The following is a 57,671-nucleotide window of genomic DNA, read 5'->3' as shown; positions in this document are numbered from 1 at the left end:
TACGTGATCTTAATAACCGTCACAGTAAAATGGGTCTCAATGTCCGTGACTATATTGCAACTACAATTAGGCCGCTGATGGACGGAAACGAGAATTATGAAGATCTCGTTCCTATGTCAATGGCTGTATAAACATTATAAATCGTTAAATTTTAAAACACTCAAAAGTTCATCTTCTTGATTTTTAAGAGGGTGGATGCTGTTGAGTGCTTACTACGGTAGTGATGCCGGTGCTGGAATGGCTGCCACTTATCACAGTGTGATTGGAATAGTAAAGCTTCATGGCAGTTCTGTCTGGAACTTCATCGGAACTTTTTTCAAAAATATCTTTAACGGGTGCAGGGATTATGTTAACATGGCTCCTGACAAAATCACTTTGGCTACAAGCCAATGTTAAATTCAAAACTAATTAATTAACAAAATTCAGTTTAGGGCATACTTATGTGCCCTCCCCCCCCCCAAAAAAAAAAAAGAGGATGCCTTAAATTGAGTGCTTACCTAATGGTGGGTGCTGTTTAAAAAAAGTAAAAAATATACATTAGAACGTAGCAGAAATTTATGCAAAGTAGATTTTTTAACAGCAAACTGTTTAAAGATTCTTTTTGGGCAATTGTCGGAAATGGAATTGGTAATGCATTATTGCTAATATCAGGAATATTAATTGCTCGATTATTAGGTGCTAATCTCTACGGAGAATATGGAGTTGTAAAAACAAACATGTTCTACATGGCTGGTTTTGCGACTTTCGGTCTTGTATATACTTCTACACGGTATATTGCAAAATATATAAGAAAAGATGATACTAGAGTAATAGGTATAATTAAGACTGCAACCAAAATAACTTTTGTGTTCAGTTCATTAATGGCATTATGTTTATTAATGTCAGCTAATTGGTTGGAGAAAATTCTTGATGCTTCTGGCATTTCATCTGTTTTTAGAGCTCTCTCTATTATTATTATATTGAAAGCTTTGGCAAGTACCGGCAATGGGATATTAGCAGGCTTGTGTGAGTTTAAACATTTGGCTTATAGCTCAATTGTATCAGGCATTGCAATGTTTATAACTTGTATCCCATTCACATATTTCTTTGGACTGTATGGTGCATTAGCCGCTCTCTCCATATCGCAGCTTATGAATCTTAGTATTAATTATTTTTACATATATAAGGCATGTAAAAGATTGCCGATATATTATATAAGAGAAGATAAAGCTAAAGACCTACTTAAATTCTCATTCCCGATTGCATTACAAGAGATTTCGTATGCTTTGTGCAATTGGGCGGGGATATTGCTTCTGACAAAATTTTCATCGTTAACTCAAGTTGGCTTATATACTGCTACTGCGCAATGGAATGCAGTTATAATGATTATACCCGGTATGCTTGCTAATGTTGTTTTATCGCATTTATCCGGTACAGAAGGGAAACAACAGCAAAAAATGATCTATAGAGTCTTATTGGTGTATTTTATATGTACAATTATTCCATTTATAATAGTGTATATGCTGTCTGACTTTATTATTTCTTTTTACGGGAGTGATTTTTCTGCGATGAAAACAGTTCTAAGATTAAACATTTTAATAACAATTCCAGCATGTTGCTCAGAAGTATTTAAAGCAGAACTTATCGCAATAGGGAAAACGTGGCTTCTTTTTTCTTTTAGAATGATGAAAGATATCTTGTTGGTTATCTTTGCATGGTTTCTACTTACGTCTCGTCATGGTAATAATGGCGCATTTTATTATTCTATGAGTGTCTTGATAGGAACTATGACATTCTTTATAGCAATGATATTTGCATACAGATTGGTAGTAAAAAAACATAATTGTCATTAATATGATAAATGTAGCTTTTTATTTGGGTAACAACACGGGTTCTACAGTTAATGCAATCAATATAGAGAATGGAAATCCTGGAGTTGGAGGTACGCAATATGTAATGCTATTGGTTGCACATTATCTTTCAATGAAGGATCGATACAAAATTACTATTCTATCATCAAGAGAATATATTTTACCCCCCCCCATTGATAAATCATTGTTTGTCAGTAGTATAGATGATTTGTTCGATGCTATGGATATATTAAACGTAGATATTTTAATTCTACGCGAATATTCCAATGAAATTGCATATCAAATAAGAAACACGAATATTAAAGTTATTTATTGGAGTCATAACTATATTGATGATAGTTTATGTAAATTTATAGCTTCGACGCCTCAAGTAAAATGCAATGTATTTGTGGGAAAACAACAATATGATTCATATGCTGATAATGATATAATTAAAAAAAGTGTTTGTATATATAATATTTTTAATGATAAGTGCTCCGAAAATAGAATTAATGATTCTAAAACTGTTGTGTTCTTAGGTTCCATCACGAGCAAAAAAGGATTCCTAGAAGTATGTCGTATTTGGAAGGGTGTTGTAAAACAAGTTCCCAATGCTATATTATTAGTAATGGGATCAGGTAATTTATATGGAAAAGGGGAATTGGGTAAATATGGAATTGCTAAAGCCGAATTCGAAAGACAATGTATGCCATTTATAACTGATAAAAATGGAGATATAGTTGATTCGATTCAATTTTTAGGTATAGTAGGTTCTGATAAAGAGAACTATTTTAGAAATGCAAGCGTTGGAATTATAAATCCATCAAATCTTCGAGAAACATTTGGTATGGGTATTGTTGAAATGGCCGCCGCACAATTACCAGTTGTATCTAGAGCAAAAAACGGCTATTATGATACCACTATTCCTGGTGTTACGGCATTGTTGTCTCATAGTTTATATGATATACAAAGAGATATTGTAAAATTATTAAGGAATTACGACTTGAACGTAAAACTAGGACATAATGCAAAACGGTATATAACAAAATTTTCCCCTTTTAATATAATGCCACATTGGCAGAAATTAATTGATGATGTCTATAATGACTCTCTTGACATAGAGTATGATCATTATACGTCCCCATTACTTTGCGGATTTAAACCTCTTGTTATTCTAAATAGATTTTTTAGATTCTCTATTGGTTTAAGATTTCTCCCTTCAATTGTCGACATCGAATATTTCATCAAACGGATTAAACGTAAAATATAAAGATGAATAGTGTAAGACATTATATATTTCCCTTTTTTTTCTTAGTGAATTTGTTCGCTGGAGAAATTTTTGGAAGCTATATGTCTGCAAAGGATATTTCTGTGAAATCTGGGATGTTACAGAATTGGTTTGCGGTCATAGGTGTGATTTCTTATATAATTTTGATGAGAGATCTATTTAGAGGTAAGAATATAAAGGGAAATTTTCACGTGATTGCCATACTTGCATGTATTCTCTCAATGTTTATTATAACAGGTTTCTTTTATCCTGATGTTCCAGATTTGTATTCTTCAGCGATATTATATTTTGGTTGTATATGTATTGCATCATCAATCTCAGGGTGTCATCTGGCAACATATCCAAACTTTAATAAAATTGATGAAATACTACCATTCTTTATATTACCAATAGGTTTAACGATAAGTACTTTTGGTTACATGAGTGCTCTTAAGAATGGTCTCGTTCAAACAGAAACAAGCCTTGATTATCAAAATGTTGCTTATATTTGCGCGGAGATGGTAGCATTTGGGGGTTATTACATTGTTTTTTCGACCGCAAAGGGCTTAAAAAGTTTTAATTTGTTTAAAATTCCTGTATTAATAACTTGTTTTGTTTGCGCCATTGTTTGTTTGATATCAGGGGGAAGGGGCGGTGCTGTTTTATTGTTGTTTTATTTATTATTTTTCTTGTATAAATTGCGAAATCTTAGAGGAATAGGAATTTTAAAATCATTTATAATTATAGGAATAATCATAGCCATTTTTTTTATTATCGCGAATAATTTAAATTTGTGGAAATCAGATGGCTTTAGTAGAGTGCTTTCTAGTATCAACGTTGACGATGCTAGAGCAGGATTAAGGCGTAAAAGTTTACAGATATTCTATGATACTGATTATGTTGGAGGTGGTTTAGGTTCAATTTGGATGAATTTAGGCATATATTCTCATAATATTTTTCTCGATTTATTGGCAGAGATTGGGATTTTGGGATGTATCGTTGTGTCATTGAGTATATATAAAATAGTAAAGAAACTGCTGAGATTGAGTAAAGAGAATATTGGCTGTATGTTGATTTTATTGATTTTTTTTAAAGGATTCATCCTTTGCTTATTTAGTGGATATTGGTTAAATACATACCAATTATGGTTTGCTGTCGGGTTTGTTTTTGCTTTACCATCAATTAATAGTCTTAGAAATGCCAGATAATAATCGTAAAAAAAGAATATGTATTATATATAATTTTGCTCAGCATTATAGAGAAAGTATATTCAAACTATTAGATCAGGAGTTTGATTGCAGCTTTTATTTCGGCAAGAATTATTTAGACATAAAGAAAATGGACTACTCTCTGTTGAAGGGAGATATTCATGAGGTTGATACAATTAAGTTCGGCCCGATAATATATCGTAAACAAATTATAGGACTACTCAATAAGGATTATGACGCTTATATAATCTTGGGCGAGTCTAGAGTGGCAAGCACATGGCTTTTCCTTTTTTTATCCAGATTATGTCCAAGGAAGAAAGTATATGCGTGGACTCATGGATGGTATGGTAAGGAAAAAGGTGTTAAACGCTTTTTTAACAAGCTGATTCTTAAGTTGCCGAATGGGGGAAACTTCTTCTACGGAAATTATGGAAGACAATTGGCGATTAAAGAGGGTATAGATGATTCTAAACAATATACAATTCATAATTCATTGGCATACGATGAACAAATCTCTATCAGAAACTTGTTGACAATTAATCCGATTTTTAAAAATCATTTTAACAATGAAAATCATAATCTGATCTTTGTTGGCAGGCTAACCAAAATAAAGAAACTGGACCAAATATTAAAAGCTCTAAAAGGTTGCAGTAAAAAAGGTTACAACTTCAATTTGACTTTTATAGGCTCAGGCGAAATGATTGAAGAACTCAAGCAGCTTTCAAAGGAATTAGGCCTTGAAAAAAATGTTTGGTTTTATGGAGCATGCTATGATGAATGTATATTAGGAAATCTAATCTATAACGCAGATTTATGTGTATCGCCAGGGAATGTAGGATTAACTGCAATACATGCCATGGTGTTTGGATGTCCGGTTATAACTCACAATAATTTTTCATATCAAATGCCTGAATTTGAGTCGATTAAACAAGGAATTACCGGAAGTTTTTTTGATTATAATGATATTACGTCGTTGTCGAATTGTATTATAAGGTGGATTGAAGGAAAGAAGAATATTCGTCATCAGGTAAGAAAAGACTGTATGTCCGAGATAGATAATTATTGGACTCCACATTTTCAACTTGAGACTTTCAAAAAAGTAATATATGATTCAATATCTTAAAGGGTTAATTAAAAATCTATTCAACCCTGCTGTTTCGGTTATGTCATTTGTAGATGATGTTTCCGACATATGTAAGGAGGCCAAAGTATATGCGCATGCAAAGATTGTTAATTCTAAAATTGGCAAATACACATATATTGGGAATCACACAACACTTGTCCATGTAAGTATTGGTAACTTTTGTTCTGTAGCAAATGAATGTCATATTGGTATGGGTACACACACTCTTAACAAGCTTTCGACATCTCCTATTTTTACGGAGAAGAAAAATGGTACAGGGCATAGCTGGGCTAATAAAACAACGGTATATCCTTTTCACAGAGTTAAGATTGGGAATGATGTTTGGATTGGTTGCCGCTCCTTAATCCTTGGAGGCGTAAAAATAGGAAATGGAGCTATTATTGGTGCCGGAGCAGTAGTTACTAAAGATGTTCCACCATTCGCGATAGTTGGAGGTGTTCCAGCACGAATTATTCGCTATAGGTTTGATAGGGATGTTATTGAAGAATTGGAACATATTCAGTGGTGGTCAAGAACGGATTGTGTATTACGTAAAAACATTCATCTGTTTCAAGATAATATTGATATTGAAGCGCTAAAAAGGATTATACAGCGATGAGAAAGAAAATAATTATTATTTCGGGAGTATTCCCTCCTGAGCCATTAACATCGGCTTATCTTAATTATGATTTAGCCTGTGCTTTAAGCAACGACTATGACGTTACTGTTCTTCGTCCGATGCCTTCTCGTCCAATCGGAGTGCGCTATCCAGAGCCATTGTTACCAGATGATCTTCCTTTTACATGCATAACACTTAAATCCTATATTTATCCTCAATCAAAAATGTTAGGGCGGCTACGTGAGAGCATAAGCTTTGGGAAAGTATGTGCCTCTTATATAAAACGACACAGAAATTATATAGATTTCATATATAATGCAAGTTGGCAACTATTTGGATGCTATTTAGTTGCTAAATCAGCGGTAAAATATGGCATCCCATATATTGTTCCAATTCAAGATATTTATCCGGAGAGCGTTTTGGGCATTTCTACAAAAAATATTTTCAAAAGGGCATTATCACATATCCTAATGAATATGGATAAGTTCTACCAGAAAAAATCATATTTGGTTCGTACCATTTCTGAAGAAATGGCAAACTATCTGTCAAACACAAGGAATATTCCCAAAGACCATTATTTAATTGTTAATAATTGGCAGAATGATGATGTTTATGTCAACAATATCGCTCATCTAAATAATGATAAAATAATTTTTCAATTTGTTGGTAGTGTCAATGCACATGCCAATGTAGAACTAATGATATCAGCATTTGCCAATGCAGATCTACAAAATGCAGAGTTAAGGATTTATGGAAGTGGAACAAATAAAAAACATTGTCAGATACTTACAAAAGAATTAGGACTTGACAATGTTACATTCTCTTCTGTTCCTCGATCACAGGTTCCCAATGTACAGGCGGAAGCTGATGTCTTGCTAGTTGCATTGCCTAAAGGGTATGCAGGATTATGTCTCCCATCCAAAATTACGTCGTATATGCTTTCAGGAAAGGCGATCTTGGCGAGTATCGATTCTCCGAGTGCATCTTCTCGGTACATACATGAGGCAAAATGTGGTATAGTTGTAGAACCGGATGATGTTAATTCTTTGGCTAATGCGTTTAAACGTATAGCCCAAATGGATAGAAATGAAATCTACAATTGGGGAATTAATAGTAAAAAGTTTGCAAATAAATATTTAAGTCGTAAGTCTAATTTGGACATTGTGATAAATGCAATAAACAAGATATTACAATAAAATGGCAGAGAAAAAAATAAGTGGAATACGTGCGAGAATTGATTATATTCTCAAGCATAATAAAATTGCTTATCAATGCTATAAGGTTGTTATGAGCAATGTGTTTAAAATATGGGGGGTATTCATTCCTATAAATCCTATGTTAATTGTATTTTCGGGACACTCAAGAAGATATAACGATAGTCCGAGAGCTATATATGAGAAATTGATTCAGCAAGACAGATTCAAAGATTATACATTTGTATGGGCTGTTGATGACCCGATTAACACTATCATCCCAGGGTCGGCTAAGGTTATAAAAACTGATACTCTAAGCTACTTTAAATATACTCTTAAAGCTCGATATTGGATAACTTGTGTAAATATCGAAAGAGGTCTGAAGTACAAAAAGAAAGAATGTACTTATCTTAATACTTGGCATGGGGTGGCATTGAAAAGTATTGATACGGTTGATGCTCGTGGAAATGATGATTTTAGTCATGTTGATTTCATGTGTTATGAAAGTGACTACCAAAAGAACGTTTTAATGAACTCATTCAATGTACGTGAAAATCATTTAGTTCCATCTGGTTTACCACGTAACGATGAATTGTACAATATTTCGGCTGATGAAGTAGATGACATCAAAAAAGAACTTGGTGTAACAAATGATAAACAAATCATTCTATACGCTCCAACGTGGCGTGACAGTGACGATGGAGGTAATTCTTATGCCATTGCACCTCCTATCGATATTAAGAAGTGGGAGAACACTCTAAGTGACAGATATATCCTACTTATTAGGATACATGCTTACACAAATAGATTGTTAGGCATACAGTTTAATGATTTTGTTCGTGATGTTTCAGAATATCCATCTATAAATAAATTGTTCAAGATTAGTGATATATTAATTTCTGATTATTCTGCTTGTATCGCAGATTATTCAATACTTGAACGGCCTATCATATGCTTTGCATATGATTATGAACACTATTGCAATACTAGAGGTGTTAATTTAGATTTTGAGAAAGAGATGCCCTCAGGGGTAATGAGGTCTGAAGACCAGGTGATAAATCATCTACTGAATATGGATTATTCTAAAGAATCCTTAAATAGTAGAAAGTTCAAAATGAAATATACCGGGATTGGTGGTAATGCCACTAATATATGTATTGAAAAACTATTTGGGAAAGAAGTATAATGAAAAAAGTTATTACATACGGTACATACGATTTACTTCATCAAGGACATCTCAATCTTTTGCGACGAGCTAAGGAATTGGGTGACTATCTTATTGTCGGCGTGACGAGCGATAGTTATGACCGTGCTAGAGGCAAGCTAAATGTTCGAAACAATGTTCTCGAAAGAGTTGAGGCTGTTAAAGCTACAGGTTATGCTGATGCGGTAATTATAGAAGATTACATCGGGCAAAAAATCGATGATATACAAAGGTATAATGTCGATATATTTGCTATCGGTAGCGACTGGGAAGGTAAGTTTGACTACCTCAATGAGTATTGCAAAGTAGTTTACTTACCACGAACGCAAGGGATAAGTTCGACGCAGCTTCGTGCAAAGTCAACCATAGATGTAAATGTCGGGATAATAGGTTGTGGACGTGTTGCCAATCGCTTCCCCTATGAAGCATCTGTTGTAAATGGCATTGTAATTCGCACCGCATACGATACAGATATAAAACGAAATGCAGAATTTTCGGTTCGGCACAATATGCCTTTCTTCAGTCAAAGTTTAGATGAATTATACAGCTCTGTTGATGCAGTCTACATCGCGACACCACACCTTTCGCACTATTCGCTCATTAAGGAATCCTTAGAACGCGGAAAACATGTGCTTTGTGAAACACCGATGGTGCTTAAAGAGAGTGAGGCAAAGGAATTGTTTTCATTGTCTGAGTCCAAAGGTCTGATTCTTATGGAGGCAAATAAGACCGCCCACTGTCCAGCTTTCAATCATCTTATGGTAATGATTAAGAGTGGCGTTATCGGTGATGTGGTGGATGTTGAAGCATCGTTGTCAAAATTGTGGGATGACGACATGACCCTAAGAGAGTTTGACCCGGCTCAGGCCGGAGGCTCTATGTATGAGCTTGGTAGCTATCCATTGTTGCCTATATTCAAACTTTTAGGTACTGACTTTAAAAATCTGAACATCTACTCACGTATGAAAGACGGTGTGGATATGTACACAAAGGGAGTATTCCGCTATTCTCATGCCGTATGTTCATTCAAGGTCGGCTTGGGCGTAAAAACGGAAGGCAATCTTGTTATATCCGGCACTAAGGGATATGCCTATGTGCCTGCGCCATGGTGGAAAACTGATTATTTTGAACTACGTTACGAGGACCAAAACAGAAATAAAAAGTTTTTCTATCAGTGGGATGGTGCAGGATTGAGATATGAGATACAGGAATTTATATCTTGCATACTCAATAAGCGCTTTTCAACAACTCGTCTGAGACGCAGGGAATCAATTGCCATGGCAGACGTAATGAGAAGATTTACCGAACGTAAAAACTTTATGGAATTATGAAATACGCTGTTGTAACAGGCGGCACATCAGGTATCGGCCTTGGTGTTGCAAAAATGCTTATTGGCAAAGGTTATCACGTATTTGCCACTTATGTCGGAGTTTGCCAAAATGAAGACTTGCAGAACTTTGAAGCTATAGAAACTGACCACACTTCACGCGAAGAAGTATATCGATTCATAAACTATGTAAAATCAAGAACGTGTCATTGTGACTGTTTGGTGTGCAATGCCGGTATAACAATACGCAAAAGTTTTACAGAAACACGCGATGATGACTGGGATAAAATGATGGAAGTCGCTGTTAACTCCCACTACATCATGGTTCGCGAATTTTTTCCTATAATTCCGAATAGAAGTAGAATCCTATTCACAGGATCACTAATGGGACTTATGCCTCATGCCACGGTTCTTGCTTATGGTGTCACCAAAGCAGCTATACATGCACTTGCAAAAAATCTTGTGAAAGAGTTTGAAGGTACAGGAACAACCGTCAATGTTATAGTTCCAGGATTTGTGGAAACTCCATGGCAGAAACAAAAGCCGGAAGAAATTAAGCAGAACATATATCGAAAAACCGCTATCCACAGATTTGCATCAGTGGACGAGATTGTTGATGCATATCGTTTCTGCATTGACAATTCATTCGTAAATGGCAGTTTGATTGAAATCAACGGAGGATATTCTTTTAAATAATGGATAATCAATTAATGGACTTACCATTGACACCTTGGGATTTTATGCCACCAGAGCAGCATTTTCCAAATCCCGGAATTTTGAAAAATGCTATATTTGAATATCAGTTGTCAAGATTGCTGGAATGGGAAAGGAACGATTCCAAATTTCTTCTCACACCTGGAAAATTTGAAGTGATACTGAATAATTATGGCAAATTCAGTCTCTGGCCTGTAGCTATGGATTACGTTTTTCTTTTTCGTGGTCAACGTAAGTTTTATCCGCAATGCTACCCAACATTATATCGTGGTGACAAGACCCAAGACGAAATATTCCTTGAACGGTTAAAACTTGTGGAGTTTGAGTTGTTGATCTCCCAATATCCAGCCGTAGAATTTTTTAATCTTCACAATATCGAAGTCGATTATCTTGGGTTAGCTCAACATTATCTGATTGATACCGAAATATTGGACCTTACAACAGATTTGGATGTTGCCATGTTTTTTGCGATGTGCGATTTCGATGGACACAACTATCACCCTAAAACGGAAGAGCAAGAATACATTGCCTATATTTACTCATATCCTTTTGCTGCAGAATTAAATATTCCGGATTTAAGTTTGACTCATCGTGTCAAACCGATAGGATTACAACCTTTTAAACGCCCTGGCGAGCAGAAAGGATTCTCAATCAAAATGCAAAAGGATCAATCTTTCAAAACAACAATCTATTCTTTCTCATTTACCAAACAGGATTCAGAATATATATTCAATTGGTTTACAGATAATCGTCCCCTATTCTTTGAAGACGAATTTTCTAAAAAGGTTGACCTATTACGAAATTCAAAAACTTATTCTATCTCAGCTTTGAGACTTGCAGCCAAGCGGTATAGTATTGAATGTTACGGCAAAAGAAAGTCATCTCATTTTTGTCAAAAACGTCTAAACGAGTTGGAATACCATTTCACTGACAATATTCTACCATGGACTCTCACCGACAGTGATATTTATTCGCTACGCAAAACTTTTATTGAGAAGTCGAAACAAGAATTCACAGACAAATTAGTTGTGCGAAAAATTATTGATAAAGAGAATGGTGAAATGCCTTATCAAACAGAAGAGTCGTTCGCAAAAATGCTAATGTTGAGAATGTTCATGGGAGGGTGTCCGGCATTACCTGGATATGATGCGGAATTCGAGATTGCATATACCGACAAAGATAAAATGACAATGATGTCCTATAATTATGGACGTCCACAGACAATTCCGAATAAAGAAACCGGCAAGATTGATAAATGGGATTATCTTGATTGGACGAATTACTCTAAATTAACAATAGATAAAAACAGTGGGAAAGTAGTTGTAGATGATTAAATAACAACTATTTCACAACGTTATTAAGCTAACATAATGAAATTTTTAGTAGTGGCGCATCCTGATGATGAAGTTCTCGGAGCAGATGCTTCGATATATAAATGGACGCATTCAAGAGAAACCGTTGATGTTGCCATAATGTGTACCGAAGCGAAAGCTCGCGCTTTTCGTCCTGAAGATATTGAGCTTGATGAGGATTTAAATGCTTCTTCAAAGTTTCTTGGTGTCAGCAGAAAATATGAGGCGACATTCCCTAATATCGAAATGAATACGGTTCCACATCTTTTAAACTTGTGCAATTTATAGAATCTACAATAAAAGACAGTGAGCCGGACGTAATGATTACACATCATCCTGCCGATACCAATAACGCATTGATGATACTGGAGAAGGACATTGAGTAGTATAATAAGTTATAGATTATTAAGATCCGTTATATGTATAAATATTTCTTTAAGCAAGTGATTGATGCCTCTCTGGCGGTATGTGGTTTGATAGTGTTCTGCATACCTATGTGTATTATTGCTATCTGCATTAAGTTTGACTCGAAGGGGCCGGTTTTCTTTAAACAGGTGAGGCTCGGAAAGGGGATGAAACTTATTACTGTGTTTAAGTTCCGCACGATGTGTAACCATGCTTACGAGATGGGAGGTATTGCAACGAGTGCGAGCGATAGCCGTATCACGAAGGTGGGTGCTTTCTTGCGCAGAACTTCGCTGGATGAGTTGCCTCAGATGTTTAACATCATCAATGGAACGATGGCGATTATTGGACCTCGTCCTATTTTGGATTGGGAGTTTGAACCATATAAGGAGAATGCTCAGTACTGCAAGCGTTATGATGTGAAGGCAGGTATGTTCTGCACAGTGGATATTGAGTACAGAGCTTCGGCTGACAGAGATTTGCAGTTCACGATGGATGCGGAGTATGCCGAGAACATTAGCTTGGGCAAGGATATCCATACGTTCTTTGCCATCTTTGCACCGGTGCTAACGGGCAAGGGTGTGTATAAAGAGGATTAAACTTTGCAACGAGAAACATTTTTTGAACAATATATAATTTTAAAGATATGAACAATCAGTATAACGGACACTTGTGCATTGTGTTTGCACTGGAGCATTACAATCCACTGAACATGATTCGTGCTTTGGGCGAGAATGGCATTAACCCTGTGTATATTTCGGTGAAGAGACGATATGAGGTGGCTACGAAGAGTAAGTATATCTCGGAACTGCATCGCGTCGATTCGGTGGAGGATGGTTTCAAGTTGCTGATGGCGGTATATGGCAATCTGTCTGAGGAGACAGGCAAGAAGCCATATATTGTGTTTTCGGACGATAAGTCGGTGGGCTACTTCGATGAGCACTATGACGAGTGGAAAGATAAGTTCATCACTTACAATGCAGGCAAGACAGGCAGAATCAACGAGTTCATGGACAAGTACGAGATTCAGCAGTGTGCCAAGCGTCATGGTTTCAATGTGCTGGACTCGTATGTGATCAGCAAGGATGACGAACTGCCTGAGAATCTGTGGTACCCGATCATCACGAAGGACATTTCGCCTAACTCTGGAAGCTGGAAGTTTGATGTTTACATCTGTCAGAACGAGCAGGAACTGAAGGAAGCTATCCAGAAGATTGAGAGTCCGCTGATTATGATTCAGCATTTCGTAGATAAAGAGAACGAAATGGCGCTGGAGGGTTATACTATCAACAAGGGTAAGGAGATGCAGATTGTGACTGAAATGAAGTGGAAGTACCTTATTCAGGGTTACTACAGTCCTTATCACGATGTGAAGATGTTTGAGAACAAGGAGATGGAAAAGAAGCTACAGGCCATGTTCGAGGAGATTGGTTTCGAGGGCGTGTTTGAGGTGGAGTTCCTGATTGACAAGGACGGCACCTACTACTTTATGGAGACCAACTTCCGTGCCTCTGCATGGAATCCCACTTGCAAGTTTGCCGGCATGCCTCTGCCATACCTGTGGATTAAGGGTATGGAAAACGGCTACATTGACTCGGCTGACCGTAAGGAGTTTGAGCCGTTCACCAGTATGAGTGAGGTGATTGACTACGGCAAGCGAGTGGAGGGTGGTATGTGTTCTTTGGCAGAATGGTTACGAGATTTCAAGGATGCAAAGTGTGTGTATATCTATGACAAGGAAGACAGGGGTCCTTGGGATGAAGTGATTAAGAATTTTGATAAATTCAAGTAATGGAGAAACTGTTGTTTACCGGAGGAACAGGATTTCTCGGACGAAATATTAAGCCTATACTTGACAAGACGTATGAGGTGACGACAATCGGCATTATGGATGCGGATATGATTAAGGCAAATTTTGTGACAGATACACCTGTATTACCTGAACGTTATGATGTAGTATTGCATGCTGCAGGCAAGGCGCATATCTATCCCAAGACTGAGGCTGAGCGTAAGTCATTCTATGACGTGAATCTGACCGGTACCATCCATCTGTGTGATGCATTGGAGAAGGTCGGTCTGCCCAAAGCATTCGTATTTATCTCAAGTATGAATGTATATGGTGATGAGCCTGGAAAGATGGACACAGAGGATAGCCGCCCGTTGAGTGGTGACAGTCCGTATGCGGATAGTAAGATTAAGGCAGAGGAATACCTAACCACGTGGTGTAAGAAGAAGGGCATTAAGTTGGGTATTCTGCGTCCTTCGCTTTTGGCAGGTAAGGGAGCCCCAGGTAATCTGGGTGCTATGGTTAACGGTATCCGTACAGGTATATATCTGAGTATTGCTGGTGGTAAAGCAAAAAAGAGCATGCTCATGGTGGATGATATTGCATACCTTGTTCCGTTGTTGGTTGAAAAGGGTGGTACGTACAATGTGTGTGACGATCATTACCCTTCGTTTCGGGAACTGGAGAAGACAATTGCTAGGCAGTTAGGCAAGCGTGTGCCTATAAGCATACCATACTGGATGGCAAAATGTTTGGCTCTAATAGGTGATAAACTGTCGTTTTTCCCAATCAACTCTAAACGTCTGAATAATATCGTTACATCCGACTTGTTCAGTAACGAGAAGGCAAAGCGTGAGTTAGGTTGGAAACCTATGGACGTATTGGAGAATTATAAGATATGAATCTGTCTCCATTTTATTGGATGACGAAAACTGGAAAAATAATACTGCAACTCGTAGCGAAAGCTATAAATAAAGGCTATAGCTTCAATCTGTAATTCTTTTATAATTATATCGTATAAAAAATGAAATACTTATTAGTAGTAGCACATCCCGATGATGAAGTCCTCGGAGCAGGTGCATCTATGTGGAAATGGACACATGAAGGTGATGAGGTTGATGTGGCAATCATGTGTACGGAGGCCAAAGCTCGTGCATTCCGTCCTTCTGATGAGGAATTGGAGGGTGATACGGATACTGCCGTTTCTTTCCTTGGTGTGAAGAAAAAGTATGAGGCGACATTCCCGAATATCGAGATGAACACAGTACCTCACCTGAAACTGGTGCAGTTCATAGAAAGTGCCATAAGAGAAAGTGAGCCTGATATTATTATCACTCATCATCCTGCAGATACAAATAACGACCATCTTCAGACATCAATGGCCTGTCAGGAGGCAATTCGCTTGTTCCAGCGCCAGCCAAGTGTGAAGCCTGTGAAGGAGTTCTGGTATATGGAAGTTCCTTCATGCAGTGAATGGGCAATCAATGACGCCATGAATTTGTTCCGTCCTAACTGTTATGTTGAGGTGGGCAAGGAAGGCGTGGATGCCAAATGCAGGGCATTGGCTATGTACCGTGGCGTAATGCGTCCATATCCTCATCCCCGCAGCAATGAATATATTTCAGGTTTGGCTGCAATGCGGGGCAGTCAGTGGGGATGCCGTTATGCAGAGGCGTTTCAAGTGGTGTTAAGGCGCTATTAATATTTTACTTATGAAATATTTGGAAACTGTTCAAAAATTGTGGAACACATTGACCGAAGTACTTTTGGACCATTTGAGAGTTGCTGAAATAATTATGTGATGGAATTATTGATGTTTAATCCCTATAAACTTGTGAGTTATGAGAAAAACACTAACTTTGTACATTACAAATGTGCGCTTAGACGCAATTTTCTAATTAATATATTGAATATGAAACAATTAGTGTCCAATCTTTATCACTTTGTCTTTGGAGAAGAAGTGCGTACCAACGGTATGGATGCCGATGGTACTATTCGTGTGGCGGCTGGAGATCCGACGTTGAGTGTAACTCCATTGAAAGGTCTTGAGTTGTTACCAGATAGGGTTCCGTGTGAAAACTCAATGTTGGACATCTCCGGGTATAGACATCCTGAAGAACCCAGAATATTTACTGTTGAAGGCTCATCCATGTCACCGGAGGACATTTCTAATGGCGATAAATTATTATGTATAGAAGTCGATGCAATAAAGTCGATTGAACAAGGAAAACTTGCGGTAATTGCTGTTGATCGGGAATATTATAAATCTAAAAACAAAGAGTTGAAGTTTGATTATAAGTTGCGTCATACCTTATTTAATGTTCCGGTAGGAATCTCTATCGAGAAGTTGATTGACTTTTTGAAAAAGATAACTAATAGTATCTTCTTGGTAGAGAACCAAGAAAACTTAAAGACCAAATATAATGAGGCTATTGGGTTTTATGGCAATGAAAGAGAACTTATGCTGTCAGTCACCTATCGAAAAGGAAAATTGCGTTATTCTTTCCATCCGATTGATTTAATAAAGTACGTTGCAGAGTATGTATTAAAGCATAATGGAGAAGAATGGAGAGCTAAAAAACTTGAATAGAAATGTCGGAAATAGAATGTGTCAATCTACTTGCATTCATACAATTTATAATCGCTTTTGATTTTGGACTATACTATCTTGATGATAAACACGCACTGACTAAAATATATCGCAAATATCAGATGGATTTAAGAACATCGGTACAAGCGATATTGGAACGTGCCAATGAAACTATAAAAGAGAGTCTAAAAAGTGAGAATGAGGAATGTATTTTAAAAAGTGCCTATTTGGATAAGGCTTATCGCCGTTTAAAATATCTGACTGATGAAAATCAACTCAATTTAGAAGGATGTGGCTTTACCGGTCTGTATGCCGGATTGTATGGATTTTTGTGTTTATTTTGCATAGGAATATTGGGCTGCCAGTATGATACAATCATTAAAACTTATATTCTCGTTAGTTCTCAGGTATTTTTATTTTTAGAACTGTTGATATCTGTGTATAATTTTACCCAAGGGGATTGTAAGGAATACAGTAGAAATACATGGGCAAATATAAAACTTATTATATTCATCATACTATTGGCTGTTGGAGTTTCATTTTTAGATTGGACTTATAAGTGTTTTCCGGAATTTGAACTTCCGTTTATTGTTATGAGCCTAATAGTGCTACTCTTTCCTCTTATTCTATTGGTAGGGTATATAATAATTTCTCGTATAATAGTGAAAGCTCTGAAAATAAAATGTGAGTGTCGCATTCAAAAAGTGAAGAAATGCCTAAAAAACAAAGCCAAGTCGCAAGATTAGAAATTAGACATGAAATATGTTTAAAATTGCAGCTGATGTAATGGCATTCTATCAGCTCGGCATATTGCATTGGTCAATATGGTGGATAATATTCTGAATCTAATAGCGTATCTCGCATCATTGAAACAATAACGATTATGGAATTTGATAAAGATTTATTAGGCAAGCTATTTAAACAAGCTAAGGAGAATCCACGTTTGCGTCAGAATTTCGACCTGCGCACTTCATCCGCTGATACCAGTCAACGTATGCTCAATGCATTGATTCCGGGAACTAAAGTGCCTATCCATCGGCATGAAGATACCACAGAAACTGTAATCTGTCTGTGTGGCAAGTTGGATGAAGTTATTTACGAAGAAGTTATTTTGTATGAGAATAGTACACCCGGACTTCCACGGGGTATGGATGTGCAGGATGTATCTCGTAAGGTATCTTATCGAGAAGTGGAACGCATTCGTCTTAATCCTGCGGAAGCCCGATATGGCTGTCAAATCCCCCAAGGTGCATGGCATACAGTAGAAGTGATTGAGCCTTCGGTGATATTCGAGGCCAAGGACGGAGCGTATCAACCATAAAATAATAGCCGATTTCTTTGTTTATCTGTTGAAATATTTGTAACTTTATAGCGTATAAAACAGTAATGAAGAAATGATGGAACAATCAGAATTTGTAGTGAAATGTTATAATAAACAGGAGTTGGCGCAGATGTATTTCCCGGATTTGACAATCCGCGCTTCGGTCAATAAGCTCCGGAGGTGGATGCGGAGGTGCAAGCCGTTGATGGATGAGATACTGTCCACGGACTTTCATCCGAAGACCAAGGCGTTTTCCGTGAGGGAAGTGCGGTTGATAACCTACTACTTGGGAAAGCCGGGAGAGCTATAGATGATATGAAATGATATAAACATAAAAAAGAACTACGGAAGTCTGCACTTTCGTTGACTCCCGTAGTTCTTTTTTTATATATTCATATACTCCTTGCGACTGTCAAAACAGGGACAAGCCTTATGAATCGAAGCGCTGAGCTGATAGTGCCCCAGGATTTGCGCATCGGGATACTGATGCCTGAGAATCGTCAACAGGTCGATCAGGGCGAAGCGCTGTGCCTGTGTCCTGGTGTCTGCCGGACTGCCTTTTTCATCCAATCCGCCTTCATAACAAATCCCAATGCTATGCCGGTTGAAACCTCGCACATGCGCACCGGGTTCCGATACGGATCGGCAATGATGCAGCTCCCCGTTGCGGGTGATGTAAAAATGATACCCAATATCCTTGAAGCCTCGTTGCAGATGACATTGTCGAAGCTGCTCTACAGTGAAGGGAACATTGCAGCGCGTTGCGCTGCAATGAATCACCAACAATTTAATCTCACGCGGGAGATAGCTTTTTTCTGAATTTTCCATATCGGTCAGCAGGAGATTAATGTCCCATACAGGAGGTTGCCCCGATAGCGGAAATGATCGAAGTCGCGATGGTCACGATAAAATGGAGAATGTTTTTCCAAAGTTGCTTTTTCATATAAAATCAAATTAGAGAATAAATACTACTGATACCTCATGAACTCAAGACCCCATCCGTAATTGACGGATTAAGTTGTCGGGTCCGGAGCTTCCTCACCGGCGGAACCTCCCGGATTATCATCTTCACCGGTGTCGGGAAGCGGTTCTTTATCCGAATCCGTGGAAGCATCACTCTTATACAATGTATAATCCAATGTCTTGCACAACTTGCGGAGATCGCTTCCCGGATAGAAGAGCACTTTGCCCTTGTCGATGCACGATGCCTTGAATTCCTTTGCCGTATCGGTAGGAGTACCGGTCCTGATACTCATGCGGAAGTTACCCAGGTCGCCCATCTGGACGATATTCCCTTCGTTCAGTACATTGACGATTTCGAGCAGAAACTCTCCGATACATCCTTCCAGCTCCCCTTTGGAGTATGAGGACCGTTCGGTGATACGTTTACAGACCTCCTTGACCGTCACTTTACGACTGCTACGCGCCACCGCGTAGAACTTCGGAGCTTCATCAGGTTTCAACAGGTTCTTGCGAGCCATGATAGTGTAATTCTGTGCCATAACTTTCAAACTTTAAATGGTTAATTTTTAAATTGCCTTGTAATCGATTACCTGACAAAAGTACTACATCGTGCAAGCTGCATGACGCTTAGTGACGCACACAGACGCACAGAAAAAAGAAAAAAACATTGGGAGATTTGTCTTGGAATTTCCCAATGTTTGAGTTCGATCATCGGGATGTTTTTTTCAAATCTCCCCATGTTTTTCCGGAGGCTTCAAAAGGACAAAAGGACAAAAAGGACATATAGTACTATTGATCATTTATCTTGGTATAGGATCCATGTGATATCTTATTGATTTTTAATCCGTTGAGTGATTTTAGCAGGCGTGTTACCTTGCGGTGGCTGAAATCGTATTTTGCGCCAATAAGAATCGCTTCATCCGTCGTGAAATTGTCGGGCAACTCTTGGACGAAATGACGGATGGTGTCAGGATTCTTTAATGGACGGACAGAAGGGGGCGGTATGGAGGAGTGCAGCAGCCGGCTGTGTTCGTAACAACATAGGACGATTTGAAGGGAACGCTCGAAATCAGCGTCCGTACAATAAATCTCGGGAGAGAGATCGTTTGCTTCGAATTGTCGGATACGGGTCTGGATCATGCTGATACGCATCACCAGGAAAGCGTACCGTTTCACTACGGCTTGAAGATCATCATTGCCTTCCAATGCCACCTCGGAGAGCATGCGTGAGAAAATAGAATTCAGGCGGTTCCATTGCGGGCGGCTGAAATGAAAAAGAGCCGGATGTGCCAGGCAGAAGTGATATAATTGGGAGACACGATGCGCAATCGGCTTGAAGGAATCTTCCAGTGAGATACTGTCATCGCCCATTTCTTTCCAGCGCGGAGCCTCCCGGAAAGTGTAAATCAGGGTGCGGCTGGGTAATCCGTTTTCGTAGCTGCTCAACAGACCGTCTATTTGTCCGGGAGTGCCCGTCAGCAGCAAAGCCAGTTTGGGATGGCGTATATAGATCGGGATGAGACCGTTGGCTTTGTAGGAGGAATCTATATTTTCGTGCTCGAATGCTTTGCGGAGCATATCGTCGAAATTTCCACAGTCCAGGCGGTTGGCTGTGGATAGCGTTTGTGCTTCCGTGTCGAAAATGATGCTCCCCTGCGAACCGTTGTCCTGCATCTGTATCTGCATACGGGTATAGCTGGTGGTGGCAGGTATGAACAGCATTTTGAAAGGAGGCCGTTGCGGTTCTTCGGAGCATGCGTCTCCCTTCTTCTTCCGTTTTTGACATTCCGATTGCCAGTCGGTATGTGCGGTCCGGTAGTTTTTCATCCCGGATTCACTGGCAGTCAGGATTTCCGCATGTATCTCCTCCAGCAGGTACCGTCCGGTTTGTGCGATGCTTTTACCGCTGGCGGCAGGCGAGAGTATGACGGTGAATAGGTGTGGAGAGTATTTCTTGTGATTATAGATTCCGAAAGTCTGCGGAAGTGCCGCGCTCAAGGCTGTGAGATCGGAAAGGAGAGAGACGTCTTGCTCCCGTTCGCTTCCATCCTCAATGATACAGTCATTCAACAGATCGGGAAGATTATTGTACAAATCCCGGGGAAATAAAGGCGTTTCTTTCCGGAATTCTTCTCCGCACCAATAGGTTTCGTCATCGGAAGTGGAATTTTCCATAGTGCTATATGTCCTTTTTGTCCTTTTGTCCTTTTGAAAGGAAGGGCCGGTGGTCGGGGAGGAAGCAGGTGTTTGTTCGTTAACTTGCTTATATCCAGATGATAATACGCTTTTCAGCTCTTCGGAACTGAAATCCGTGTGCTCGAAAAATGCGGTAAGTTCACGTAATATGTCTTCTTGGGGATAGTGTCGGCGACAGGCCTCGCAGGCGAGTTTGAAGACGTTGGAATGGCGTTGTCCGGCTGTCAGCGGATGAAAGAAAATATAGGACGAAATGAATCGGGCGATCTCTTTTTCGGATGCCTTTTCCGGAGGACTGTTTTCCTCTTTCACGAACGTTTCCAAGACAAATGCCTGATAGATACCAGCAACATAACCGTTGGGGGAATAGCTGAAATAACAGAGGCGGCTTTCATCTTTGCACGCCGGATCGCTTTCCAATCCGAGCAATCGATTGTAATAACGGCTTACCAGTTGTTGTCCCTCACGATGGCGGCCTTCGATACCTTCCACATAGGCGAAGACTTTCACACCATCGGTCGGGCTCTCTATCGCTGCCACTGTATGGGGATCTGCCGCACATCGTCGGATGACTTCCTGGCGATTGGCTACATGGTCGTAATCAAGCCCGACAATACGACTGGGAAGAAGAAAGTGCCTGATGGCGTGCGCTCCGTCAAAGGTGCCTGCCGGAGTGAAGCAGGGGAGCCGGCTTTTCAATTTCTGTGCGGCGGCATGGTCTCCTTCCGCATGATATCGGCGGATGGCGTTGATAATCGTTGCATGAACAGGACGGATACACCCGGTGATGACTTCAAGGAAAGACATGACTTTGGGCTTTTTGGAATACACGTTTTCGTAAACCGAGACTTTGATTTCTTCTAAAACTTTCATAATCTTTTTTGTAGGATTGCGCCATCTGACTATCAGATAACAGGGGCAAAGGTTGGGATATTAAAAATAGGGATGCTTTTCTATGTGAAAAGCACTTGATAAAGCAAATATAAACCGGAGAATTATTAACCATTAATCATAAAACAGTATGACTAGAGAAAAACGGGAGTCTTATGAGTTTCTAAGCAATTTGGTATTGGCTTTAATGGATACGGACAGTGTCTTTGTTAATGCTTTTTTCATCAATGAACTAGCCATTTCTTCCAGAACATTGAGCGGGATCAGACGGGGAGAGGATATGCGCATTTATCAGTATGTACGGGTGATCCGGTGTATGACGGAGTCTCTTCATTTAATGATTCAGCCGGATGTGTTGCTGAAGGAATTAAGAACCGTATTGTCTTCCAATCGTGAGCTGGTGGTTGCTACGGTTCCTCGTTGTTCTCACGGGAGTTGTCAGCCGCAAGAGTGGGTGAGGGTCATACAGTGGGATGGGGTGAGAGTGTGATACGAAATATGTAGGTCCCTAACTTCATGCTACACACATGAAGATCCCTACATTTTGCAGGTCAGGAAATATACAGCGGTGTATTCCTGATCAACGCCCTCATGTCGGTGTAAATCCGATGTGATTTCTATTATACCAACTGTCTGTGAAGATCGTTGGTATAATTTTTTTGTAATTTAGAATATTTTGGAGTAAATTGCGCAATTATTTTTAAAACAGGAGAATGATAGGTATGGAAAATCATGTTGTAATAATGGCCGGAGGGGTAGGGAGTCGTTTTTGGCCGATGAGCACCCCGGAATGTCCTAAACAATTTATTGATGTAATGGGATGCGGACGGTCACTGATTCAGTTGACGGCAGATCGCTTCGACGGTGTTTGCCCCAGAGAAAATATGTGGGTGGTAACCTCTGAGAAATACATCGATATGGTTCGGAAGCAATTGCCGGAGATTCCGGAAAGTAATATTTTAGCGGAGCCTTGTGCACGAAATACGGCACCCTGTATTGCGTATGCTTGCTGGAAGATCAAGAAAAAACATCCGAATGCCAACATGGTAGTAACCCCTTCGGATGCATTGGTCATCGATACGGGAGAATTCCGTAGAGTGGTGGAGAAGGCCCTTCGTTTCACGGATGATGGCAGTGCTATTGTGACAATAGGTATTCAACCGTCTCGTCCGGAGACCGGATATGGATATATTGCTGCTGCCAGCCCACTTCAAACGGATAAGGAAATTTTTACAGTAGACGCATTCAAGGAAAAACCGGATAAAGAAACTGCCGAAAAGTACTTGGCAGAGGGCAATTTCTTCTGGAATGCGGGAATTTTTGTGTGGAATGTGCGTACTATCACTTCTGTAATGCGTGTGTATGCTCCGGGTATCGCACAGATTTTTGATCGCATTTTCCCGGATTTCTATACGGAAAAAGAAAATGAGACAATCAAAAAATTATTCCCGACTTGCGAAAGTATTTCGATCGACTATGCAGTGATGGAGAAAGTGCAGGAAATTTATGTACTGCCGGCTTCTTTCGGGTGGTCGGATTTGGGTACATGGGGAGCACTTCGCGGCTTGCTCCCACAGGATAAATCCGGAAATGCATCGGTAGGAGCCGATGTCCGCTTGTATGAGAGCAAAAATTGCATAGTCCATGCCAGCGAAGAAAAACGGGTCGTCATTCAAGGACTGGATGGATATATCATCGCAGAGAAAGACAATACGTTATTGATTTGTAAGCTGGAAGAGGAACAACGGATTAAAGAGTTCTCGAAATAAAGATTGTTTCGTTTGCTACTATTTGTGTGGTGTCATTCCTTTCATTCAGCTGATATTCAATTAAAAGAGGGCGTACCAAAAGCTTATTTTGATACACCCTCATTATTGTTATATTTGCACTTCGATATTTAATTTTCCACCAAGTCCACGTTCTACGATATCAAATAATGTTTTGAGAGTAATATTTTCTCCATTGTTTTCAACTTTTGATATGAATGTACGTTTCTTGTCAATGCGACTTGCAAGCTCTGCTTGTGTCATATCTAATTTTTCTCTGGCACTTCGTATCTTAAAGCCAATGCGCAAAGCCTCAAGTTCTCGCTCAAGTCTGTCTCGTTTCGGTGCTCCAACTTCACCGTAATACTCATTTTTGATTTGGTCTAATGTCTTTGTATTCATTCTAAGCTCTCCTTTTCTTTTTCTTTATAATAGTCGGTCATAAGCCGTTCTGCTCTTTTTATTTCTTCTGGTGGTGTTTTTTGTGTCTTTTTCTGAAAGCCACTTAACAAAACAATCAATTTATTACCGTCAAAGAAACAAAAAATGCGGAAGATATTATTGCCTAGTTGCACGCGAACCTCAAATAGTCCATTAGTACCTTCTATGTATTTTAGATATGTTGTTGGGATTCGGTCTATCTGCTCAATAATATCTAGCACTTTGATGATTTTATCGCGAATCTTCTGTGGTTGTTTTTTGAAAAAATCGTCAAAATATTCTTTATATGTTATGACTTCTCTTACTTTCATTTTACAAAGGTAATTTATAAATTACATAAAAGCAATTTTAGACTACTTTTTCTTTAATTTTTCTCGTCATTTATTCTTTCTCTTTATCGAACTATCGGGGTATTTTTATTAACTATCGGAATTGTTGCTTTTGGTAGTCGTGTTTAATAATTGGGCAGTGATTAGCTATCGGAAGAATAATTAAAGATAATACTATAAAAACAGCTCATTTCCTTTTAAGGGGAAATGAGCTGTTTTTAATCTTTCACATTACCGTCTCCGGTGAATGGTAAGTGGTTACTGTATTACTTAATTTCGATTTGTTTATTTGGCTTCTTAATTTCTTCTTCAGAAAGTTTCGGAAGGTCGATGTTTAAAACACCATTTTCTACAGATGCAGCAATCTTTTCTTTGTCTACATTATCCGGTAGAATCATTGTTTGCTGGAACTTAGAGTATGAGAATTCGCGACGCAGATAGCGACCTTCTTTCTTTTCCTCCTTGTTTTCACTCTTCTTCTCCATGCTGATAACGAGGTTATTGTCTTCATCAATGCGAACATTGAAATCCTCCTTCGTCATACCAGGAGCAGCCAATTCCACTTTGTATTCTTTTTCTGTTTCCAAAACATTAATTGCAGGTGCAGTAGCATTTGCTTTTACCATCCAATCGTTATCAAAGAAATCATTAAAGATACTTGGTAACCAATTTTGAGTTCTTCTAACAGGTGTCATAATTTTAGTCTCCTATCTTTAAGTTAAACATTCAATTCATAAATCTTGAACTCGGTATTTGCACTTCCGATGTACCGGTTGTTCCGGTTTTCGTCATCCGCTTTCGAACCGTTGTTCGCTTTTATAAATGCAAACCTTATGCCAAGAGACTTTAAAGGCTAAAATTGTCTATTTGTCATTGTAATAATGCCAAATTTACCATATAGGTGACAAAATGTATTATTTCTTCTCGATCAGTTTGAATCTTATTCTTAGTGTTTGCCTTTCATCGTCATAATCATGACTAATGATTTTAAAGGTACCCACTTCAGAAGTATTGGATACATGTAATCCGATGCAGGCACAAGTATCATAATCTCCAATGCGGACAATGCGAAGAGTTTCACTTGCATCGGCGGGCAGCTTACTTAAATCTACGATATCTTTGGCTTGTTCATGAGTCATAAACTCAACAGTCACAGGCAGGTTCCGACCGATTATTTCATTTACTTTATCTTCAACGGACTGGATTTGTTCCGCTGTCGGACATGACGGAAGTGTATAGTCACATTTGCTCTTTTTTCTTTCGATGTGGGCATTGCGAGAACGTGGGCAACCGAAGGTTTTTACCATGGTTGCATTGAGTAGATGCTCTGCTGTATGCATGGGAGGATACTCCTGCTTGTTGTGATCGTTGAGTTGAATTGGTTGTTCCATTACTATTTACTGTGATTAATATATTTATTGAATAATTCTATATGAAGACCTGTACATTTTACTTTTACTATGTGTTGCTTATCCGTTAAAAAGCAGGTCGGAGTAGCTTGTGCTTGTCGTTTTTCATAATTCATCCAAATAATACTATCTTCTTTTAGATAATTGGCTTCGGTTATTAGATCTTGTGAATATAGGTCTGTGATACTGAATAAGCAGATGAATAATAAGTATAATTTGTTCATGGCATTTTGTATTATTAGAGCGATATAAAATAGTTTGCGTTTCATGTTCCTGATAATAATTATGACTTTACAAAAATACTATTTTTTGGAGGGAAAACAAGCATATAGATATAAAAAAAGGAGCAACGCCTTGCTCCAACCTTTGTTAACCTTAAATCTAATACTATGAAAAACACATTGCAAAGGTACGGACTTTTGCGACAATAGCAAATAATTCAAGAAAAACAATATGTTATATAACATAGATTAAGAAAAAACTCCTTCGACTTAACGGTTATTTGTTGTTTTGGATGCCTATATATGGAGTTTTTTTTATCTTTGCATAAAATATCATATTACTAATACTTAATATAAACATGGATAAAAGAAGATGGGGTCAATGGATATTATTGGCTGTTGTTTGCTTGAGTTTCTCGGTAGGAGAAAGCTATGCACAGAAAAATGATTTTGCTAATCTACGTCGTTATTCAAAAGAAAATGCTGCACTTCCACAAGCGACCAAGAAAGGCAAGCGGGTTATTTTCATGGGAAATTCCATTACGGAAGGATGGGTAAGGACTCATCCCGATTTTTTCAAATCAAACGGTTATATTGGCCGTGGAATCAGTGGGCAGACTTCCTATCAATTCTTGTTACGTTTTCGGGAAGATGTGATTAATCTTTCTCCTGCTTTAGTGGTGATTAATGCCGGAACAAATGATGTCGCTGAAAATACACAAGCTTATAATGAAGATTATACATTCGGAAACATCGTTTCTATGGCGGAACTGGCGAAAGCGAATAAAATAAAAGTAATTTTGACTTCCGTATTGCCTGCTGCCGCATTTAAGTGGAGAATGGAAATAAAAGATGCTCCACAGAAGATTCAAGCTTTGAATGCTCGTATAGAGGCTTATGCTAAAGCTAATAAAATTCCGTTCGTTAATTATTATAAGGCAATGGTGGCCGGCGATCATCAAGCCTTGGATCCTCAATATACAAAAGATGGAGTTCATCCGACGAGCGAGGGATATGATATCATGGAACCGTTGATTAAAAATGCCATAGAGAAGGCGCTTTGATTTATCATCACTTGAAGTAGGAGTAATCCGACTATAAAAAAAGGGGAGGATTGCATGAATAGATTCAGTCGTAATGAACGATCAGTCTATATCTGAAATCCTCCTATTTATTCTTTAGAGAGTTTCCGTTATATCTTTTCCAGCTGATGACGTATAGACATAAAAAAAGGAGCAACGCCTTGCTCCAACCTTTGTTAACCTTAAATCTAATACTATGAAAAACACATTGCAAAGGTACGGGATTTCGGTAACTTTGCAAATTATCAATCCTTAATTGATGATTTTATAATATTAATTAATAAATTGAGCGCTAAAATACAGGTTTGTTAAGAGTTCTATTCTTTGATAATCATTGTGTAATATAAGAGTTTACTTATTCATTCAGCATATTGTAATAGTCTTCTGCCTGTCGTTCCGACCATTCATCGAGGGTATGGTTCCAGATATCGGCAAGGTCTTCGACAGCTTTGTGCGTTAAACGATACTTAGCCATTGGAGTGTGCTGCTTTCAGTGTCTATGTCCGAATGTCTTGAAATGTGGAAGGTCTTATCCCCATTTCTCTTTCATCAAATCCTCCAGTTTCAGCAATTCGTCACGATACTGTGCGGCTTCAATAAAATCCAGTTTCTTGGCTGCTTCCTGCATCAGTTTACGGGTGCGTTCGATACTCTTTTCCATTTGCGGTTTACTCATATATTGTACCACCGGATCGGCAGCGATATTGGGCGTGTCAGGTTCAATATAAGCATGTTTCTCTTTCTGCCATTCATTTGCTTCGGAGTTTGCATTACCGAATACGTCCAGATTTCTAGCCTTCTTGATTTGTTGCGGAGTAATGCCGTTTGCTTCGTTGTATGCCAACTGTTTTTCACGGCGGCGGTTAGTCTCGTCGATGGTCAACTTCATGCTGTCCGTCATTTTGTCGGCGTACATGATAACTTTGCCGTTCACATTACGGGCCGCACGTCCTGCCGTTTGCGTCAGCGAACGGTGGGAGCGGAGGAATCCTTCTTTGTCTGCATCGAGGATAGCGACGAGAGACACTTCCGGAAGGTCGAGTCCCTCGCGGAGCAGGTTGACTCCGATAAGTACGTCATAGACTCCTTGCCGGAGATCGTCCATAATTTTCACGCGTTCCAATGTATCGATATCGCTATGGATATAATTGCATCTTACCTGATTATTAAGAAGATATTCTGCCAGTTCTTCTGCCATTCGTTTGGTCAGTGTAGTGACGAGCACGCGCTCTTCCTCTTCAATGCGGAGCTGGATCTCTTCCATTAAATCGTCAATCTGATTAAGACTCGGACGCACTTCGATGACAGGATCGAGCAGACCCGTAGGACGAATCACCTGCTCTACGACGATACCTTCTGACTGAATCAATTCATAATCTGCCGGTGTGGCGCTGACGTAGATTACCTGTTTCGCCATCTCCTGAAACTCTTCAAATTTCAACGGACGGTTGTCCATAGCCGCAGGCAATCGGAACCCATATTCCACCAGATTGACTTTACGTGCACGGTCTCCTCCGTACATCGCACGGATTTGAGGTACGCTTACGTGGCTTTCATCGATAACGATCAGGAAATCATCCGGAAAGAAGTCGAGCAAACAATAAGGACGAGTACCGGCAGCACGACCGTCGAAATAACGGGAGTAGTTTTCAATTCCGGAACAATGTCCCAATTCCCGGATCATCTCCATATCATAAGTTACTCGCTCATATAGTCGTTTGGCCTCGTATTCTTTGCCGATAGACTCGAAGAAAGCTACTTGCTTGGTCAGATCGTCCTCTATTTCATGAATAGCACGGAGAGTAGCCTCTTTGGTAGTCATGAACAGGTTGGCCGGGTAAATCTTGTAGGCATCAAATGGGGCTATAGTAACTCCGGTGATAGGGTTTACCTCTTCGATGCCGTCAATCTCATCCCCCCAAAAGGTGACACGCAGCAGGTTGTCGGTATAAGCCAGACAAATATCCACCGTATCCCCCTTGACCCGGAAATTCCCACGGTTCAAGTCAATATCATTGCGGACATACAAGCTGTCTACCAGGCGACGTAAAAACACATTGCGGTCCATCGTCCGTCCCCGCTCTATTTCGATGACATTTTTGTAGAAGTCTGAAGGATTTCCCATACCGTAAATGCAAGATACGGAAGAAACCACTATCACGTCTTTTCGCCCGGAGAGCAGGGCGGAAGTGGCGGCGAGCCGGAGTTTGTCTATTTCGTCATTGATGGCGAGATCTTTTTCTATATATGTATCACTGCTCGGTAGATAAGCTTCCGGCTGGTAATAATCATAATAAGAAACATAATATTCTACCGCATTGTTGGGGAAAAATCCTTTAAACTCACTGTAGAGCTGGGCGGCCAGTGTTTTGTTATGGCTCAAAATCAAGGTAGGTTTATTGATATTGGCAATCACATTGGCTATGGTAAATGTTTTCCCCGACCCGGTCACTCCCAATAAAGTCTGTGCGGGAACTCCCCGGAGTACCCCTTCGGTAAGCTGTGCGATAGCTTCCGGCTGATCTCCGGTAGGTTTGTAAGCTGATGTTAGTTCATAATTCATAGTTAAATCCTAAAAAGTGGAGCAATATTCGCTAAAATAATCGAGATAACAAATCATTTTTCCAAATAAATCCTTTACGTTTGCAACATATCAATATCAAGAAACAGGTTCATACTATTAGTAATACCGGAAACAATACATACCGTTACTATGGCAATTCGACCTCATTTTTTCTCCTTTTGTCGATGTTTAACGCCTTTTATGTATTAAAAAACACAGATTAATTGCTAAATTCCCAACGAATAAGTAACTTTGCGCATTATTTTTAATAGGATGAAGAAAAATATCATTATATCTTTGCTTGCGGCGGCTACCCTTACATCATGTGGGGAGTATAACAAATTGCTGAAAAGCACCAATTATGAATACAAGTACGAAGCCGCCAAAAACTATTTCGCGAAGGGACAGTACAACCGTTCGGCTACGTTGTTGAATGAGTTGATAACCATTATGAAAGGAACCGATAAAGCGGAAGAATCTTTGTATATGTTGGGAATGAGCTACTATAATCAGAAAGATTATCAGACAGCTGCCCAGACATTTACCACCTACTTCAACACCTATCCTCGTGGCTCTTTTACTGAACTGGCACGTTTCCATGCTGGTAAAGCTTTATTTCAGGACACTCCGGAACCACGTTTGGACCAGTCAAGCACTTATCAGGCTATCCAGCAGTTGCAGATGTTCATGGAATATTTCCCGAACAGCATCAGGAAACAGGAAGCACAGGATATGATTTTTGCTTTACAGGATAAACTGGTTTTGAAGGAGCTTTATTCAGCAAAGCTATATTATAATCTGGGTAATTATTTGGGGAATAACTATGAATCTTGTGTAATCACTGCTCAGAATGCATTGAAGGATTATCCTTATACTGATTATCGTGAAGAACTTTCCATTTTGGTTCTGCGTGCCAAACATGAAATGGCTATCTATAGCGTGGAAGACAAGAAAATGGATCGTTACCGCGAAACGATTGATGAGTATTATGCTTTTAAGAATGAGTTTCCGGAAAGTAAATATTTGAAAGAAGCCGAGAAGATATTCAATGAATCACAAAAAGTAATTAAAGACTAAATTTAAATAGATTTATGGACTACAAAAAAACGAATGCTCCTGCTACAACAGTAACCCGTGACATGATGGATCTCTGTGCTGATACAGGTAATATTTATGAAACAGTTGCCATTATCGGTAAGCGTGCTAATCAGATCAGTGTAGAAATCAAAAACGATCTTTCTAAGAAATTGGCAGAGTTTGCTTCTTACAATGACAATTTGGAAGAAGTGTTTGAAAATAGAGAGCAAATCGAAATTTCTCGTTATTATGAGAAATTACCGAAGCCGGACTTGATTGCTACGCAAGAATACATCGAAGGGAAGATATATTATAAGAATCCGGCTAAGGAGAAAGAAAAACTTCTGTAAGTTGTTTCTCTGACGAAGATTTTGATAGTCAAGTAGTAAGTGGGATGATGGTCCCTGCTTCTTATTGCTTGGCTATTATTGTTTAACTCAACTACTATTTAGAATACTTATGATTCAACGAATTCAGACTGTTTATTTATTGATTGTCACAGGATTGCTGATTACAGCCATGTGTTTGCCGATGGGATACTTTATTGATGCCATGGGGGAGCATCCTTTTAAGGCGTTAGGGGTGGAACTAAGCGGTGCTGTTCAGTCTACATGGGGCTTATTCGGAATTCTGATGCTTAGCACCATCGTGGCTGTGGCTACCATCTTTTTGTATAAGAACCGTATGTTACAGATTCGCATGACAATTTTCAACAGCTTATTATTGGTAGGTTATTACGTTGCTTTTCTCGCTTTTTATTTTGCATTGAAGAATGATGAAAATATGTTCCGCATAGGCTGGGCGTTGTGTCTGCCACTTGTTTCTATCATCTTGAATATATTGGCTGTTCGTGCTATCGGACGGGATGAGGTAATGGTAAAGGCTGCGGATAGATTGAGATGATATTTCCCCTTTTTGACTATGACTGAATATGGTTTGATATCCCCTCCCCGGAGGATGAAGAAGGGGAGGGGCAATTTTATTTCTTCAAGTCAAATAAGTATGTGAGCTTTATGGTAATGGTACCATGTGCTGCACGGGCGAAATAATCTTTCTTTGTAGTACTGTAAAAATCAGACAGGGCAAAGTAGTAGCGCCCTTCAACGATGAAGCTACCGGCTTTCTTTGTTCTGAGTTCTATACCACCGCCACCGGCAATACCATAGTCGAATTTATTTTGGATCTTGACTCCGTACACGGCTTTTTGTGTGTTGGAAAGCTGGTCCATGTTTACACCTGAAATCGTTTCAGACTCTCCGATGAGAAAGCTGATTTGTGGCCCTGCATGAACAAAAAATTGTAATCCTCGATCTCGTCCGAAAGCGAGGTGTGCGAGGAAAGGGATATCGATATATGTCATTTTGCGGGTGTATGTTTGAGTAGGGTCTTTCACCATCTCTCCATTCTCTCCCGGCATCTCAAACAATTGGTCCCAGCCTCGTTGCGAGAAATTTAATTCGACCTGTGCACCACAAATCATGGCAAAATACTTTTCGGATATATAACGTGCGGTCAACCCTCCGGTAATTCCCATCAAGCTATTTTGTTTGATGGTGGGGGTAAAAGAAGCACTGTTTAAATTGACACCTCCATTGATGCCGACTGATAAATTGCTTCGTGCTTCCCCGATTTGAGCCGTGGCGGGAAGGGCCAATCCTGTCAATAGGAGCGTTGCGATCAAAAATGGTTTTATCTTTATCATTCTCGTATTATTCGAAGTCAAGTTTTACTAATTCAAAATTCTTAGTGAAACGTATGAAGAACACTTTTTTATTAATAAATCCTCCCCAGTTATTCACCCGTTGGAATTTGAACCCGGTCTGGATGGGAGTCAGATTCATCTTAGACAGATTGTTTTCCAGTTCCGAGCCATAGAGCGATAATCCTTTCAGGAAGAAGAAACCGGTGTCGAAGCCAAGCATTGCGTAATTGGGATATTTGCTTGCCAAGTCTTTGCTATACCATTTATGGTAAGCGTTGGTAAACTGCACAGCTGCCGGAAACAATGTATTCGTATAGAATGAAGAATAGAAATATACATCCAGCTCAAAGAAGTTTTCCAGATAATCTTTGGTATGGGTCTGCCATTCGGGATAGCCGAACAGATGAATACGCTCTGCAGGATTCTCTCTGACTAGCAGTGTCAGTTGGGGAAGTACCTTAATCAGTAAGACATCATCGCCTGAGGTCGGAATGAAGATATTCTCTTTATCACTGCGGAGCGATGCTTTCAACGTCTCTTTCGTTGCGCTTTCGCTGACTGTTTTCATGGAGATTCCTTTGCTTCTCAACTCTTGTTTCAAGCCGTTGATAAATTCCGCTTTCTCCTTATCGACATTCACCGGTTCTATGAAGATAACATGTGCATGGGGAAATTGACGGGTGAAGTGTTCGTAAACCTCCGAATATAAATAAGATTGAGGTGTGTTGATCTGATATACTGACGGATTATTGAATACTTCTTCTCCTTTTTGAGAGAAAGGAATCACCAGACGTATGTCGTTTTTCTTTGCGAAGTCAGACAATGGTTTTATTTGATTCTGATGCATCGGACCGAAGATGATATTCATCTTTTTCATCTCGTTCTTGGCAAGAATCGTATTTAATGTAGAAACATTTCTTCCACAGTCATATACATATAAGTCAAGAGAAGTACCTGTACGCTTCAGACTATCTACTGCTATCAGGAAACCTTCGTAATATTCCACCATGCGTTTGTCTTCCTGAAAGGGAAGCAATAATGCAGCCTTAATGGTGGACAGCTTTTGGGGAGCCTCTTTACTTTTGCTGAAAAGTTCGCTATTGCTGGGAGGAATAGCGTATGGATTTTCTTTCTGCGTGGGCTGTACGGTCTTTGCTGACGGATAAGGGATGCAAAGGAACTGGCCTTTTTTCATCCCCTTTGTCAGTTCCGGATTGGCTGCAACCAACTCCTGCTCGCTGATTCCATATTTACGGCTCACACTGAAAATAGTCTCTTTGCGCTTTACCTTATGCATATCCTTGCATCTCGGAACAACGGGGCCTTGAATGGTAGTCTCTCCAGCAGGCGTTTGAGGGGTAGTAGCGGTTTGCTGTTCTTTTTTCTGAGGAATCAGGATAACTTGCCCGATGCGGAAATTTTCGGCACTCAATCCGGGGTTTGCTTCACAAATATCTTTCGCAGATACATGATATAGGGTGGTTAGTTTGTATAGTGTTTCTCCGGCTTGAATCGTGTGGAATGTTTCCCCCTTTTGGCTCTCTTTCCCTGTAGGAATTTTAATCGTTTGTCCGGCATAAATCTTTTCGTCACAACCCGGATTCAGGCGTATGATGTCTGACGTTGTGACATTATACATCTTGGAGATGGAGTATAAGCTTTGTCCTTTCTCGATGGTATGCAAGAAATAGGATTGGTTTTCCTGTGCATAACTGATAGCATGTGAAACGCTTATAAAAAGCAGAAATAAGAATATTCGGTTTATCGGTTTCATCAAATTATAACTATTGGTTCTTGAAATCAAGCAACAAAGGTACAAATAATGCCCTATATCTTCATAAGATTTGAGTTAAGAAAATAATATTCTGCTTTTTTAGGAGCATATTTCGGTCGGAAACATTATTTTTGCAACATTTATGGAAGGATATGAATATGCAGGAAACAGAATATATTAATGTGTATGGTGCACGCGTGCACAATTTGAAAGATATTGATGCTGAAATTCCCCGTAACAGTTTGACTGTGATCACCGGATTGAGCGGTAGTGGAAAATCTTCTTTAGCCTTCGATACGATTTTTGCCGAAGGACAGCGCCGTTATATCGAGACTTTTTCGGCGTATGCCCGTAATTTCCTGGGTAATATGGAGCGTCCGGATGTCGATAAAATAACAGGGTTGAGTCCGGTGATCTCCATCGAGCAGAAAACAACGAATAAAAATCCCCGTTCCACGGTAGGAACGACTACGGAGATCTATGATTATCTCCGTTTGTTGTATGCCCGTGCGGGAGTGGCGTATTCCTATCTGTCGGGGGAGGAGATGGTGAAATATACCGAAGAGCAGATTCTGGACCTGATTTTGAAAGATTATAAGGGAAAGAAAATATATTTGCTGGCCCCAGTGGTTCGTTCACGCAAAGGACATTACAGGGAACTTTTCGAACAAATACGTAAAAAAGGATACCTGTATGCACGGGTCGATGGTGAGCTGTGTGAAATAACGCATGGCATGAAGCTCGACCGCTATAAGAATCACGATGTGGAAGTAGTTATTGACAAATTAGTGGTAGCGGAGAAAGATAACCGGCGTCTGAAACAGAGTGTGGCAACCGCTATGCGTCAGGGAGACGGGTTGATGATGATTCTGGATGTCCAGTCCGAAAGCATCCGTCATTACAGTAAGCAGCTCATGTGTCCCGTCACCGGGTTGTCATATCGTGAACCGGCTCCACATAACTTCTCATTCAATTCACCGCAAGGAGCATGTCCGAAGTGCAAGGGGTTGGGAGTAGTCAACCAGATTGATGTGGACAAAGTGATTCCCGATCGTGAACTTTCCATCTATGAAGGGGCGATAGCACCTTTGGGCAAATATAAGAATGCGATGATTTTCTGGCAAATCGGTGTTTTGCTTGAGAAGTACGATGCAACATTGAAAACTCCGATCAAGGAGTTGCCGGACGATGCGATTGATGAAGTATTGCACGGTTCTGATGAACGGATTAAAATCAAGAGTTCGCTGATCGGTACTTCCTCCGATTACTTTGTTACTTACGAAGGAGTGGTGAAGTATATTCAGATGTTGCAGGAAAAGGATGCTTCTGCAACAGCACAGAAATGGGCGGAACAATTTGCCAAAACAACGGTTTGTCCGGAATGTAAAGGGGCCCGTTTGAATAAGGAAGCTCTGCATTTTCGCATTCACGATAAGAATATCAACGAATTGGCGAACATGGATATCAATGAGTTGTATGACTGGTTGATGAAGGTAGATGAGTTCCTTTCTGATAAGCAGAAGAAAATATCAGTGGAGATTCTGAAAGAGATTCGTACACGTTTGAAATTCCTGTTGGATGTCGGTTTGGATTATCTGGCATTGAACCGCAGTTCTGCCAGCCTTTCCGGTGGTGAGAGCCAGCGTATCCGTTTGGCGACACAGATCGGTTCTCAATTGGTGAATGTGCTTTATATTCTCGATGAGCCGAGTATCGGTTTGCATCAGCGTGATAATTTGCGTCTTATCCATTCTTTGAAAGAGCTTCGTGACATGGGAAACTCCGTGATTGTGGTGGAACATGATAAGGATATGATGTTGGCTGCCGACTATGTCATTGATATGGGACCGAAAGCCGGACGTCTCGGAGGAGAAGTCGTTTTTGCCGGAACTCCCCAGGAGATGCTGAAAACTGATACGATGACTTCGCAATACCTGAATGGGAAGATGAAGATAGAAATTCCCGCCGAGCGTAGAAAAGGAAATGGAAAATCTATCCGGCTGAAAGGGGCGAAAGGGAATAACCTGAAGAATGTCGATGTAGAGTTTCCGTTAGGTAAGCTAATTTGTGTGACAGGTGTATCGGGAAGCGGAAAATCCACTTTGATTAATGAAACTCTGCAACCGATTCTGTCACAGAAGTTCTATCGTTCCTTACAGGATCCTTTGGAATACGATTCGGTCGAAGGACTGGAAAACATCGATAAGGCAGTGAATGTCGATCAATCACCTCTGGGACGTACGCCACGCTCCAATCCTGCTACCTATACCGGTGTGTTTGCTGATATCCGTAACCTGTTTGTCGGCCTTCCGGAAGCTAAGATTCGCGGTTACAAACCGGGACGTTTCTCCTTTAACGTTGCAGGCGGACGTTGTGAAGCATGTATGGGAAATGGTTATAAGACGATTGAAATGAATTTCCTTCCTGATGTATATGTGCCTTGTGAGGTTTGTCATGGCAAGCGTTACAACCGGGAAACACTGGAGGTACGTTTCAAGGGAAAATCGATTGCCGATGTGCTTGATATGACGATCAACCGTGCTGTGGAATTCTTTGAAAATGTGCCGCAAATCTTGAATAAGATTAAAGTCTTGCAGGATGTCGGACTCGGATACATAAAGCTGGGACAATCTTCGACCACTCTTTCCGGTGGAGAAAGCCAGCGTGTGAAACTGGCTGCGGAACTATCGAAAAGAGATACAGGCAAAACTCTTTATATCCTTGACGAACCGACTACCGGACTTCATTTTGAAGATATCCGCGTACTGATGGGGGTATTGAATAAGCTTGTGGATAAAGGTAATACTGTTATCGTCATCGAGCATAATCTGGATGTGATTAAAATGGCGGATTATATTATCGATATGGGTCCTGAAGGTGGTAAAGGCGGGGGAGAACTCCTTAGTTACGGAACACCGGAAGAAGTTGCGAAGAGTGCCAAGGGATATACACCTAAGTTTCTTCGCGAAGAGTTGGGAGTCTGATTATTTATCATATTCTTTATTTATCAGATACAGAACTTATAAATACAACGGAAATGAAAATCAATAAAACAAATGCCGCACGGTTGTTAGACAGGGATAAGATAACTTATGAATTAATTCCCTACGAAGTAGATGAGAACGACTTGAGTGCTGTGCATGTTGCAGCAGATTTGGGAGAAAACATTGAGCAAGTGTTTAAGACTCTTGTGCTGCACGGCGATAAAAGTGGATATTTTGTCTGTGTCATCCCGGGAGAGCATGAAGTTGACTTGAAACTGGCAGCTAAAGCTTCGGGTAATAAGAAGTGCGATTTGATTCCCGTAAAAGAACTTTTGCCACTTACCGGATATATCCGGGGAGGGTGTTCGCCTATCGGTATGAAGAAACATTTTCCTACTTATATCCATGAAACCAGTCGGCAGTTTCCATATATTTATGTAAGTGCCGGTGTGCGGGGACTTCAGATAAAAATAGCTCCGGAAGATCTGATTCGTGAATCGAAGGCAGAAGTTTGTCGTTTATTTGAGGAGTAGTTTGACAAATCATTGTGCAAAAACTCAAGAAAAAGTATATATTTGCAAGAAATATTTATTTAAATCAATCATTTATTAATTTTAAAAACTTATATCTATGTTCAGTAAACACCCTAAAGGTCTGATTGCTGCTGCTTTAGCTAATATGGGAGAGCGTTTCGGCTTCTATATTATGATGGCGATTTTGACATTGTTCATTTCAGCGAAATTTGGATTGTCCGAGACAACTACCGGGTACATTTATTCTGCATTTTATGCTTCCATTTATATTTTAGCTTTAGCAGGAGGTGTGATTGCTGATAAAACGAAAAATTTTAAAGGCACTATTTTAGTGGGACTGATATTAATGGCTGTCGGTTATTTGATTATTGCCATTCCCACTCCGACTCCTGTTCCTAGTATGGCTCTTTATCTGGGATTAACCTGTTTCGGACTGTTGGTGATTGCTTTTGGTAACGGTTTGTTTAAAGGAAATCTTCAGGCTTTGGTAGGTCAGATGTACGATGATCCTAAATATTCCAATCTTCGTGATGCCGGTTTCCAGATATTTTATATGTTTATCAATATTGGAGCTGTCTTTGCACCGTTTATTGCTATTGGTGTGCGCAACTGGTGGTTGAAGGTGAACAACTTTGATTATGATGCTACTCTGCCTGAATTGTGCCATCAATATTTGGAAAAAGGAAATGACATGGCTCCGCAAGCAATGGAGAATCTGTCCACCCTGGCCAAGAACGTGGTTCTTGATGGAACTCCTGTGACAGATATGGGGATGTTTGTTAATAGCTACCTTGATGTGTTTAACCGTGGTTTTCAGTATGCTTTTATGGCTGCCATTGGTGCTATGCTTATTTCGCTGGTTATTTATGTGGCAAATAAGAAACGTTTTCCGGATCCTGCGACTAAATTGGAAACAAGCAAAGACACTGCGACTGTGAATAAGGAGGAAATCAAAATGAGCGCTACTGAAATTAAACAACGTATCTATGCTTTGTTTGCAGTATTTGGTGTTGTTATTTTCTTCTGGTTATCGTTCCATCAGAATGGTTATTCTCTGACTTATTTTGCCCGTGACTATGTGGATTTGAGTGTTATTAATATCGACTTAGGTTTTACGCAGATCAAGGGAGCTGAAATATTCCAGAGTGTTAATCCGTTCTTCGTGGTATTCCTGACCCCATTTATCATGTGGATGTTCGGCTCAATGAAAAAGAAGGGGAAAGAACCTTCTACCCCGATGAAGATTGCTATCGGTATGGGTATTGCCGCATTAGCGTATGTGTTCTTGATGGTATTCTCCTTTACATTGCCTTCGAAAGAGGTATTGGGTACGATGAGCGCTGCTGAAATAAATGCTGTTCGTGTGACACCGTGGATTATGATCGGTTTGTATTTCATCCTTACAGTTGCCGAACTGTTTATTTCTCCTTTGGGATTATCATTCGTATCTAAAGTGGCTCCTCCTCATTTGCAGGGACTGATGCAAGGTTGTTGGTTGGCTGCCACGGCTGTGGGTAACTCACTGCTGTTTATCGGTGGTATTCTTTATACAAATGTTCCCATTTGGGCTTGCTGGCTAGTATTTGTAGGAGCAACAGGTGCCTCTATGATTGTAATGCTTTCAATGGTAAAATGGCTGGAACGCGTAGCGAAATAAGATCTTGCCATTAACTACATAAAATGAGGATGTGTCATAACGCTCATAAACTAAAAATCAAGAGGAGTTCTGACACATCTTCATTTTTGTTTGTCAAATATCCAATCCCATAATATAATCATTCATATAATACCCGTTTCCGATCGGGAAATCACCTTCCCGTAACTTTCTCATCCCCATGTGCTCGTAAAAATGCAAAGCTTTATTATTACGATTCACGTTCAGCTCCATCAGGCAAGATCCCGGGTGCATTTCCTTGATACACTTGATTGCTTCCTTAAATAAAAAACTTCCGCAGTGCGTACCTTGAAAGCGGGGGAGGACATAGATTTTCTGAAGATGGAATACATCCTTTTCCTGTTGCTGTACAGAGACGTATCCGCATGGTTCATCCTCTTTATAGGCAATGGAGTACACGTGTCCTTCTTCCTCCATTTGCTTGCGTACATTGGAGGGAGCATACATCCATTCCATCATATAATCCAGTTGTTCGGGAGATAAAATTTCCTTGTAGGTGGCAGGAAATACTTCTTTTGCCATCTTATGAATAAGCTCGCAATCGGCTGTCGTTGCTTTTCGAATTGTAAACATATCTATTATCTGTTCTTGGTTTAATAGGCACAAATATAGCCATTATTTCTTTTTATAATAAGGTGGATAGTCTCTGATGTTTTAATTATTGTTAATTTATAGTACTTTGTAATGCAAGGTACTAAAGTAATGCATATATTTGTGCATCTAAAAGAAGTGAATCATGAAAGTGGACAATGTAAAATCACAGATGAGGAAAGGCATGCTTGAATATTGCATCATGCTTTTACTGCACAAGGAACCCTCTTATGCTTCTGATATTATTCAAAAATTGAAAGAAGCCCAACTGATCGTAGTGGAAGGTACCCTGTATCCGTTGCTGACCCGTCTGAAAAATGACGACCTGTTAAGTTATGAGTGGGTGGAATCTACCCAGGGACCTCCCCGCAAATACTATAAACTTACTGAACAAGGAGAAGTCTTTTTGGGCGAACTGGAAATTTCCTGGAAAGAGCTTAACGACACAGTGAATCATATAGCCAATAAATAATCCGAAAAAGAAGAAATAAAAATGAAAAAGACATTGACCGTAAATTTAGGAGGAGTCGTTTATCATATAGATGACGATGCCTACCGGCTGTTAGACAATTATCTGTCTAATTTGAAACATTACTTTCGTAAACAGGAGGGTGCGGAAGAGATCGTAAACGATATTGAGATGCGTATTGCCGAATTGTTTGCCGAGAAAGTAACTGAAGGAAAACAGGTCATCACCGTTTCGGATGTGGAAGAAATCATCGCCCGCGTAGGCAAACCGGAAGATTTTGGAGTTGCCGACGAAGATACGGAATCGCAGAAAAGAACGGAACAAGCATCGTCCGCTAATCCAAGTAATACGCAAACCTCTACCCGGCGTCGTTGGTTTCGTGATCCGGATAATAAAATGTTGGGGGGTGTGGCAGCAGGACTGGCTGCTTACTTCGGTTGGGACATTACACTGGTGCGTATTCTGATGATTGTCCTGGTGTTTATGCCTTATTGTCCGATGATTATCCTTTATTTTATCGGATGGATTGTTATTCCGGAAGCCCGTACAGCTGCAGAAAAGTTGAGTATGCGCGGAGAAGCGGTAACCATTGAGAATATTGGCAAAACAGTGACAGACGGCTTCGAACGGGTAGCGGATGGAGTCAATAACTACATGAACTCCGGCAAACCGCGTACCTTTTTCCAAAAGATAGGCGATGTATTTGTTTCTATTGCTGCTGTTTTCTTTAAAATATTTCTGGTAGCTCTTGTCATTCTCTGCTGCCCTCTCTTGTTTGTACTGGCTATTGTACTGGTAGCATTAGTGTTTGCGGCAATTGCCGTGGCAGTTGGCGGAGGAGCACTGCTTTACGAGATGCTGCCTACCATCGACTGGATGCCGGTTACTTCTGTATCACCGATGATGACGCTACTGGGTACGATTGCCGGAGTTGCCCTCATAGGTATTCCATTAGGAGTTTTCTTGTATACTATCTTGCGGCAGCTATTCCATTGGTCGCCAATGGGAGCAGGTTTGAAATGGTCGCTACTGATTCTATGGATATTGGGGGCAGTTATAATGATTCTTAATCTTTCAGCTATTGGTTGGCAACTGCCTTTGTATGGCTTGCATTGTTCTTAACGAAGGTTCATTCGATTGAAAAAAAAATCATATTTATTCGGAGTAAGATTTAGCCGATTTATGATGGATGTAATGGAGAAGGCTCTGAACTCAAGTAGATTGAGAACAAAGCCTTCTTTCATTTTACTTAGATGGAGCTTCCTTCAACCATTTGTCCAACCATTCAAAGAATGTGCGTTGCCATAGAACCCCATTCTGCGGTTTCAATACCCAGTGGTTTTCATCCGGATAAATCAGCAATTCTGCAGGAATACCACGCATTACGGCAGCGTCAAAAGCGGCCATTGCCTGATTAGCCAGGATACGGTAGTCTTTCTCTCCATGAATACAGAGAATAGGAGTATCCCATTTCTCTACGAACAGGTGAGGAGAGTTGGCGAATGTACGCTGTGCCACCGGATTCTGTTTTTCCCAATATGCGCCTCCCATATCCCAGTTGGCAAACCATTTTTCTTCAGTTTCCAGATATTGCATCTCCATATTGAAAATACCATCGTGGGCGATAAACGCTTTGAATCGCTTGTCATGATGTCCAGCCAGCCAATATACGGAGAATCCTCCGAAGCTGGCACCTACACATCCCAGACGATCTTTGTCTACATACGGTTCTTTGGCCATTTCATCAATGGCAGTGAGGTAATCCTTCATACACTGACCACCGTAGTCGCCACTGATCTGTTCGTTCCATTCCACACCGAATCCTGGCAAGCCGCGACGGTTGGGAGCAACAATGATATAATCATGGGCTGCCATTATCTGGAAGTTCCAGCGATAAGACCAGAACTGACTTACCGGACTCTGTGGACCTCCTTCACAGAATAAGAGGGTGGGGTATTTCTTGTTCGGATCAAACTGCGGAGGATAAATCACCCATGTCAACATCTGTTTGCCATCTGTCGTTTTCATCCAGCGACCTTCCACTTTACCCATTTCCAGCTGGTCATAGATTGGTTTATTCTCCTGTGTCAGTTGGGTGGTAGAACCATCCGGTGCCACGGCATAAATCTCATCACCCATGCTCATTGAATGACGTTTCGCAATCAGTTTATCCCCGAAAAGAGCTACACCTTCGTAATCGTGTATTCCCGAAGTGATTGCCTTTACCGAATCATTGGCCAGGTCAAGCGCATAAATCTGCGATTCTCCGTGCCATACACCTGTGAAATAGATCACTTTCGCATCTGCTCCCCAGACAAAAGCATCTACATTCGATTCGAATGCCTTGCTCACAAAACGCTTCTCGCCGGTTTCCAGATTCATGATGAACAGACGGTTCAGATCGGCTTCATATCCGTCACGTTCCATACTCTGCCAAGCAATATATTTGCCGTCCGGTGAGTATTGAGGATTGGTATCGTATCCTTTGTTCTCTTCCGTAATATTTTCCGTTTTGTGGGTGTTCAGGTCGTAGACATAGATATCTGAGTTAGTGGAAATCGCATATTCCAGTCCGGTCTTTTTGCGACAGGTGTAAGCCACTTTGTCCGAAGTTGTATTCCAGGCAAGTTGTTCAATGCCCCCCCAAGGCTTCATCGGACTTTCATACGGTTCACCGTTCAGGATATCCACGATATTGGAAATACCGTTACCGTCAAAATCGGCAATGAAAGGATGCGGAGCGGTGGTCACCCATTCGTCCCAATGTTTGTACATCAGGTCGGTAACGATGATACCTGTAGCTTTCGGCAGGTCCGGATACTTGTCAGCAGTACTCTCTTTTGTCTTTACTTGTGAAATAAAAAGCAGTTTTTTGCCATCCGGTGAGATGGAATATCCCTCGATATCTCCGTCGTAGTGGGTCAGCTGTTTGCGTCCGCTACCATCCGGATTCATTTCATAGAGCTGGCTGCTTCCGTTGTCATTACTTAAGAATGCAAGTTTGGTGCCTCCCTTCATCCAGGTCACCTCATTCTCCTGATAGGGGGTATGAGTGATTTGTTGGTTATCGCTCCCATCTGCGTTCATCACGAAAACTTCCCGGTTACTCTTGTTTTCCGGTACGCTGTAATACGCTACCGTATACGCAATTTTCTTTCCATCGGGCGATACGGCGAATCCGCCGATACGTCCCATCGCCCAAAGCGCTTCGGGAGTCATGCGCTTCCCTTCAATCTTGATATCCGATTTTCCGATAAGCACTTGATCCGTCTTGCCCGCCTCTTTGGTTCCTCCGCAGGCAGCTAACAACATTGCTGTCGACATCATAATTAAATTAGCTTGTCTCATGATTTATTGATTATGTTTACTATATTTTCTCCTTAGGTATTTTAATAAATCCTTCATTCAGGATTAAAGCCTTATTATACCCTAATACTTTCACTTTATGTTCTTCCAATATACTCAGCAATTCATCCTGAGAATTGAGGAATGCCATGAAAGGAGCTTTGTTTGAATGCTCCGGAATGGAGATATTCAAATAGATGCGGTGTGAGTGATAATCCAAGATTTCTTTCTCCACTAATTTCTCCAATGTGTCATGCAGTTGCCGGAAAGCATGTGCTGAATTTCTTTCGATATTCTTCTCCAGACAATATTTAAGTTCCACCAGGCAGACCCATCCTTTACTGGTTGCCCTGCTTGCTGCAAACATGCATTCACATTGGTCGGAGCCTTTCAGGACAGCTGCATTCTCTTCAAAATTTACCGCCCAGTAAGCCACTTTTCTGGGGTTGGAGAGATGGAAATAGGCAATGTCCTCCGGAGGAGTACAGGCAATACATACTTTCTGCTGGCTTTTAGTAGCTTGCGTATAATCCATTAGATAAGCATCTTCTTTTAACTCCTGGTAGTTAGCAAATAGTTCAATCTTCATCACAATAATCCATTAGTGAAGAAAAATCTGCCATTATATTTTTCATGATTCTGTCAAAATAGTTATTACGTATCAACCCTTTTTCGTCTTGAATGGTGAAATGGGGATTTTCTTTATAAGGTGCAAAAGCTCCGTCTTTGATTTCCCATACCGATACATCCGCAGGATTAATCATCGATTTCTTAAGAAGATAAAGTTCTTCATCTTCCTTGGGGATATTATCTTGTGCCAAATAACATAACATGCAGTTATTGAGCGCATAAAGCAGATAAGGGCTATGCGTTGTCATCACAATACGGTCGCGGCTGTTATTAATCATGCCAAGCATGTCATATATCAGATCTTTCTGTGTCTCGGGAAATAAATTCAGTTCCGGCTCTTCCAAGATAATATTGGAATAATGCGTATGCGAAAGATTTTCTTTCAGTGCACTTTGCTGTTCACGGATTAAATCAAAAAACTTATTCGCTCCCAGCATTGTGATATCTGTTCTCTCCAGTACTTTCTGAAGTTCTTGTGCTACGATATTTTTGATTCTTTCTTCCTTATTGAAGGATATATCTTCCTGATGTTCATATACCCAATGTGTCAGATAATACATATACACATATAATGGCACTACTGACTGCAGACCGCTGGACGCCTCTTCCAACGTTATTTCTTTTCCGTTTTCAAGAATAATAATATCTTTCTGTGAAGTTTCTTCGTAGTAATACTTCAATTTGAACTTCAATAAGTCTACAGCATTTTTCTTTTGAAACTTTTGATGTATTTCCAGCCAGTCGAAGATAAAGCTTCGCGTATTATTTTCCGGCATTTTTAAGGAAGCGATGTTGGATAATGTAACAGCATTCCTTTCAGCAGGTATATAGGCTATCTTACCAATTTTGCATTGCTCGAATCCTTTATTTAGTTGAACGTCACAGTGCTTCTCATCCAAGGTGAAATTTAAAATTTCACCTTGGAATGAAATAGAATATCCGTCATTCAAATAGTTTTTTAGCTTATGAAATTCCAATAATTGTTTTTCAATGAAAGTGCGGTTTATATACTCCGTTGTACGCTGCATCAGTACATCTTTTTCCAGCCAAAGGCAAAAACTGATGATTTTCGCAACCGTGCTTTTGCCACTGCTTTGAGGTCCGATCAAGACATTAAACCTGTTCAGGTTGAGAGTTATATTTTTAATCGGTCCGATTTGTCTGATAGTGAGTTGTAACATAATAGGTGTATGTTATAAATGATACTTATCACAAAAGTAAACTATTTCCTTCAATCCCCCAAACAAAAGAGATTACTTGTTTGGGAAATCCTTTTTAAATCTTCTTTTTCCTCCAGTTTCCTTTCTTCACATCATCAATTTCACCCACACGCCCCCAAAAGGTCGTGTCCGTCATGCCGATAAGCTGCTCCATGACCAAACTGATCAGGATAGGGTAGGCAATGGTCCAGATTTGTTGATATGTATATTTAGTCTTCATCATCATTCATTATTAGCGAAAGAAAGCCGGACATCCCAATAGGATGTCCGGCTTTCTTAGAATATGATTCAGGAATCATTCCTTATTTTTTATGCTGTCTTTGTTGCTGCAAGAGTTCCTGCTGTTTCTGCATTGCTTCCAGTCGTGCAGCAAATCCGGTCTTTCTCATTTGTTTCGGGTCTTTCTTTTTCGCTTCAAGGACAGCCAACAATTTAGTTTCGTCAGTCGTTTTGCGAAGCAGAATCATAGTACCCACACTAATCAGTGTTGACACGAAGTAGTAATAGTTCAAACCTGACGGATAGTCGTTCAAGACAAACAAGAACATAATCGGCATCAGATACATCATCCATTTCATTGCCGCCATTTGTGGCTGTGCTCCGTTATCCTGCATCGACATCGTGTACTTCGTGTTCAAGATATTGGTCACCGTCATCAGCAGGCAGAACAGGCTAAGATGGCTGCCCAGAAACGGAATATGGAATGGGAACGTGATGAACGCATCATAAGTAGAAAGGTCGTCCGCCCATAAGAAACTCTGTTGACGCAGCTCAATAGCACTCGGCACGAACATAAACAAAGCCATCAGGATAGGGAACTGCAATAACATCGGCAGACAGCCGCCCATCGGGCTTACCCCGTACTGACTGTAAAGGCTCATCATTTCCTGCTGTTTCTTCATGGCATCTTCCTGCTTCGGGTATTTCTTATTGATTACGTCGATTTTCGGTTTCAACACACGCATCTTGGCAGAAGACATATAGGTTTTCCAGGTAGCCGGATAGACCACCACTTTTACCATGATGGTCAGGACTAACAGTACGATACCCATGCTCAATCCCCAGCCAGATAGCCAGTCGAATACGTTGATTGTGATAAACTGGTTAATCCAGCGAATCAACGGCCAGCCCAGGTAAACCAGTCTGTGAAGTTCCCATTTCTCGTCACGACCTTTATCCAACGCTTTCAGCGTTTTAAAGTGGTTCGGACCGAAATAGAAATACATTTCTGTCGGTTCCTTGCCTGACGGGTCAAAGAAAGTATTCATTTCAGCAGAATAATCTTTGATATATCCGCTTCCTTGCTGTTCCATTTTTGACTTTACGGAGACCTTGTCAAAATCCTGTCCGGCGATAAATACAGAAGAGAAGAACTGGTTTTTGAAAGCTATCCAGTCAATATGTCCCGGCAAATTCTGGCTGTCATCTTTGGCGGCGGATAAATTGTCCACATCGTCGCCCGTTACTTTATAAGTCAGTTCCGACAGACGGTTCTCATAGGTGAATCCCTTTTCCAGTTGGCGGGCGCGTTGTGACCAGTCGATGTCCACATATTGGGTGCTTGCCAACTTACCTTCCATACCTGTCGCTTTGATTTCAAAGTTCATCAGGTAACTATCCGGTTTCAGCGTATAGATGAAATCGATATAGCTTGCGCTATCCGCAGCCAGACGCATTGTAACACTACTGTCTGTCTTGTTTACAGCTTCAAAGAAATAATTCTTGGTCTGGATAGCTCCTTCTTTGTTGTAGAAGTTAAAATTCATCCAAGCATCTTCACCGTCGAACAACAGGATCGGTGTCTTTTTGTCCTGTGCCATATAATTCTTCAACATGGCTGAATAGACACGTCCCCCTTTTGTTGCGAAGGTAATTTCCGCTACATTATTCTGGATACTGATTTTGGAATCGGTTCCATGCAAGGCGTTGAAAAACAAAGAAGAAGAATCGGCAACCGATGCAACCTCCTTTTGGCTGTTAGCCAGCGCAGCTTCCGTTTTTGCCTTCAGCGCTTCCTCCTGCTGCTGCACTACGGCAATAGAATCATAGTATCTTTTTTGTGCCGCTATCTGTTCTTCGCTCGGACGGCTCAAATAGCTGAATCCTACCAGTAATATGCCTATCAGAACGAGACCTGTGATGGTATTTTTATCCATTCGAGTAAATTAAAATTAAAGATTAAAGATTAAAATAGGACGATAACCCCACATCCGTGACGTAATTCTCCATTACTTCTCGTTTTCGATGGCAGCCTTCACAAATGCCACGAACAACGGGTGAGGGTTCAGTACCGTGCTGCTATATTCAGGGTGGAACTGTGTACCGATAAACCATTTCAAATCCGGAATTTCAACGATTTCTACCAGATCCGATTCCGGGTTGATACCTACACATTTCATGCCGGCAGCTTCATATCGCTCTTTATAATCATTGTTGAATTCATAGCGATGACGGTGACGTTCCTGAATATGTTCTTGTCCGTAAGCCTGATAGGCTTTCGAATCTTTCTGCAACACACATTCGTAAGCGCCCAGACGCATCGTACCTCCCATGTTGGTGATTGCTTTCTGTTCTTCCATGATATCAATCACGTTGTGCGGAGTCTTTTCATCCATTTCACGTGAGTTGGCATCTGCGTATCCCAGTACGTTACGTGCAAATTCGATGGCGATACATTGCATACCCAGACAAATACCGAAAGTCGGAATGTCATGCGTACGTGTATATTTGATAGCGATAAACTTGCCTTCAATACCCCGTTGACCGAATCCCGGACCGATCATTACGCCTGCCATACCCTTCAGAGCTTCACATACATTTTTTTCTGTCAGTTTCTCACTGTTTACGAAATGAACTTCCACTTTGCGGTCATTGTAAGTACCTGCCTGCGATAACGCTTCACGGATAGACTTATAAGCATCCTGTAAGTCATATTTTCCAACCAGCGCAATATTGATAGGCTCTTTGGTTTCTGCAGCGTGGCGGCGTTCCAGGAATTTACGCCACGGGCCTAATCCCGGAGTTTCTCCTATCGGTAGTCCCATCTTTTCGAGGATGGTGCTGTCCAGACCTTGTGCCTGCATCAAAATAGGTACTTCGTAAATCGTTTCCGCATCGATAGATTGCACAACGGCTTTATCGTCCACATTGCAGAATTGTGCCACTTTCTTACGCAGTCCGTCACTTAGCGGATGTTCGGCACGCAATACCAGTATATCCGGCTGGATACCCACACTTTGGAGCTCCTTTACGGAATGTTGCGTCGGTTTTGTCTTCAACTCTCCGGCAGCGGCAAGGTAAGGAACATAAGTCAGGTGCACACAAAGAGCATTCTTTCCAAGTTCCCATTTCAACTGGCGGATACTTTCGAGGTAGGGGAGTGACTCGATGTCACCTACCGTACCACCGATTTCTGTGATTACAAAATCAAACTTGTATTTATTACCAAGCAGTTTTACATTTCGTTTGATCTCATCTGTGATGTGGGGAATCACCTGGATTGTTTTACCCAAATAGTCTCCACGGCGTTCTTTGTCAATAACGCTTTTGTAGATACGTCCCGTAGTAATGTTGTTCGCTTTGGTCGTCTGTATACCCAAAAATCGCTCATAGTGTCCCAGATCGAGGTCGGCTTCATGTCCGTCTACGGTCACATAGCACTCTCCGTGCTCGTATGGATTCAATGTTCCCGGGTCGATGTTGATATACGGGTCAAACTTCTGAATGGTTACATTATAACCTCTTGCTTGCAGCAACTTACCGATGGATGATGAGATGATTCCCTTTCCTAATGAAGAGGCAACACCACCGGTGACGAAAATATACTTTGTTTCTCCCACAGCTATAACTGTTTTAATAATTGTTTACTTAGTACTAATTTTACGAACTTAAAAAGCGCAAAATTATAAAAAAAGAAGAAGATTGCAGAGTTTCGTCTCTACAAATTTATTAAAAAATGCAATTTTGAAGGAATCCTATGATTTTTAAACAAAATAATGTAGCTTTGCAGCCTAAACCATAGACAAATATGATGAGAATTATTACTTTATGTTCAGCGTTTATCCTATCCATCTTATCGTTATCGCTTTTTGCGCAGGAGCCTGTCGGATCCTCTTCGTTACCGGGTGACTCTCTGCAGCCTGCTCCTAAAGTGATTAAACCTGTTAAAACAGCTAAATCTTCAACAGTTGTGGCAAAAGCCAGTGTTTTGAAAGCAGATACGCTTTCGGCGGAACTTCAGAAATACTTGATGCTAAAACTTAATATGTCGGGTCCGACTCCGAAACTGGATACCGTTTCTTATTTATATAATAAGTATGTCGCGCAATTGGATTATTTGAACGACTTGTCTGTGCCGCCACATTATATTCCGTCTGACCCTGATTATTTCCGTCTGTTCACGCCGTTGGCATATTATTATGCTCCGATGGCACAATATTCGAAACTGGAATGGAAACCTATGCAATGGGACACCATTCCTCCACTGACAGCGGAACTTCTGCCTTATGACACATTGGCGTTTACCAAGACCCGCCGTGCCGAGAAAATAGTGAACAGTGCCTTGATGGATCTTTATTTGGAATGTCCGAACTTGGTTGTCACTACAGAAGAGCGTATCATGAGCCGGGATGTGTTCCGTCATGAGGTGAAGCCGAAAATATCTCCCAAAGCAAACGTTCTTCATCTGTTTCAGCCGGAAAATATGGATGATAATGTAGGAAAAGCCAATATGAAGATTAGCAGGCCTAACTGGTGGATTACCGGAGGTAACGGATCGTTGCAGATCAGTCAGAACCACCTTTCGGACAACTGGTATAAGGGAGGTGAGAGTAACTTCTCCGGATTAGCTACTTTCCAGATTTATGCCAACTACAATGACAATGAAAAAGTCCTGTTTGAGAATCAGCTGGAAGCTAAAGTGGGGATGACTTCCACTCCGTCGGATGAATATCATAAATATCTTTTTAATACCGACCAACTCCGTTTGTATAATAAATTGGGTTTGAGAGCTTTAAAGAATTGGTATTATACCATTTCTTCCGAGTTCAAGACGCAGTTCTTTAATGGTTATAAAGCTAATAGTGAAGATCTGGTTTCTACTTTCATGTCTCCGGCAGATTTGGCGGTCAGCGTCGGTATGGACTACAAATTGACTAAGAAGAAATTTAACCTTTCCGTGTTTATGGCACCGTTGACTTATAATTTACGTTATATAGGCAGCTCGGAAGTGGACGAAACTAAATTTGGTTTGGAGAAAGGGAAATGTTCTAAAAATGACTTTGGTTCTCAGTTACAATCGACATTCAACTGGACCATTATCTCTGCAGTGACTTTAGAATCCCGTCTCAATGGTCTGACCAACTATCATTGGGCACGTATAGAGTGGGAGAATACATTCAATTTCGTGTTAAATCGTTATCTTTCTACTAAGCTCTATATACATACTCGTTTTGACGACAGTTCGAAGCCGACTGAAGGAGACAGCTTCTTCCAGTTGAAAGAATTGCTGAGTTTCGGCATTAACTATAAGTGGTAAATAAATGACAAAGTAATTAAATCAGGCGCGGAATGAATTTTCCGCGCCTGATTTAGTTAAAGGATATGGTTGCAGCAGAGAGAGTTAAAGTAAATAATTCAATCTGTCTGTAAAAAAAGAAAAGTCATTTCTTGTTTATTATTTATAATTTTATCTATCTTTGCTACCGAATTCAATCTGTTATTTAAAAAGTAGCAGAGAAATGAGGGGTAAAAATACATGATCATTAAGAAAAATGACGATGGGGATCTTCTGCCAACCGATGTGATTGGCAGAAGCGTAGCATGCTCAAAACGTTGGTTAGTGGCTATTGTGCGTATCTGTCACGAGAAAAAAACAAGTGAGAGGCTTACGAAAATGGGGATTGACAATTTTCTTCCAATTCAACAAGAAGTTCATCAATGGAGCGACCGTCGTAAAGTGGTCGATCGGGTATTACTTCCGATGATGATTTTCGTTCACGTTGATCTGCATGAACAAAAAGAAGTTTTGACTTTATCATCTATCAGCCGTTATATGGTATTACGTGGGGAGAGTACTCCGGCTGTCATTCCCGACCAACAAATGTTGCGATTTAAGTTTATGCTCGACTATTCGGAAGAGACGATTAGCATGAGTACGTCGCCACTGGCTCCGGGAGAAAAAATACGGGTCATCAAGGGGCCATTGACAGGACTGGAAGGAGAATTGATAAATATGAATGGGAAATCGAAAGTTGCTGTTCGATTGATGATGTTGGGGTGTGCATGTGTCGATATACCGGTTGGGTGTGTAGAGCCGGTGTTATGAATTATATCTTGCCTTGCTCTATTGATAGTAACCAATCAGATAAAGCAAATTTCGAAAGATTATTTTATTCATTTGTACTATAATGGAAAATACGTTAAGGGGTATCGTTCAATACGCTCGTAAGAACTATTTGAACTATTGGATTATTCTGTGTACCGATACGGTGGTATCTGTATTATGTTCGTTCGTTGCCTATGCCGTGATTCATTATATGGGTCATGTTCCAATGAGCGACCGCCTGCTCTGTCAATTGGTCGTCTTCTCTTTGACGGCAAGTGTCGCAGGTTCCTTATTGTTCCATACTTACCGTAATACGATCCGTTTTTCCCAGGCCCGCGAACTGTGGCGTATCATCTGTGCGGTATTATTCAAAGTTGTCTGTCTGGCTATCATCTCTTTTGGGCTTATCTGTGAGACCCGGCTGCCGGATCAATATAAAGTATCCTGCCTTCTGTTTGACGGGTTGTTGACCATGGTGATTCTGACAGTCTTCCGTGTATCATTGATCATCGTCTATGACCTGCTGCTGGATTGGGTGAACAAGAAGAACACGCGTATCCTAATCTACGGTACCGACGAAAAGAGTGTAGCCTTGAAACTGCGTCTCCGTAACAGTGCCCATTATAAGGTGGCAGGCTTTTACGTTTATGGCAAAACCAACAGCCGCCGCCGTCTGACGGATCTTCCCGTCTATTACTTTGAGAGCGGGTCTGATGTGGACTATATCATACGTAAGCGCGGAATTAAGGGTATTCTTTTTGCCCGTTACGAGGACACCCGTCAGGAAGAGAAACGGCTTCTGGAATATTGCAAGGACCATGGACTCAAGACACTGATCGCCCCTACCATCAGCGAGGCCGATTCCGACGGGAACTTTCACCAGTGGGTCCGCCCCATCAAGATCGAGGATCTACTTGGCCGTGCGGAAATCAACATCAACCTCCGTCAGGTTGCGGAAGAGTTCCGTGGCAAAGTGGTGCTGGTGACCGGTGCCGCGGGCAGTATCGGCAGTGAGCTTTGTCGCCAGCTGGTACAGATGGGGATTCAGAGACTCGTCATGTTCGACTCAGCGGAAACTCCCCTTCACAATGTCCGTCTGGAGTTCGAGAAGAACTATCCCGGGATGGATTTTGTCCCTGTGATCGGTGACGTCCGTGTGAAGGAGCGTGTCCGTATGGTATTTGAGCTCTACCATCCCCAGATCGTCTTTCATGCGGCCGCCTACAAACACGTTCCTTTGATGGAGGAGAATCCCTGCGAGGCTGTCCTTGTCAATGTGATAGGTTCGCGACAGGTTGCCGACATGGCGGTGGAATACGGTGCGGAGAAAATGGTCATGGTCTCCACGGATAAGGCTGTGAACCCCACGAACGTGATGGGCTGTTCCAAACGACTGGCTGAAATCTACGTGCAGAGCCTGGGTTGTGCCATCGGTGAGGGAAAGGTGAAGGGTCGTACCCGTTTCATCACGACCCGCTTCGGTAATGTGCTGGGCAGTAACGGTTCGGTCATTCCCCGCTTTAAGGAACAGATCGAGAACGGCGGGCCTGTGACGGTCACCCATCCCGATATCATCCGCTTCTTCATGACCATCCCCGAAGCCTGCCGTCTGGTGATGGAGGCCGCCACGATGGGCCAGGGCAATGAGATCTTTGTCTTTGAGATGGGGCAGGCGGTGAAGATCGTTGACCTGGCTACGCGCATGATCGAGTTGGCGGGCTACCGTCCGGGTGAGGACATCAGGATCGAGTTCACCGGCTTGCGTCCCGGAGAAAAACTCTATGAGGAAGTGTTGAGCGACAAGGAAAATACGATTCCCACCGGGAACAAGAAGATCATGATAGCGAAGGTGAGAAGATATGAATATGCCGATATCCTTGACACGTATGAAGAGTTCGAGAAGCTGTCGCGTGCGGTAAGGATCATGGATACTGTCAGACTCATGAAGAAAGTGGTTCCTGAGTTCAAATCAAAGAACTCACCGAGATTTGAGGTATTGGATAAAGAATAATAAACCAAATGTTTTTTTATGAATAAATCATTTTACATGTATATGAATATGCAAAGTGTGGGACGCCATGTATTTGCCTGCCTGGTTGTGATATTATTGCTCGCTTCCTGCCAGTCATATAAGAAAGTACCTTATCTTCAGGATGCGGAAGCTGTGCAGCAGACCGTGCAACAGGAGAGTCTGTATGATGCCAAGATCATGCCCAAGGACCTGCTTACCATTGTGGTCTCATGTACCAGTCCGGAATTGGCTGTCCCTTTCAATCTGACAGTGGCCAGCCCTGCGGGTGTGGCTGCCGGTACTACCCAGCTGACTACCCAACCTGTCCTGCAGCCTTATTTGGTGGATAATGAAGGGAAGATCAACTTTCCTGTCCTGGGTGAGTTGAGAATCGGAGGACTGACCAAAAGAGAGGCCGAACAACTGATCATAGACAAGCTGAAACCCTATATCAAGGAGACCCCGATCGTGACCGTCCGTATGGTGAACTATAAGATCTCCGTACTGGGTGAGGTCACCCGTCCCGGCACGTTTACAATCAGCAATGAGAAAGTGAACCTTCTGGAAGCCCTTGCCATGGCTGGTGACATGACCGTCTGGGGAGTCCGTGAGAATGTCAAATTGATCCGTGAGGGTGCTGACGGTAAACAGGAGATCATAACACTGGATCTGAACAAGGCGGAAACCATCCTTTCTCCGTACTACTGGTTACAGCAGAATGACATCGTTTATGTGACCCCGAACAAGGCGAAGGCACGTAACTCCGATATCGGTAACAGTACCAGTCTTTGGTTCTCCGCCACCTCTATCCTGGTGTCATTGGCAAGTTTATTGGTAACCATTTTCAAATAGTAATATAGAATAGTAACATAGATATGATTGAGGAAAAAGGAGAGAACCGCTTTGAGCAACCGGAAGAGCAGATGAATATTCAGGAAATCCTTTTCCGCTGCCTGGTCCATTGGCCCTGGTTCGTGGTTTCGGTGATTGTGTGTATCGCTTGTGCATGGGGATACCTGCGCCTGGCAACGCCCGTTTATAATATATCCGCCACGGTCCTGATCAAGGATGACAAGAAAGGCGGCGGTACCAGCATGTCCTCCGAACTGGAGAAAATGGGACTGGACGGTTTCGTTTCTTCTTCAAGCAACGTGGACAATGAGATCGAGGTGCTGAAATCCAAGTCACTGGCAAGAGAAGTGGTCAACAATCTGAGTTTATTCGTGACTTACAAGGATGAAGACGAGTTTCCCGTCAGGGAACTTTACCGCACCTCACCCGTGGTGGTGAGCCTGACTCCTCAGGAGGCGGATAAGCTTCCTCATCCGATGGAGGTGAGTATGACCTTGCAGCCTGCCGGTTCGATGGATGTTCGGATTGCTGTAGGGGAAAAGGAATACCGGAAACAGTTTGAGAAACTGCCTGCCGTATTCCCTACCGATGAGGGTACGGTCGCTTTCTTTGCGAATACCGATACACTGTCATCGGTCCGTCCGGACAGCGTGACACAGGAACGTCGTATTACGGCTTTCATCCACAGGCCTTCTTCCGTAGCGAAAGGATATGCCACTGCTCTCTCGATATCTCCCACGTCGAAGATGACTTCTGTAGTGGTGATATCGTTAAAAGATTCAGACGTTCGCCGCGGTAAGGACTTCATCAACAAGTTGCTCGAGATGTATAATGTGAATGCGAATAATGACAAGAATGAGGTCGCCCAGAGAACAGCGGAGTTCATCGATGAGCGTATCGGCATTATTTCCAGGGAACTTGGCAGTACGGAACAGGACCTGGAGAACTTCAAGCGTAGCGCGGGGATTACGGATCTGAGCAGTGAGGCCCAGATCGCCTTGACAGGTAATGCCGAATACGAGAAGAAGCGTGTGGAGAACCAGACCCAGATCAATCTGGTGATGGATCTGCAACGCTATATGAAAGGTTCGGAATACGAAATCCTGCCGAGTAATATCGGACTGCAGGATGCGGCATTGGCAGGAGCGATAGACAGATACAATGAGATGCTGGTCGAGAGGAAGCGCCTGCTCCGCACCTCTACGGAGAGCAACCCTACGATCATCAATCTGGATACGGGTATCCGTGCGATGCGTAGCAATGTTCAGGCTACATTGGATGCCACCTTGAAAGGACTGCAGATCACCCGGGAAGACCTTGCCCGTGAGGCTAACCGCTATTCGCGTCGTATCAGTGACGCCCCTACTCAGGAACGCCGTTTCGTGAGCATCGCCCGCCAGCAGGAGATCAAGGCAGGCCTTTATCTGATGCTGCTTCAAAAACGTGAGGAGAACGCCATCACCCTGGCCGCTACCGCGAACAATGCCAAGACGATTGATGAAGCGCTGGCGGATGACGATCCGGTTTCTCCCAAGGGACTGATGATCTATCTCATCGCCTTGGTGTTAGGAGTGGGTCTTCCTGCCGGTATCGTCTATCTGATCGGCTTGACCCGCTTCAAGATCGAGGGACGTTCGGATGTCGAGAAGCTGACTTCTCTTCCTGTTATCGGTGATATCCCGCTGGCGGATGAGAAGTCCGGTTCCATCGCCGTATTCGAGAATCAGAACAACCTGATGAGCGAGACCTTCCGTAATGTGCGTACGAACCTCCAGTTCATGCTTGAGAACGGAAAGAATGTGATTCTGGTGACCTCCACCATCAGTGGTGAGGGCAAATCCTTCGTGTCGTCGAATCTGGCAGTCAGCCTTTCCCTGCTGGGTAAAAAAGTGGTGATAGTGGGTCTTGACATCCGTAAACCGGGGTTGAATAAGGTTTTCAAACTATCCACCAAGGAACGTGGCATCACCCAGTTCCTGACCAACCCGAGTATGGACCTGATGGAGCTGGTCCAACCGTCTGATGTAAACAGGAACCTGTTTATCCTTCCGGGTGGGACAGTCCCTCCCAATCCTACTGAACTGCTTGCCCGTGACGGTCTGGACAAAGCCATTGAGATCTTGAAGAGGAATTTTGATTATATCATATTGGATACTGCCCCTGTTGGTATGGTCACCGATACATTGCTGATCGCACGTGTGGCAGATTTGTCGGTCTACGTCTGCCGTGCCGATTATACCCACAAGGCAGAGTTTACTTTGATCAATGAACTTTCCGAGAACAAGAAGCTGCCTAATCCCGGTATTGCCATAAACGGTCTGGATTTGAATACCAGAAAATACGGGTATTACTACGGTTATGGCAAATACGGTAAGTATTACGGCTATGGCAAGCGTTATGGTTATGGCTACGGTCATGGAGAGAAGCATGCCGGACGGGAGTAAATAGATTACTGTCAATAAAATAAAACCAACTCAAAATAATATGCGTGAATTCAAAGAGCTTCGGGTCGCGGTAGCCGGAACGGGCTATGTGGGACTGAGCATAGCGACACTGCTATCCCAACATCATCATGTAACCGCTGTGGATGTAATCCCTGAAAAGGTAAAAAAAATAAATAATAGAATTTCTCCCATTCAGGATGATTATATCGAGAAGTATCTGGCAGAAAAGCCGCTTGACCT

The 57,671-nt window shown here is 41.2% G+C and carries 54 protein-coding genes and 2 pseudogenes (1 of these 56 running past the window's edge); 37 read left to right on the top strand and 19 right to left on the bottom strand.

Annotated features, from left to right (window positions below; all coding sequences use genetic code 11):
* Nucleotides 1-204 precede the first annotated feature (204 nt).
* The 20 genes and pseudogenes from AB9N12_RS16705 to AB9N12_RS16610 all read left to right on the top strand — a co-directional run.
* Nucleotides 205-396: pseudogene (locus tag AB9N12_RS16705) on the top strand (IS66 family transposase); the annotation flags it as partial.
* A gap of 161 nt (nt 397-557) precedes the next feature.
* Nucleotides 558-1,832, top strand: coding sequence for an oligosaccharide flippase family protein (locus AB9N12_RS16700; RefSeq protein WP_369893269.1), 1,275 nt, complete (start codon nt 558-560; stop codon nt 1,830-1,832).
* Between the two features lies 1 nt (nt 1,833).
* The gene (locus AB9N12_RS16695; RefSeq protein ID WP_369893268.1) at nt 1,834-3,099 is read left to right on the top strand and encodes a glycosyltransferase; all 1,266 of its coding nucleotides are present in this window, start codon (nt 1,834-1,836) and stop codon (nt 3,097-3,099) included.
* 2 nt (nt 3,100-3,101) lie between these two features.
* Entirely contained in the window at nt 3,102-4,304 is a 1,203-nt protein-coding gene (locus tag AB9N12_RS16690; RefSeq protein WP_369893267.1) for a hypothetical protein, read from the top strand.
* Nucleotides 4,294-5,427, top strand: coding sequence for a glycosyltransferase (locus AB9N12_RS16685; RefSeq protein WP_369893265.1), 1,134 nt, complete (start codon nt 4,294-4,296; stop codon nt 5,425-5,427). Before AB9N12_RS16690 ends, AB9N12_RS16685 begins: the two co-directional genes overlap by 11 nt.
* The gene (locus tag AB9N12_RS16680) at nt 5,411-6,046 is read left to right on the top strand and encodes a CatB-related O-acetyltransferase (protein WP_369893264.1); all 636 of its coding nucleotides are present in this window, start codon (nt 5,411-5,413) and stop codon (nt 6,044-6,046) included. Before AB9N12_RS16685 ends, AB9N12_RS16680 begins: the two co-directional genes overlap by 17 nt.
* Entirely contained in the window at nt 6,043-7,242 is a 1,200-nt protein-coding gene (locus AB9N12_RS16675) for a glycosyltransferase family 4 protein (RefSeq protein ID WP_369893263.1), read from the top strand. The genes AB9N12_RS16680 and AB9N12_RS16675 overlap by 4 nt, the downstream gene beginning before the upstream one ends.
* A 1-nt stretch (nt 7,243) precedes the next feature.
* Nucleotides 7,244-8,425, top strand: coding sequence for a CDP-glycerol glycerophosphotransferase family protein (locus tag AB9N12_RS16670; RefSeq protein WP_369893262.1), 1,182 nt, complete (start codon nt 7,244-7,246; stop codon nt 8,423-8,425).
* Nucleotides 8,425-9,774: a Gfo/Idh/MocA family oxidoreductase gene (locus AB9N12_RS16665; RefSeq protein WP_369893261.1), complete on the top strand. Its 1,350-nt coding sequence runs from the start codon at nt 8,425-8,427 to the stop codon at nt 9,772-9,774. Before AB9N12_RS16670 ends, AB9N12_RS16665 begins: the two co-directional genes overlap by 1 nt.
* Nucleotides 9,771-10,466, top strand: coding sequence for an SDR family NAD(P)-dependent oxidoreductase (locus AB9N12_RS16660; RefSeq protein WP_369893260.1), 696 nt, complete (start codon nt 9,771-9,773; stop codon nt 10,464-10,466). Before AB9N12_RS16665 ends, AB9N12_RS16660 begins: the two co-directional genes overlap by 4 nt.
* Nucleotides 10,466-11,818, top strand: a complete 1,353-nt coding sequence (locus AB9N12_RS16655) for an FRG domain-containing protein (protein ID WP_369893259.1) — start codon at nt 10,466-10,468, stop codon at nt 11,816-11,818. The genes AB9N12_RS16660 and AB9N12_RS16655 overlap by 1 nt, the downstream gene beginning before the upstream one ends.
* A gap of 36 nt (nt 11,819-11,854) precedes the next feature.
* Nucleotides 11,855-12,189 (top strand): annotated as a pseudogene (locus tag AB9N12_RS16650) (PIG-L family deacetylase); the annotation flags it as partial.
* Between the two features lie 66 nt (nt 12,190-12,255).
* Nucleotides 12,256-12,840: a sugar transferase gene (locus AB9N12_RS16645; protein WP_369893258.1), complete on the top strand. Its 585-nt coding sequence runs from the start codon at nt 12,256-12,258 to the stop codon at nt 12,838-12,840.
* A 47-nt stretch (nt 12,841-12,887) separates the two neighbouring features.
* Nucleotides 12,888-14,033 (top strand): biotin carboxylase, encoded by a 1,146-nt coding sequence (locus AB9N12_RS16640; RefSeq protein WP_369893257.1) that lies wholly within the window; start codon nt 12,888-12,890, stop codon nt 14,031-14,033.
* The gene (locus tag AB9N12_RS16635; protein ID WP_369893256.1) at nt 14,033-14,929 is read left to right on the top strand and encodes an NAD-dependent epimerase/dehydratase family protein; all 897 of its coding nucleotides are present in this window, start codon (nt 14,033-14,035) and stop codon (nt 14,927-14,929) included. Before AB9N12_RS16640 ends, AB9N12_RS16635 begins: the two co-directional genes overlap by 1 nt.
* A gap of 122 nt (nt 14,930-15,051) precedes the next feature.
* Nucleotides 15,052-15,729, top strand: coding sequence for a PIG-L deacetylase family protein (locus AB9N12_RS16630; RefSeq protein WP_369893255.1), 678 nt, complete (start codon nt 15,052-15,054; stop codon nt 15,727-15,729).
* Nucleotides 15,730-15,939: 210 nt separating this feature from the next.
* Nucleotides 15,940-16,617 (top strand): hypothetical protein, encoded by a 678-nt coding sequence (locus AB9N12_RS16625; protein WP_369893254.1) that lies wholly within the window; start codon nt 15,940-15,942, stop codon nt 16,615-16,617.
* Between the two features lie 2 nt (nt 16,618-16,619).
* A complete protein-coding gene (locus AB9N12_RS16620; RefSeq protein WP_369893253.1) occupies nt 16,620-17,363 on the top strand; it encodes a hypothetical protein in 744 nt (247 codons plus the stop codon).
* A 137-nt stretch (nt 17,364-17,500) separates the two neighbouring features.
* Complete coding sequence (locus AB9N12_RS16615; protein ID WP_369893252.1) at nt 17,501-17,938, top strand: WbuC family cupin fold metalloprotein; 438 nt, start codon at nt 17,501-17,503, stop codon at nt 17,936-17,938.
* A 76-nt stretch (nt 17,939-18,014) separates the two neighbouring features.
* The gene (locus tag AB9N12_RS16610) at nt 18,015-18,248 is read left to right on the top strand and encodes a DUF4248 domain-containing protein (RefSeq protein ID WP_369893282.1); all 234 of its coding nucleotides are present in this window, start codon (nt 18,015-18,017) and stop codon (nt 18,246-18,248) included.
* Between the two features lie 74 nt (nt 18,249-18,322).
* Here AB9N12_RS16610 and AB9N12_RS16605 read toward each other — a convergent pair whose 3' ends face one another.
* The 4 genes from AB9N12_RS16605 to AB9N12_RS16590 form a co-directional block, all read right to left on the bottom strand.
* The gene (locus AB9N12_RS16605) at nt 18,323-18,766 is read right to left on the bottom strand and encodes an N-acetylmuramoyl-L-alanine amidase (RefSeq protein WP_369893251.1); all 444 of its coding nucleotides are present in this window, start codon (nt 18,764-18,766) and stop codon (nt 18,323-18,325) included.
* Nucleotides 18,767-18,782: 16 nt separating this feature from the next.
* Nucleotides 18,783-18,881, bottom strand: a complete 99-nt coding sequence (locus AB9N12_RS16600) for a smalltalk protein (RefSeq protein WP_369893250.1) — start codon at nt 18,879-18,881, stop codon at nt 18,783-18,785.
* Between the two features lie 70 nt (nt 18,882-18,951).
* Nucleotides 18,952-19,440 (bottom strand): HU family DNA-binding protein, encoded by a 489-nt coding sequence (locus tag AB9N12_RS16595; protein ID WP_369893249.1) that lies wholly within the window; start codon nt 19,438-19,440, stop codon nt 18,952-18,954.
* Nucleotides 19,441-19,690: 250 nt separating this feature from the next.
* Complete coding sequence (locus AB9N12_RS16590) at nt 19,691-21,970, bottom strand: DUF3987 domain-containing protein (RefSeq protein ID WP_369893248.1); 2,280 nt, start codon at nt 21,968-21,970, stop codon at nt 19,691-19,693.
* Nucleotides 21,971-22,118: 148 nt separating this feature from the next.
* Between AB9N12_RS16590 and AB9N12_RS16585 the strand changes: the two genes are divergently transcribed.
* Together AB9N12_RS16585 and AB9N12_RS16580 are read left to right on the top strand one after the other, a co-directional pair.
* Nucleotides 22,119-22,478 (top strand): hypothetical protein, encoded by a 360-nt coding sequence (locus AB9N12_RS16585; RefSeq protein ID WP_369893247.1) that lies wholly within the window; start codon nt 22,119-22,121, stop codon nt 22,476-22,478.
* A gap of 232 nt (nt 22,479-22,710) precedes the next feature.
* Nucleotides 22,711-23,757, top strand: a complete 1,047-nt coding sequence (locus AB9N12_RS16580) for a mannose-1-phosphate guanylyltransferase (protein WP_369893246.1) — start codon at nt 22,711-22,713, stop codon at nt 23,755-23,757.
* Nucleotides 23,758-23,865: 108 nt separating this feature from the next.
* Here AB9N12_RS16580 and AB9N12_RS16575 read toward each other — a convergent pair whose 3' ends face one another.
* From AB9N12_RS16575 to AB9N12_RS16560, 4 genes are all read right to left on the bottom strand, one after another.
* Nucleotides 23,866-24,156 carry a helix-turn-helix transcriptional regulator gene (locus AB9N12_RS16575; RefSeq protein ID WP_369893245.1) on the bottom strand — a complete coding sequence of 97 codons (291 nt, stop codon included), beginning with the start codon at nt 24,154-24,156 and terminating at the stop codon, nt 23,866-23,868.
* Nucleotides 24,153-24,506: a type II toxin-antitoxin system RelE/ParE family toxin gene (locus AB9N12_RS16570; protein WP_369893243.1), complete on the bottom strand. Its 354-nt coding sequence runs from the start codon at nt 24,504-24,506 to the stop codon at nt 24,153-24,155. Before AB9N12_RS16570 ends, AB9N12_RS16575 begins: the two co-directional genes overlap by 4 nt.
* 284 nt (nt 24,507-24,790) lie before the next feature.
* The gene (locus AB9N12_RS16565; RefSeq protein WP_369893242.1) at nt 24,791-25,219 is read right to left on the bottom strand and encodes an Hsp20/alpha crystallin family protein; all 429 of its coding nucleotides are present in this window, start codon (nt 25,217-25,219) and stop codon (nt 24,791-24,793) included.
* Nucleotides 25,220-25,438: 219 nt separating this feature from the next.
* Nucleotides 25,439-25,915 carry a hypothetical protein gene (locus tag AB9N12_RS16560; protein WP_369893241.1) on the bottom strand — a complete coding sequence of 159 codons (477 nt, stop codon included), beginning with the start codon at nt 25,913-25,915 and terminating at the stop codon, nt 25,439-25,441.
* 598 nt (nt 25,916-26,513) lie between these two features.
* Here AB9N12_RS16560 and AB9N12_RS16555 point away from each other — a divergent pair.
* Nucleotides 26,514-27,218, top strand: a complete 705-nt coding sequence (locus AB9N12_RS16555; protein WP_369893240.1) for an SGNH/GDSL hydrolase family protein — start codon at nt 26,514-26,516, stop codon at nt 27,216-27,218.
* 373 nt (nt 27,219-27,591) lie between these two features.
* Here AB9N12_RS16555 and AB9N12_RS16550 read toward each other — a convergent pair whose 3' ends face one another.
* On the bottom strand, nt 27,592-27,711 hold the full coding sequence (locus tag AB9N12_RS16550; RefSeq protein WP_369893239.1) for a type II toxin-antitoxin system RelE/ParE family toxin: 120 nt from the start codon (nt 27,709-27,711) through the stop codon (nt 27,592-27,594).
* A 54-nt stretch (nt 27,712-27,765) separates the two neighbouring features.
* Nucleotides 27,766-29,799 carry an excinuclease ABC subunit UvrB gene (uvrB, locus tag AB9N12_RS16545; protein WP_369893238.1) on the bottom strand — a complete coding sequence of 678 codons (2,034 nt, stop codon included), beginning with the start codon at nt 29,797-29,799 and terminating at the stop codon, nt 27,766-27,768.
* Nucleotides 29,800-30,072: 273 nt separating this feature from the next.
* Here uvrB and AB9N12_RS16540 point away from each other — a divergent pair, with 273 nt between their 5' ends.
* From AB9N12_RS16540 to AB9N12_RS16530, 3 genes are all read left to right on the top strand, one after another.
* Nucleotides 30,073-30,876, top strand: coding sequence for an outer membrane protein assembly factor BamD (locus tag AB9N12_RS16540; RefSeq protein ID WP_369893237.1), 804 nt, complete (start codon nt 30,073-30,075; stop codon nt 30,874-30,876).
* 14 nt (nt 30,877-30,890) lie between these two features.
* A complete protein-coding gene (locus AB9N12_RS16535; protein WP_369893236.1) occupies nt 30,891-31,226 on the top strand; it encodes a DNA-directed RNA polymerase subunit omega in 336 nt (111 codons plus the stop codon).
* Between the two features lie 109 nt (nt 31,227-31,335).
* Complete coding sequence (locus AB9N12_RS16530) at nt 31,336-31,779, top strand: DUF4293 domain-containing protein (RefSeq protein ID WP_369893235.1); 444 nt, start codon at nt 31,336-31,338, stop codon at nt 31,777-31,779.
* Nucleotides 31,780-31,855: 76 nt separating this feature from the next.
* Here AB9N12_RS16530 and AB9N12_RS16525 read toward each other — a convergent pair whose 3' ends face one another.
* Together AB9N12_RS16525 and AB9N12_RS16520 are read right to left on the bottom strand one after the other, a co-directional pair.
* On the bottom strand, nt 31,856-32,578 hold the full coding sequence (locus AB9N12_RS16525) for a porin family protein (protein ID WP_369893234.1): 723 nt from the start codon (nt 32,576-32,578) through the stop codon (nt 31,856-31,858).
* Nucleotides 32,579-32,585: 7 nt separating this feature from the next.
* Nucleotides 32,586-34,352 carry a LysM peptidoglycan-binding domain-containing protein gene (locus AB9N12_RS16520; protein ID WP_369893233.1) on the bottom strand — a complete coding sequence of 589 codons (1,767 nt, stop codon included), beginning with the start codon at nt 34,350-34,352 and terminating at the stop codon, nt 32,586-32,588.
* Nucleotides 34,353-34,510: 158 nt separating this feature from the next.
* Between AB9N12_RS16520 and uvrA the strand changes: the two genes are divergently transcribed.
* The 3 genes from uvrA (at nt 34,511) to AB9N12_RS16505 (ending at nt 39,526) form a co-directional block, all read left to right on the top strand.
* Nucleotides 34,511-37,336, top strand: a complete 2,826-nt coding sequence (gene uvrA, locus AB9N12_RS16515; protein ID WP_369893281.1) for an excinuclease ABC subunit UvrA — start codon at nt 34,511-34,513, stop codon at nt 37,334-37,336.
* Between the two features lie 53 nt (nt 37,337-37,389).
* The gene (ybaK, locus tag AB9N12_RS16510; RefSeq protein WP_369893232.1) at nt 37,390-37,869 is read left to right on the top strand and encodes a Cys-tRNA(Pro) deacylase; all 480 of its coding nucleotides are present in this window, start codon (nt 37,390-37,392) and stop codon (nt 37,867-37,869) included.
* 97 nt (nt 37,870-37,966) lie between these two features.
* Nucleotides 37,967-39,526 (top strand): peptide MFS transporter, encoded by a 1,560-nt coding sequence (locus AB9N12_RS16505; protein WP_369893231.1) that lies wholly within the window; start codon nt 37,967-37,969, stop codon nt 39,524-39,526.
* Nucleotides 39,527-39,619: 93 nt separating this feature from the next.
* Here the strand turns inward: AB9N12_RS16505 and AB9N12_RS16500 are convergent, their stop codons facing one another.
* On the bottom strand, nt 39,620-40,117 hold the full coding sequence (locus AB9N12_RS16500) for an N-acetyltransferase family protein (protein WP_369893230.1): 498 nt from the start codon (nt 40,115-40,117) through the stop codon (nt 39,620-39,622).
* A 163-nt stretch (nt 40,118-40,280) separates the two neighbouring features.
* Here AB9N12_RS16500 and AB9N12_RS16495 point away from each other — a divergent pair, with 163 nt between their 5' ends.
* Nucleotides 40,281-40,607 carry a PadR family transcriptional regulator gene (locus tag AB9N12_RS16495; RefSeq protein ID WP_369893229.1) on the top strand — a complete coding sequence of 109 codons (327 nt, stop codon included), beginning with the start codon at nt 40,281-40,283 and terminating at the stop codon, nt 40,605-40,607.
* Between the two features lie 21 nt (nt 40,608-40,628).
* Nucleotides 40,629-41,726 carry a PspC domain-containing protein gene (locus tag AB9N12_RS16490; RefSeq protein ID WP_369893228.1) on the top strand — a complete coding sequence of 366 codons (1,098 nt, stop codon included), beginning with the start codon at nt 40,629-40,631 and terminating at the stop codon, nt 41,724-41,726.
* A gap of 123 nt (nt 41,727-41,849) precedes the next feature.
* On the opposite strand, the gene AB9N12_RS16485 is transcribed toward AB9N12_RS16490, so the two are convergent.
* From AB9N12_RS16485 to AB9N12_RS16460, 6 genes are all read right to left on the bottom strand, one after another.
* Entirely contained in the window at nt 41,850-43,952 is a 2,103-nt protein-coding gene (locus AB9N12_RS16485) for a prolyl oligopeptidase family serine peptidase (protein WP_369893227.1), read from the bottom strand.
* A 19-nt stretch (nt 43,953-43,971) separates the two neighbouring features.
* Nucleotides 43,972-44,538, bottom strand: coding sequence for a hypothetical protein (locus AB9N12_RS16480; RefSeq protein ID WP_369893226.1), 567 nt, complete (start codon nt 44,536-44,538; stop codon nt 43,972-43,974).
* Complete coding sequence (locus tag AB9N12_RS16475) at nt 44,528-45,760, bottom strand: AAA family ATPase (RefSeq protein ID WP_369893225.1); 1,233 nt, start codon at nt 45,758-45,760, stop codon at nt 44,528-44,530. Before AB9N12_RS16475 ends, AB9N12_RS16480 begins: the two co-directional genes overlap by 11 nt.
* Before the next feature lie 94 nt (nt 45,761-45,854).
* A complete protein-coding gene (locus AB9N12_RS16470; RefSeq protein ID WP_369893284.1) occupies nt 45,855-46,025 on the bottom strand; it encodes a hypothetical protein in 171 nt (56 codons plus the stop codon).
* Between the two features lie 76 nt (nt 46,026-46,101).
* The gene (gene yidC / locus AB9N12_RS16465; protein WP_369893224.1) at nt 46,102-47,955 is read right to left on the bottom strand and encodes a membrane protein insertase YidC; all 1,854 of its coding nucleotides are present in this window, start codon (nt 47,953-47,955) and stop codon (nt 46,102-46,104) included.
* A gap of 72 nt (nt 47,956-48,027) precedes the next feature.
* Nucleotides 48,028-49,638 carry a CTP synthase gene (locus AB9N12_RS16460; RefSeq protein ID WP_369893223.1) on the bottom strand — a complete coding sequence of 537 codons (1,611 nt, stop codon included), beginning with the start codon at nt 49,636-49,638 and terminating at the stop codon, nt 48,028-48,030.
* A gap of 188 nt (nt 49,639-49,826) precedes the next feature.
* On the opposite strand from AB9N12_RS16460, the gene AB9N12_RS16455 reads away from it, so the two are divergent.
* From AB9N12_RS16455 to AB9N12_RS16430, 6 genes are all read left to right on the top strand, one after another.
* Entirely contained in the window at nt 49,827-51,335 is a 1,509-nt protein-coding gene (locus tag AB9N12_RS16455; RefSeq protein ID WP_369893222.1) for a DUF3078 domain-containing protein, read from the top strand.
* A 219-nt stretch (nt 51,336-51,554) separates the two neighbouring features.
* Nucleotides 51,555-52,124 (top strand): UpxY family transcription antiterminator, encoded by a 570-nt coding sequence (locus AB9N12_RS16450; RefSeq protein WP_369893221.1) that lies wholly within the window; start codon nt 51,555-51,557, stop codon nt 52,122-52,124.
* 82 nt (nt 52,125-52,206) lie between these two features.
* On the top strand, nt 52,207-54,135 hold the full coding sequence (locus AB9N12_RS16445) for a polysaccharide biosynthesis protein (protein WP_369893220.1): 1,929 nt from the start codon (nt 52,207-52,209) through the stop codon (nt 54,133-54,135).
* Between the two features lie 18 nt (nt 54,136-54,153).
* The gene (locus AB9N12_RS16440) at nt 54,154-54,987 is read left to right on the top strand and encodes a polysaccharide biosynthesis/export family protein (RefSeq protein WP_369888919.1); all 834 of its coding nucleotides are present in this window, start codon (nt 54,154-54,156) and stop codon (nt 54,985-54,987) included.
* Nucleotides 54,988-55,010: 23 nt separating this feature from the next.
* Nucleotides 55,011-57,431 carry a GumC family protein gene (locus AB9N12_RS16435; RefSeq protein ID WP_369893219.1) on the top strand — a complete coding sequence of 807 codons (2,421 nt, stop codon included), beginning with the start codon at nt 55,011-55,013 and terminating at the stop codon, nt 57,429-57,431.
* Nucleotides 57,432-57,471: 40 nt separating this feature from the next.
* Nucleotides 57,472-57,671 carry the start of a UDP binding domain-containing protein gene (locus tag AB9N12_RS16430; RefSeq protein WP_369893218.1) on the top strand. The gene runs 1,132 nt beyond the window's last position, so 200 of the gene's 1,332 nt are visible here — the first part of the coding sequence; the start codon lies at nt 57,472-57,474; its stop codon lies off the right edge, out of view.

Source organism: Bacteroides sp. AN502(2024) (assembly GCF_041227145.1).
GTDB lineage: Bacteria > Bacteroidota > Bacteroidia > Bacteroidales > Bacteroidaceae > Bacteroides.
Note: the sequence above shows the minus strand (reverse complement) of the source record. Positions and strands in the feature narration are given on the sequence as shown.

What these genes read in the sequence shown, in the direction of transcription:
- AB9N12_RS16520 (WP_369893233.1), bottom strand. Translation starts at nt 34,352, where the DNA reads ATGAAACCGATAAACCGAATATTCTTATTTCTGCTTTTTATAAGCGTT.
- AB9N12_RS16640 (WP_369893257.1), top strand. Translation starts at nt 12,888, where the DNA reads ATGAACAATCAGTATAACGGACACTTGTGCATTGTGTTTGCACTGGAG.
- yidC (WP_369893224.1), bottom strand. Translation starts at nt 47,955, where the DNA reads ATGGATAAAAATACCATCACAGGTCTCGTTCTGATAGGCATATTACTG.
- AB9N12_RS16525 (WP_369893234.1), bottom strand. Translation starts at nt 32,578, where the DNA reads ATGATAAAGATAAAACCATTTTTGATCGCAACGCTCCTATTGACAGGA.
- AB9N12_RS16670 (WP_369893262.1), top strand. Translation starts at nt 7,244, where the DNA reads ATGGCAGAGAAAAAAATAAGTGGAATACGTGCGAGAATTGATTATATT.
- AB9N12_RS16445 (WP_369893220.1), top strand. Translation starts at nt 52,207, where the DNA reads ATGGAAAATACGTTAAGGGGTATCGTTCAATACGCTCGTAAGAACTAT.
- AB9N12_RS16450 (WP_369893221.1), top strand. Translation starts at nt 51,555, where the DNA reads ATGATCATTAAGAAAAATGACGATGGGGATCTTCTGCCAACCGATGTG.
- AB9N12_RS16680 (WP_369893264.1), top strand. Translation starts at nt 5,411, where the DNA reads ATGATTCAATATCTTAAAGGGTTAATTAAAAATCTATTCAACCCTGCT.
- AB9N12_RS16470 (WP_369893284.1), bottom strand. Translation starts at nt 46,025, where the DNA reads ATGATGATGAAGACTAAATATACATATCAACAAATCTGGACCATTGCC.
- AB9N12_RS16615 (WP_369893252.1), top strand. Translation starts at nt 17,501, where the DNA reads ATGGAATTTGATAAAGATTTATTAGGCAAGCTATTTAAACAAGCTAAG.
- AB9N12_RS16675 (WP_369893263.1), top strand. Translation starts at nt 6,043, where the DNA reads ATGAGAAAGAAAATAATTATTATTTCGGGAGTATTCCCTCCTGAGCCA.
- AB9N12_RS16490 (WP_369893228.1), top strand. Translation starts at nt 40,629, where the DNA reads ATGAAAAAGACATTGACCGTAAATTTAGGAGGAGTCGTTTATCATATA.
- AB9N12_RS16575 (WP_369893245.1), bottom strand. Translation starts at nt 24,156, where the DNA reads ATGAATACAAAGACATTAGACCAAATCAAAAATGAGTATTACGGTGAA.
- ybaK (WP_369893232.1), top strand. Translation starts at nt 37,390, where the DNA reads ATGAAAATCAATAAAACAAATGCCGCACGGTTGTTAGACAGGGATAAG.
- AB9N12_RS16595 (WP_369893249.1), bottom strand. Translation starts at nt 19,440, where the DNA reads ATGGCACAGAATTACACTATCATGGCTCGCAAGAACCTGTTGAAACCT.
- AB9N12_RS16580 (WP_369893246.1), top strand. Translation starts at nt 22,711, where the DNA reads ATGGAAAATCATGTTGTAATAATGGCCGGAGGGGTAGGGAGTCGTTTT.
- AB9N12_RS16665 (WP_369893261.1), top strand. Translation starts at nt 8,425, where the DNA reads ATGAAAAAAGTTATTACATACGGTACATACGATTTACTTCATCAAGGA.
- AB9N12_RS16685 (WP_369893265.1), top strand. Translation starts at nt 4,294, where the DNA reads ATGCCAGATAATAATCGTAAAAAAAGAATATGTATTATATATAATTTT.
- AB9N12_RS16600 (WP_369893250.1), bottom strand. Translation starts at nt 18,881, where the DNA reads ATGAAAAAGCAACTTTGGAAAAACATTCTCCATTTTATCGTGACCATC.
- AB9N12_RS16505 (WP_369893231.1), top strand. Translation starts at nt 37,967, where the DNA reads ATGTTCAGTAAACACCCTAAAGGTCTGATTGCTGCTGCTTTAGCTAAT.
- AB9N12_RS16620 (WP_369893253.1), top strand. Translation starts at nt 16,620, where the DNA reads ATGTCGGAAATAGAATGTGTCAATCTACTTGCATTCATACAATTTATA.
- AB9N12_RS16560 (WP_369893241.1), bottom strand. Translation starts at nt 25,915, where the DNA reads ATGGAACAACCAATTCAACTCAACGATCACAACAAGCAGGAGTATCCT.
- AB9N12_RS16455 (WP_369893222.1), top strand. Translation starts at nt 49,827, where the DNA reads ATGATGAGAATTATTACTTTATGTTCAGCGTTTATCCTATCCATCTTA.
- AB9N12_RS16695 (WP_369893268.1), top strand. Translation starts at nt 1,834, where the DNA reads ATGATAAATGTAGCTTTTTATTTGGGTAACAACACGGGTTCTACAGTT.
- AB9N12_RS16475 (WP_369893225.1), bottom strand. Translation starts at nt 45,760, where the DNA reads ATGTTACAACTCACTATCAGACAAATCGGACCGATTAAAAATATAACT.
- AB9N12_RS16535 (WP_369893236.1), top strand. Translation starts at nt 30,891, where the DNA reads ATGGACTACAAAAAAACGAATGCTCCTGCTACAACAGTAACCCGTGAC.
- AB9N12_RS16660 (WP_369893260.1), top strand. Translation starts at nt 9,771, where the DNA reads ATGAAATACGCTGTTGTAACAGGCGGCACATCAGGTATCGGCCTTGGT.
- AB9N12_RS16485 (WP_369893227.1), bottom strand. Translation starts at nt 43,952, where the DNA reads ATGAGACAAGCTAATTTAATTATGATGTCGACAGCAATGTTGTTAGCT.
- AB9N12_RS16440 (WP_369888919.1), top strand. Translation starts at nt 54,154, where the DNA reads ATGAATAAATCATTTTACATGTATATGAATATGCAAAGTGTGGGACGC.
- AB9N12_RS16480 (WP_369893226.1), bottom strand. Translation starts at nt 44,538, where the DNA reads ATGAAGATTGAACTATTTGCTAACTACCAGGAGTTAAAAGAAGATGCT.
- AB9N12_RS16500 (WP_369893230.1), bottom strand. Translation starts at nt 40,117, where the DNA reads ATGTTTACAATTCGAAAAGCAACGACAGCCGATTGCGAGCTTATTCAT.
- AB9N12_RS16690 (WP_369893267.1), top strand. Translation starts at nt 3,102, where the DNA reads ATGAATAGTGTAAGACATTATATATTTCCCTTTTTTTTCTTAGTGAAT.
- AB9N12_RS16630 (WP_369893255.1), top strand. Translation starts at nt 15,052, where the DNA reads ATGAAATACTTATTAGTAGTAGCACATCCCGATGATGAAGTCCTCGGA.
- AB9N12_RS16610 (WP_369893282.1), top strand. Translation starts at nt 18,015, where the DNA reads ATGGAACAATCAGAATTTGTAGTGAAATGTTATAATAAACAGGAGTTG.
- AB9N12_RS16565 (WP_369893242.1), bottom strand. Translation starts at nt 25,219, where the DNA reads ATGACACCTGTTAGAAGAACTCAAAATTGGTTACCAAGTATCTTTAAT.
- AB9N12_RS16540 (WP_369893237.1), top strand. Translation starts at nt 30,073, where the DNA reads ATGAAGAAAAATATCATTATATCTTTGCTTGCGGCGGCTACCCTTACA.
- AB9N12_RS16495 (WP_369893229.1), top strand. Translation starts at nt 40,281, where the DNA reads ATGAAAGTGGACAATGTAAAATCACAGATGAGGAAAGGCATGCTTGAA.
- AB9N12_RS16635 (WP_369893256.1), top strand. Translation starts at nt 14,033, where the DNA reads ATGGAGAAACTGTTGTTTACCGGAGGAACAGGATTTCTCGGACGAAAT.
- AB9N12_RS16625 (WP_369893254.1), top strand. Translation starts at nt 15,940, where the DNA reads ATGAAACAATTAGTGTCCAATCTTTATCACTTTGTCTTTGGAGAAGAA.
- AB9N12_RS16585 (WP_369893247.1), top strand. Translation starts at nt 22,119, where the DNA reads ATGACTAGAGAAAAACGGGAGTCTTATGAGTTTCTAAGCAATTTGGTA.
- AB9N12_RS16570 (WP_369893243.1), bottom strand. Translation starts at nt 24,506, where the DNA reads ATGAAAGTAAGAGAAGTCATAACATATAAAGAATATTTTGACGATTTT.
- uvrA (WP_369893281.1), top strand. Translation starts at nt 34,511, where the DNA reads ATGCAGGAAACAGAATATATTAATGTGTATGGTGCACGCGTGCACAAT.
- AB9N12_RS16555 (WP_369893240.1), top strand. Translation starts at nt 26,514, where the DNA reads ATGGATAAAAGAAGATGGGGTCAATGGATATTATTGGCTGTTGTTTGC.
- AB9N12_RS16605 (WP_369893251.1), bottom strand. Translation starts at nt 18,766, where the DNA reads ATGGAAAATTCAGAAAAAAGCTATCTCCCGCGTGAGATTAAATTGTTG.
- AB9N12_RS16550 (WP_369893239.1), bottom strand. Translation starts at nt 27,711, where the DNA reads ATGGCTAAGTATCGTTTAACGCACAAAGCTGTCGAAGACCTTGCCGAT.
- AB9N12_RS16700 (WP_369893269.1), top strand. Translation starts at nt 558, where the DNA reads ATGCAAAGTAGATTTTTTAACAGCAAACTGTTTAAAGATTCTTTTTGG.
- AB9N12_RS16655 (WP_369893259.1), top strand. Translation starts at nt 10,466, where the DNA reads ATGGATAATCAATTAATGGACTTACCATTGACACCTTGGGATTTTATG.
- AB9N12_RS16435 (WP_369893219.1), top strand. Translation starts at nt 55,011, where the DNA reads ATGATTGAGGAAAAAGGAGAGAACCGCTTTGAGCAACCGGAAGAGCAG.
- uvrB (WP_369893238.1), bottom strand. Translation starts at nt 29,799, where the DNA reads ATGAATTATGAACTAACATCAGCTTACAAACCTACCGGAGATCAGCCG.
- AB9N12_RS16645 (WP_369893258.1), top strand. Translation starts at nt 12,256, where the DNA reads ATGTATAAATATTTCTTTAAGCAAGTGATTGATGCCTCTCTGGCGGTA.
- AB9N12_RS16590 (WP_369893248.1), bottom strand. Translation starts at nt 21,970, where the DNA reads ATGAAAGTTTTAGAAGAAATCAAAGTCTCGGTTTACGAAAACGTGTAT.
- AB9N12_RS16530 (WP_369893235.1), top strand. Translation starts at nt 31,336, where the DNA reads ATGATTCAACGAATTCAGACTGTTTATTTATTGATTGTCACAGGATTG.